The organism is Paracoccus methylarcula (assembly GCF_003007735.2).
GTDB classification, from domain to species: Bacteria; Pseudomonadota; Alphaproteobacteria; order Rhodobacterales; family Rhodobacteraceae; genus Paracoccus; species Paracoccus methylarcula.
The window spans coordinates 1-54,710 of sequence record NZ_PXNQ02000016.1 but is presented as its reverse complement, the minus strand read 5'-3'; the positions used below and the strand labels follow the sequence as shown (position 1 = coordinate 54,710).

Below are 54,710 nucleotides of genomic sequence, written 5' to 3'. Positions count from 1 at the left end.
CCATCGCGGGACGCAATGAGGCATGTCCCCCTGAATCGGCCCTACGCCAACTACTGATAATTGCGTACCAATGCCCCGGCGATCATCGCCCAGCCATCGACCGCGACGAAGAAGGCCAGCTTGAAGGGCAGGGCGACGACCACCGGCGGCACCATCATCATGCCCATCGACATCAGCACCGCCGCCACCACCAGGTCGATGATCAGGAAGGGCAGGGCGATCAGGAAGCCGATCTCGAATGCCCGCTGCAATTCCGACAGCATGAATGAGGGGATCAGCACCGACAGCCTGTCGGCCGGCCCATCCGCGCCCGGTGCGATCTCGGCCAGTCGGAGCAGCGTATCGGGATCGGTCCGGTTGGCCATGAACTGCCGGAACGGCGCAACGCCCCGCCCGAACGCCTCGGCCAGCCCGATCTCGCCATCATGCAGGGGCGCGCCCGCGACCTGCCATGCCTCGCGCAGGACCGGATCCATGATGAACCAGGTCAGGAACATCGACAGCGCGATGATCAGCATGTTGGGCGGCGATTGCTGCAACCCCAGTGACTGCCGCAGGATCGACAGCACCGTGACGATGAAGGGAAAGCAGGTCACCGTGATCAGGATGCCGGGCGCCAGCGACAGCACCGTCAGCGCCAGCATGATCAGGACCGAATTCTGCCCCAGGCTTTCCGCCGCCTGCTGCAGTCCGTCCTGCGCCAGGACCGGCGATGGCAGGATCAGCGCCGGCAGCAGGAGCCATGACGATCTCACGTATCTTCCACCGCGCCAGTGATCCGGACGCAGAGCCGGTCCTCGGGAGAGCCGTCGCCGGTCAGTTCTCCACGGGCGACGACCTTGTCGCCGACGCAGATCTCGACCCCGTCGTCGATGCTCTGGTCCAGCACCAGCACATCCTCGGGCCTCAGCGCCGAAAGCTGGGCGACGGTCTGCCGGGTCCGGCCCAGCCTGATGCTGACCTCCAGCGGGATATTGTCGGTGTCGATCAGGTGTTTCAATTCGTCCATGCCGCCATGTCCTCAGTGATTTCGTCGATCAGTTCACGGATTTGCCGGGCGATCTTCTCCTGCGAGAACTCGATGCCGCCGCCCTCAATGGACAGGGACACGCGATCGGATTCCGTGGTCGTCAGTTCGATCCCGGTCATCCCGCTCTGGCTGATGCAGCCATCGACCAGATCCCGCAGCTTTTCACCGCAAGAGATATGCGCCCGAACCGGGGGAGATGCGCGGGCGAGCCGATCCAGTTCCGCTGTCAGGGCCTGTTCCAGCCGTTGCGAGGCAGCGGTCGAGCGGGCAAATGCATCGACGATCCCGGAGATGAGCGGGAATAATGCCGCCACCGCCTCGGCGCGCAGCTTCTCGCGCCGCTCCTCCTCGTCGGACAGGGTCCGTGCCAGGAATTCCAGGCTTGTGCGCAATTGCCCGATCTCCTCGGCTTCGCGTTGCGCTCGCCCCTCGGACACTCCCTCGGCGCGGGCGCGCTCCAGGTCGTCGCGGGAATAGGTGATGGTGGGCGGGGCCGGGGATTGCCTGGCCCGGTCGAAGGATTCAAGTTTTATGGCGGGGCTGGCCATCAGGTACCCTTCCTGTTTTCGATCCAGCCCGACAGGATCTTGATGCTCTCATCCTGCCGGTCGCGCATCATGCTGCGCAGGCGCGCGACCGGGTCGGCCGGTGGCAGGGCAAGCTGCTCACCCTCGCCCGGGCTCAGCGGATCCAGTTGCAGCGGGATCGGGTTCGAGAAACTTTGCGGATCGAAAGGCTCGTCGTCATCATCCTGTTCGAACATGGCGGGAAGCGGTTCATTTGAAGGGCCGCTATCATCCAGCAGTGGCCTGTCCGCGGGCACCGATGCCGCCGGGGCCGAGCGGCGGGCGGCGCGCAGCAGCACCAGCAGGATCGCCAGCGCGAAGAAACCGAACAGGGCGATCCGCACCAGGTCGTTCAGGTGCAGCCGATCGAGAAGACCGGGCTTTGCCAGCGTGCCATTCTGCGCCAGATCGGCGAAAGGCAGGGACTTCACGGTGATGACATCGCCCCGCTGCTCGTCGAAACCGACGGTCGAGGCGACCAGTTCCTGCAGGACAAGCAATTCACTGTCGGGACGCGGAACGACTTGCGGGTCGCCCTGCGCATTGTTCTGCACCACCCCGTTCACAAGCACCGCGACCGAAAGGCGGCGGATCGCCCCGGGGCGCTTGGACACCTCGCGCGTGACGGTGCTGACCTCGTAATTCGCCTGCTGGCGATTCTCGGACCGTTGGGATTGCGAGCTGTCGCCCTGCGCCTCCTCCGTATCCGGCAGGTTCGAGGCGGCGGTGACGGCGCCCTTGCCGGTCGAATTGCTCTGGTCCGAGGTCTCTTCGGTGACCTGGCTGATCAGGGCGCGCTGATCGGGATCGATGCGCTGTTCCAGCAATTGCTCGGTCTCGGTTACGACATCGAGATTCAGCTCGACGATGGCGTTGCCCTTGCCGACATGGGATTCCAGGATGCGCTCGACATTGCGCTTCATCTGCGCGGCGCGCTCCTGCCCCTCCTGGTCCTCGCCCGTGTTCACGATGCCATGGCGCGAATCGATCACGGTGACATTCTCGGGCTGCATCTCAGGCACGGCGGATGAGACAAGGTATTTCAGCGCGGCGGCCTGCTCGCGGGTGACCGCAGGGCCATTCGTCGTCAGCGTGACCGAGGCGCTGCCATCGGTATCGCGCCGGTAACCGCGTCCCTGCTCGATTCCCAGATGCACCCGGGCCGATTTCACATTCGGCAAGGCCAGGACGGTCCGGGCCAGTTCCCCTTCCTTCGCGCGCCAATAGGCGGCGTCGAACATCTGGGCGGTGGTGCCGAATCCCGACATGCCGTCAAGGATCTCGTATCCGGCCCCTCCGACCGTGGGCAGGCCCTGCGCGGCCAGTTCCACCCGCAGCCGGTCCCGCTGTGCCGCATCCACCCATATCGAATTGCCGTGGACCTGGTATTTTATGCCCGTTCCCTCGATCCCGGCAATCACCTCTCCGGCCTGCGCCGGATCCAGGCCGCCGTAAAGCAGCGCCATGTCGGTGCGGTTGGCCAGCCAGCCGATCGCCGTGATCGCCGCGAACGCGGTCAGGAACGCGGCAACGAGAATGGCTTTCTGTTTCGAGCTTCGCTCTGTCCAGTAGTCCTGCAATTTTTGCAAAACCAATTCCTTCGAATCATCGGTTGCGGTCGATGCCCTTCATGGCACCGGCCCGATTAAGAATTGGTTAGTCGCAGGCTGTTAGGTCCGTTTCAGCACGACGGAGAATCACTATGAGCGATGATGAGGCATCCCAACCGGAGAAGCCCCGGAAGAAGCTGAAGAAGCTTGTCATTCCGCTGGTTGCGGCAATCCTGGGGGCGGTGGGCTTTTGTATTACCTATCTTGGTCTGGTGCCGCTTTCCGCGGCCAAGCCGGATGCCGTGGTCCACGAACCGGCGGTCGAATTCGTCGATATCCCGACGATCCAGCTTCCGGTCCCGGGAAACCGGCGGCGCATGGTGATCCTGTCCGCTGCCATCGAAACCGATCACGCCTATCGCGCCGAGATCGAGCACCTGATGCCGCGTGTCCAGGATGCGTTCACCAGCTTTTTGTCGGGGATCGACGAGACCGCTTATGACAAGCGCGGCGTGCTCGAGATCATCCGGGCCGAGCTCGTGACCCGGACCCGCTATGTCCTCGGGGACGAGCCGGTGAAGGATCTGCTGATCACGGAGTTTCGAATCAAATGAGCATGGATATCGTCTTGCAACCCTTGCTGATCGCGGCCTCGGGCGGTCTGGCGGCGTTCTGTGTCGTCCTGGCGCGGCGGCTGCAACGGCTGAACGATCTCGAGAACGGGCTGGGTGGCGCCATAGCGGTCATGGTGGCCGAGGTGGATCGGCTTGAACATGCGATCCGCAAGGCCCGGGAAGAGGCGGCATCGGCCAGCGATTCACTGGCCGGGCAGATCGAGCTGGCGCGAAAGGAGCGCGCGCTGTGGGACCTGCACCAGACCATGGACAAGGCAGTGGGCCTCGGTTCCCGGAGCAATGCGCACGGACCGCGCCGGCTGCGCAAGCGCCTGCCGGAGGCTGCCGATGCGTAACAGGGTGCTTTCGCTTCTCGCGCTCGGTTTCGGCCTGCCCGCAGCGGCGCTCCTCTGGGATGCCCAGGCTTACCGCCTGAGCGATCTCTTCGCGGCATTCGCCGAGCCGACCGGGCTGATGCGCGGCTGCACGGATATTCCCGAGGCCGTCGCACTGGCCGAGACGCTGCAAACCCGGTCGCTGCGGATCGAACGTTACATGGGGAGCCTTGAGGAAAAGAAGGCCGAGATCGTTCGGGCAGAGGCGGCTCTACGCGACAGGCTGGCCGAATTGAAGGCGCAGAAGGCGACGCTCCGATCCCGCCGGGACGGGACCTCGCAGGCCGTGCGGAGCGATATCGACCGGCTGGTGGCGCTGTACGACCAGATGAAACCGGCTGAGGCCGCGGCGATCCTGACCAATCTACCCTCCGATTTCGCCGCAGAGATCCTGATGCGCGTCAATCCCGAAACCGGGGCGCGGATCATCGCCGCGGTCGAGCCCCGGCAGGCCGCGCTGTTAACCGCAGAAATGGGCGCGCGCAGCGTCCGGAAACGATAAGGAGCGACCCGCATGTTCGGGATAATCGGTATGGTTGTCACCACGGTCATGGTCTTTGGCGGCTATCTTCTTGCCGGAGGCCATATGCACGTGATCCTGCATTCGTTGCCTTTCGAGATGATGATGATCATGGGCGCGGCGGTGGGGGCTTACCTGCTTTCGAATGACGCCCATACGCTCAAGGGGACCGTCGGCGGGATCATCCGCGCCTTCAAGGGGCCGAAATGGACCGGCCAGGATCATCAGGATGTCCTGTGCCTGCTGTTTCAACTGCTGCGCATCGCGCGAGACAACCCTGTCGGGCTGGAGGCGCATATCGAGAATCCGGACGAATCGGCGATATTCTCGGCCTATCCGCGCCTGCTTGCGGATCACCAGATCGTCTCGCTGATCGCCGATACCCTGCGTTCGGCCAGCCTGAATTACGACGATCCCTACCAGGTCGAGGACATCCTGTCGCGCCGCATCGCCAGCATGCGCGAGGAGGAGATTCATGTCCCACATGCCTTGCAGAGCATGGCCGACGCCTTGCCCGCGCTTGGCATCGTCGCTGCCGTTCTGGGGGTGATCAAGACCATGAGTTCGATCGATCAGCCGCCGGCGGTCCTGGGGCAACTGATCGGGGGGGCGCTGGTCGGGACCTTCCTGGGCGTCTTCCTGGCCTATGGTTTCGTCGCGCCCCTGGCGCAGCGTCTCGATACGGTCGTCAAGCAGGACATGGGATTTTACGATGTCATCAAGTCGGTTCTTGTCGCCGGTCTGCATCAGCACGCCACGAATCTCTGCGTCGAGGTCGGCAGGCAGGCGGTGCCCGAACATGTCCGGCCCAGCTTTGACGGGCTGGAAACCGCGCTGCGCGAATTGAAGAAGGCGGCATGATGCTGATCCCGGCGTTCTTGACCGTCGCGGCCACCGCGCTGCCGGATGTTTCCGAAACCTCGCCCGAGGTCTCGGCATTCATGGAAGAGGCATCCGCCTGGTTGCTGGACGGCAAGGGGCTTGCGCCGAACTACCGGCAATTGCTGCAACAGATGGAACCGGCGGATCGCCTGCAGGCCATCATCTTCCTGCGCCGGTCCGGCTTGCTGACCGGTGACATCTGGTCGCTCGAGGATGTCCTGCGCCCCGTTCCGGCCCCCGCCCAACCTCCGGTCCCCACCCAATCCCCGGCTCCGGACGAGGCGTCCGAATGAAACCTGTCGGCGCCGTATCCCCGCGCGTTACCTTTCTTCCGGATGCCCAGTTACTGGTAACCGGCGGGCTGGTCCTGATCGTCATCTCGCTGGTGATCCCGCTGCCGCCCGGCCTGCTCGATTTCGGCATCGCCCTGTCGATCGCCACCGCGACGCTGGTCCTGGTGATGGCCTCGCTGGTGGACAAGCCCGCAGATTTCCAGGCCTTTCCGGTGCTCTTGCTGGTGTCGCTGGTGATCCGGCTGTCGCTGAACGTGTCCTCCACGCGGCTTATCCTGACCGAAGGCCATAGCGGCAAGACCGCCGCGGGGCAGGTGATCAGCGGATTTGCGGATTTCGTGGCCGGCGGCTCGCTGCTGGTGGGGGTGACGATCTTCGCGGTGATATCGGTGGTCAATTTCATGGTCATCACCAAGGGCTCCGGACGCATGGCCGAGGTGGCGGCGCGTTTCGCGCTGGATTCGCTGCCCGGCAAGCAGCTTGCCATCGATGGCGATCTCAATGCCGGTGCCATTACCCATGAAGAAGCGAAACAGCGCCGCATCCGCGAGCAGCGCGAGATCAGCTTTTTCGGTTCGCTCGATGGCGCGTCGAAATTCGTCAAGGGCGACGCGATCGCGGGGATCGTCATCACCCTGATCAACCTGCTGATCGGCCTCAGCGTGGGTGTCGCGCTGCATGGCATGCCCATCGGCGCGGCCTTGGCGAGTTATTCGCATCTGACCATCGGCGACGGGCTGGTCAGCCAGATCCCGGCGCTGATCACCTCGATGGCGGCCGCGTTGCTGTTGTCGCGGGGGGGCGCGACGGACACCACGGCGCAGCTTGTCTCGCGGCAGATCCTGTCGGGCTGGCAGGCGGTCGCGTCGTCGCCGCCGCGATGGCTCTGATGTCCTTTGTTCCGGGCATGCCGCGCGGGCTGTTCCTGGCGCTGGCGCTGTTCATGGCGGCGGGGGCCTGGCTGCTGGCACGCCGCCTCGCGCAGCCCGAGGAATTGCCGCCCCTGCCCGCAGACATCCCCGTCGAACGTCCGGCGGAGCGGATCGGCGATGTCCTGGATGCCGACGAGATCATGGTCGAGATCGGCTCGGACCTGGTCCTGGCCGCGTTGGACGAGGCGCGCGGGCTGGGCAGCAGGATTTCGAACCTGCGGATCCATGTCGCGCGCAGTTTCGGCGTGATCCTGCCGGAAGTCCGCATCACCGACACGGATGAGTTGCTGCCCGGCGATTACCGCATCCGCGTCCAGGGCGTGATCCGGGGCCGCGGCAGCCTGCGCCCGCAGGAGGTGCTGGCGCTCGGCCCCGATGAGCTGTTGCGGGAACTGGGCGGCATCGCGGTTGAGGAGCCGGTCTATTCCAGCCCCGCCCGCTGGATATCGCCCGATGACCAGGACGATGCCGCGACCATGGGGGCGACGGTGGTCAGCCCGATGGAGGTCCTCTCGACCCATCTGATGGAGGCGGTCAGGGCGAACCTTCCCGCCCTGCTGACCCTGACCGCCCTGCAGCGCCAGATCGAGGAGCTGAAATCCCTGTCCGATCCGGCGCGGGCCGAACGCTACGGCCGCTATTTCGAAAGCATCATCCCCGATAAGGTGACACCCGAGACATTGTTGGCGATCCTGCGGGCATTGCTGGAAGAGCAGATCTCGATCCGCAATCTGCCGATGATCGTCGATGCGATCTGCGAGTTCCGCGCCATCGAGTCGGTCGAGACGATCTACGAACTGGTGCGCAAGCGGCTTCGTGGCCAGATCACCCAGCAATATGCCGATGGTTCCGGCCGGATCGAGGCCCTGCAACTGCATCCTTCCTGGGAGGCCGAGTTCGTCAAATCCGATGGCGAGACCGGCCGCGCGGGCGGCGGCGCCATCACGCCCGCCCTGTCCGGCCGGTTGATGGCGGCGGTGCGCAAGGCCCTGGCGGCAGAGTTCTCGTCGCGCGCGGTGATCCTCGCGCCCGATCACCGGCGGAGGATGATCCGCGCCGTTCTTGCATCGAACGGTATCCCGACACCGGTCATCGGGCTGGAAGAGGTCGATCCCTCCGCCGAGCTGCAGCTGGTGGGCACGATCGAGGCCGGGTGATGTGGGATCAGCTCACGGCGCTGTTTCCGGGGCTGAGCTGGGCCATGGTGCTGGTCTATGCGCGGATCCAGGCCATGATCCTGATCCTGCCCGGCCCGGGCGCGCAGAATGTCCCGGGGCGCGTGCGGATCGCCATCGCCATGGCGGTGACCCCGCTGCTGGCGGCGACGGTTCCCGCCACCGCGATCCCGCAGGCCCCGCCGGAAATCGCCCAGCAGATCGCCGCGGAAATGGCGATCGGTTTTGCCACCGGCGCGTTGCTGCGCATTCTCGCGGGCGCGATCGACATCGCGGCGACGGCGATCGCCGCGACCGCCTCGCTGTCGCAGATCGTCGGCGTTCCCAACGAGGCGGCGCCGCATCCGCTTGGAAACCTGCTGCATCTGGGCGGGCTCGCGATCCTGATGGCCATGGGGCTGCCGGTCATGCTCATGCGCTTCGTGGCCGACGGGCTGGCGCTCTGGCCGCCGGCGGGCTGGCCCGATGTCACCACCCTGGCCCATGAGGCGATCCGGATATTCGCCCATGGCTTCGGGCTGGCCATGGTCCTTGCCGCGCCCTTCACGCTTGGCGGCTTCATGTTCCAGGCGCTTTCCGGCGTGATCAACCGGGTCATGCCCGCCCTGCCGGTGATCTTCATCGGCTCGCCCGCCTCGATCCTCCTGGCGCTGGCCGGGGCGGCCCTGCTGGCCCCCGTGCTGGTGGAGCTATGGGCGAATGCGGTGCTTGACTATGTCCTGCCGGGGCCCGGATGAGCGAGGAGCAAAAGGACGACAAGCCGTTCGAGCCGAGCGAGCGAAAGCTGCAGAAGGCCCGCGAAAAGGGCGACATTCCCCGCTCGACCGAGGTGAACGTGCTGGCCATGTATATCGGCGCTTGGCTGGCCCTTGCGGTCGGTGCGGGTTTCGCGGTGACGCAATGGCTGGCCATGGCCATGCGGGCGATGGGGGGCGAGGATTGGCCGGAGGGTTCCGTCTTTGCCCTGGCCTCCTCGCTCGGGGGCTATGCGGGGCTTGCTGTCTTCGGTCTTTTCCTGGTGCCGGTCGTGACAATCCTGGCGGCGCTGATCGCGCAGCGGGGGCTGGTCTTTTCCGCCGGCAAGCTCGCCTTCGATCCCAAGCGCATCAACCCGGTCAGGAATGCCGGGCAGAAATTCGGCGGATCCGGATTGGTGACGTTCGGCATCTCGGTGCTCAAGGCCATGCTGATCTGCATGGGCGGCTGGTATCTCTTTGCCTCGCTTCTCGACCGGCTCGCCTCCAGCGCGCTCGGGGCGGATGCGCAATGGATCACCTGGCTGGGAGAGCTGCTGGGCAAGGTGCTGGCGATGGCGATCGCCATCTCGGCGGTATTCGCCGTGATCGACCTGTTATGGAAGCGGCATGAATTCCTGCGCAAGCAGCGCATGACCCGCAAGGAGGTCGATGACGAACACAAGGAATCCGAGGGCGATCCGCATCTGAAGGCCGCGCGGCGCCAGAAGGCGGTCGATATCGCCATGAAGCAGATGCTGGCCGATGTGGCCCGCGCCGATGTCGTCATCGTCAACCCGACGCATTACGCCGTCGCGCTGGAATGGCGGCGCGGCAGCGGGCGGGCGCCGGTCTGCCTGGCCAAGGGAACCGACGATGTGGCCGCGCGGATCCGTGACCGGGCGCGCGAACACAAGGTGCCGGTCCATTCCGATCCGCCCTGCGCCCGCGCCCTGCATGCCACCGTCAAGATCGGCGAGGAAATCCGGCGCGAGCATTTCGCCTCGGTCGCCATTGCCCTGCGCTTTGCCGAGAACATGCGCAAGAGGGCGCGCGAGGGATGGTGAAACATGCCGGGAAACTCGCCGCGCTGGAGCGGATCGCCCGGCTCAAGGCCGAACGCGAGCTGCGCAAATTCGCGGCCTTCAACGAGCATATGCAGGCGGCGCGGCTGCGTGCCGGGCATCTGCGGGAGGTGCTTGAGCAAAGCTATCGCAGCGACGCCCCGCTCAGCCTGCCCGAGGCGCGCCTGGCGAACGCGCAGGCCAGCCGAGCGGCGCGCGAATTGCGAGTCGCGGATCGCGAACTGGAACGCCTGACGCCCCGTTTCGAACAGGCCCGGCGCGCGGCCGTCCGCGAATTCGGCCGGGCCGAGGCCTTGCGGGAACTGGCGCAGGCAATGCGGCGCGACAGGCAGGATTGACCGGCCCCGCTTTCGGCAGGACCGGGCGCGGGCTCAGACCCAGGGGCGGGCCTGTTCCATCTGGGTCTCGTAGCTGTCGATGCTTTCGGCCTTTTCCATGGTCAGCCCGATATCGTCCAGCCCGTTCAACAGGCAATGCTTGCGGAACGGATCGATCTCGAAGCCAAAGCTCTGCCCGTCCGAGGTGCTGACGGTCTGGTTCTCCAGATCGACGGTCATCCGGGCGTTGGCACCCTTGCGCGCGTCATCCATCAGCACGTCCACCGCCTCTTGCGGCAGGGTGATCGGCAAGATGCCGTTCTTGAAGCAATTGTTGAAGAAGATATCGGCGAAACTGGTCGAGATGACGCAGCGGATGCCGAAATCCAGCAATGCCCAGGGCGCATGTTCGCGCGACGAACCGCAGCCGAAATTGTCCCCGGCGACAAGGATCTGCGCGTCCCGGTAGGCGGGCTGGTTCAGCACGAAATCGGGCAGTTCCTTGCCGTCGCGGTCATAGCGCATCTCGTCGAACAGGTTCACGCCCAGCCCGGTGCGCTTGATGGTTTTCAGGAACTGCTTGGGGATGATCATATCGGTATCGATATTGACCAGCGGCATCGGCGCCGCGATCCCGGTCAGGGTAGTGAATTTATCCATGATCGGGAGCTCCTCAGACGGTTTCGGACGCGAATTCGCGGATATCGACCAGGTGACCGGCCACCCCCGCCGCCGCCGCCATGGCGGGCGACATCAGGTGGGTGCGGCCCTTGTAGCCCTGTCGCCCCTCGAAATTGCGGTTCGAAGTGGCGGCGCAGCGTTCCTGCGGCGCAAGCTGGTCCGGGTTCATGCCCAGGCACATCGAGCACCCGGCCAGCCGCCACTCGAAGCCGGCATCCCTGAAGACCTGGTCCAGCCCTTCCTCTTCTGCCTGCGCCCGCACGAGGCCCGAGCCGGGCACGACCATGCCGCGCACGCCCTGGGCCAGCTTGCGGCCGCGCAGCACATCGGCGGCGGCGCGCAGATCCTCGATCCGGCCATTGGTGCAGGAGCCGATGAAGACCGCGTCGATGGTGATATCGGTCAGCTTCGTCCCGGCGGTCAGGCCCATGTAATCCAGTGCCCGCCGCGCCGCCTCGACCTTGCCGCCCGAGAAATCCTCGGGGGCGGGGACAATCGCGGTGATCGGCAGCGCATCCTCGGGGCTGGTGCCCCAGGTCACGGTCGGCGCGATATCCTCGCCCCGCAGCGTCACCACCTTGTCCCAATGCGCCTCGTCGTCGGAATGCAGCGTCTTCCACCAGTTCACGGCGGCTTCCCATTGCGCGCCTTTCGGCGCATGCGGGCGCCCCCGGACATATTCGAACGTGGTCTCGTCCGGCGCGATCAGCCCGGCCCGCGCGCCGCCCTCGATGGCCATGTTGCAGATCGTCATCCGGCCTTCCATCGACAGGTTGCGGATCGCCTCGCCGCAATATTCGATGACATGGCCGGTGCCGCCCGCCGTGCCGGTCTTGCCGATGATCGCCAGCACCACGTCCTTGGCGGTGACTCCGGGGGCGAGACGGCCGGTGATCTCGACCTTCATGTTCTTGGATTTCGACTGGATCAGCGTCTGCGTGGCCAGCACATGCTCGACCTCGGAGGTGCCGATGCCATGGGCGAGCGCGCCGAATGCGCCATGGGTGGCGGTATGGCTGTCGCCGCAGACCACGGTCATGCCGGGCAGGGTCCAGCCCTGCTCGGGCCCGACGATATGCACGATGCCCTGACGGACATCGTTGACCGGATAGTAATGCACGCCGAATTCACGGGCATTCCTGTCCAGCGCATCGACCTGGATACGCGATTCCTCGTTGTCGATGCCGTTCTGGCGGTCCAGCGTCGTGGGCACGTTGTGATCGGGCACGGCGATGGTGCGTTCGGGTGCGCGGACCTTGCGGCCGGTCATGCGCAGCCCCTCGAAGGCCTGCGGGCTGGTCACCTCGTGGACCAGGTGGCGGTCGATATAGAGCAGGCAGGTGCCGTCCTCGGAACGATCGACGACATGGGCGTCCCAGATCTTGTCATAGAGGGTCCGCGGGGCGGTTTCGGGATTCGTCATGGCTCTTGGCTTTCGGCTGTGATGCGAATGATATGCGGGTCGGGCACGGGCGGCGCAAGGCCGCCAGCCGTCAGCCGCGCGCCGTTATGCAGAGCGTTTCACCGTAGAACCGCGAAGGCAGTCGCGCGCGGTCATGGATATCGAAATAGATGAATCCGGACATGGGAGCGTTTTACGCCCGATTTCCGCGCGAAGCAATATCGGCGGGGCTTGCCGGATCGGGCGCGGCGGGCTCTAATCGTGGCAAGGAGGGCCGGATGGAGCAGGTAAGCCCCGAAATGATCGACGCCGCGCAGGGGCTATGGTCCCGCATGGCCTTGTTTTTCCAGACCATGCTGGTCCCGACCCGCCTGTATCAGCTTGTCGCCGTGGCCGGGCTGATCGGGATTGCCTGGGCGGTGGCGCGCCTCGTCTCACCGCTGCTGACCGGGTGGCTGCGCAGCCGCGAGAACTGGCCGAAATGGCGGCTGCGCGTCGGGCTGCTGATCGACCGCAAGCTGCTGCTGCTTGCCTTCACGGTCCTGGCATGGGCGGTCGTGCTGGTCATGCGCGAGGTAACATGGCCGTCGCGCAGCCAGCTGATCGCACTGGCCGCCACCATCGCCACCGCCTGGACCGGGATCTTCTTTCTCGCCCGGATCATCTCGAACCGGTTCCTGCGCCGCCTCATCAGCTGGGCCGCATGGATCTGGGTGACGCTCTACCTGCTGGAGCTGACCGGACCGGTGGGCGAATTCCTCGACAGCGTCGCGATCACCATCGGAGAGCTGCGCCTGTCGCTGCTGACCGTTCTCAAGGCGATGATGGTCACCGGGCTGATGATCGCCGGAGCACGGATGCTGTCGCGCCTGATCGCCGGGCGGCTTTCGAAGAATGACGACATCTCGCCGACCATGCGGGTGCTGACCGCCAAGCTTTTGCAGGTGCTGCTGTTCAGCCTCGCCATCATCGTCGGGCTGAAGGCGGCAGGCTTCGACCTCACCGGGCTGGCGGTGTTTTCCGGCGCGGTCGGCGTGGGGCTGGGCTTCGGGCTTCAAAAGGTCGTGTCGAATCTTGTTTCGGGCGTGATCATCCTGCTCGACAAGTCGATCAAGCCCGGGGACGTGATCAGCCTTGGAGACACGTTCGGCTGGATCGAGGAATTGGGCGCCCGCTATGTCAGCGTCGTCACCCGCGACGGCAAGGAATACCTGATCCCCAATGAGGACCTTGTCACCGGTCAGGTGGTGAACTGGTCGCATAGCCATAATTTCGTCCGCCTCGACGTCCAGTTCGGCGCGTCCTATGCAGATAATCCCCACAAGGTCAGCGAGATAGCCATCAATGCCGCGCTTGGCGTCAATCGCGTCGCCTCCCATCGCAGGCCGGTCTGCTGGGTGACGGGGTTCGGCGACAGCTCGGTGGATTACGTGCTGCGCTTCTGGATCGGGGACGCCACGGGCGGGCTGACCAATGTGCGCGGGCAGGTGTTTCTCGCCCTGTGGGATGCCTTTCACGAACATGGCATCTCGATCCCCTTCCCGCAGCGCGAGGTCCGGCTGCTGAACGAGACGCCCGCCGCCCGACGGGGCGGCAAGCAACCAGGTAGCAACGATTTTAACGGTACCGATTGAGATGAGCCGAAAAGATGCTATCTTTAAGGTACCCCTGCGCCGGGGGCGATCGGCGCGCTGACCGGAGGATACAACCCTGTCACAAGACGTCTCGCCGGCCTCCACGCCGGCTGCGACCGCCGCGGGAAGCGAGCTGAGCAGCGAACAGCTTCTGTCCCGCATCCTGTCCTCGCTTGAAGACGACAAGGCAGAGGACGTCGTTACCATCGACCTGCGCGGACGCTCGGCCATGGCCGATCACATGGTGATCGCCTCGGGCCGCAGCGCGCGCCAGGTGGGTGCCATCGCCGAGAAACTGGCCGAACGCTTCAAGCAGGCGACCGGGCGCACCGCCCGGATCGAGGGCAAGGATACCGGCGATTGGGTGCTGATCGACACAGATGATGTCATCGTCCACGTCTTCCGCCCCGAAGTCCGCGACTTCTACCAGCTCGAGAAGATGTGGATGCCCGCCGACGCGCTCAGCCGCGTGCGCGAGGCCAGCGCCCGCCCGCAATAGGCGATGCGCATCGACATCGCCGCCGTGGGGCGGCTCCGCAAGGGCCCCGAGGCGGCGATGGTCGCCGATTATCTCGACCGTTTCGCCAGGACCGGGCGCGGGCTTGGCCTGCCGCCCATCGGGGTGATCGAGGTCGAGGACAAGCGCGGCACCGGCATGGCCGCCGAGGCCGAGCTTCTGTCGCGCGCGATCCCCGCGGGCGCGGCGCTGGTCATGCTGGACGAGCGGGGAGAGCAGCCGACATCGCCGGATTTCGCGCGCCGGATCGCCGCCTTCCGCGACCAGGCCCGCGATCTCTGCTTCGTGATCGGCGGCGCCGACGGCCTCGATCCCGCCCTGCGTGCCCGCGCCGACTGGCAGATCAGCTTCGGCAGGATGGTCTGGCCGCATATGCTGGTGCGGGTCATGCTCGCCGAACAGCTCTACCGCGCGGCGACCATTCTCGCGGGCAGCCCCTATCACCGTGACTGATCGCGGAAATGCCCCGCGCGCCCGAGCCGGCCTCGCGGCCCTTGATACTCCATTGCCTTCTTCTTCATGCAAATATCCCGGGGGAGCGCCCGGAACGGGCGCGGGGGCAGCGCCCCCTCTCGGCCTTCCCGGTTGCCGCAACGCCCGCACGGGCGTAACAAGGCGCAAATCATGACGAGGCCCAAATGACGAAACCCGTGATCCTGTGCATTCTCGACGGTTGGGGAATATCGGACCGCCCCGAACAAAGCGCACCCGATCAGGCCGACACCCCGAATTTCGACCGCCTGATCCGCGATTGCCCGCATGCGCGGCTGACGACATTCGGGCCGGATGTGGGCCTGCCGTCCGGGCAGATGGGCAATTCCGAGGTCGGGCACACCAATATCGGCGCGGGCCGGGTCGTGGCGATGGATCTGGGGCAGATCGATCTCGCCATCGAGGATGAAAGCTTCTTGCGCAACCGGGCGCTGGCCGATTTCATCGCCCGGCTGAAACAGACCGTCGGCAGCGCCCATCTCATGGGGGTGATCTCGGATGGCGGGGTGCATGGCCATATCGCCCATGTCCTGGCCGCGGCGCGGGCAATCGCGGATGCGGGGGTGCCGGTGGTGATCCACGCGATCACCGACGGGCGCGACGTGCCGCCACGCTCGGCCGGAGGGTTCATCGCCGAATTGCAGGAAAAACTGCCCGAGGGCGCACGGATCGGCACCGTGATCGGGCGCTATTTCGCCATGGACCGCGACAAGCGTTGGGACCGGGTCGAACGGGCCTTCCGCGCCATGGTTGCCGGGCAGGGCGAGGATGCGGCAAGCGCGGCCGAAGCAGTGGCCTCGGCCCATGCACGGGGCGAGAGCGACGAATTCATCCAACCCTTCGTGATCGACGGCTTTAATGGCGCCCTGGATGGCGACGGGTTCTTCTGCCTCAATTTCCGCGCCGACCGCGCGCGAGAGATCCTCTCGGCGCTGGCCGATCCGGAATTCGCCGAATTCGATACCGGCGACAGGCCGGAATGGGCAGCCATGCTGGGCCTGGTCGATTACAGCGACCGGCATAACGGCTTCATGACCGCCGCCTATCCCAAGCAGCAGGTCGTCAATACCCTGGGGGCCTGGGTGGCCTCGAAAGGCTTGCGGCAGTTCCGGCTGGCCGAGACCGAGAAATACCCGCATGTGACCTTCTTCCTGAATGGCGGCAAGGAAGAGCCCGAGCCGGGCGAGGACCGTTTCATGCCGCAAAGCCCCAAGGTGGCGACCTATGACCTTGCGCCCGAGATGGCCGCCGAAGAGGTCAGCGACAAGCTGGTCGAGGCGATCGGGGCGGGCTACGACCTGATCGTGGTGAATTACGCCAATCCCGACATGGTCGGCCATACCGGCAGTCTCGATGCCGCCAGGCGCGCCTGCGCCGCCGTGGACAAGGGGCTGGGCCGGATGCTCAAGGCGCTGGATGCGGCGGGCGGCGCGGCGGTGATCTGCGCCGATCACGGCAATTGCGAAACCATGATCGATCCCGAAACCGGCGGGCCGCATACCGCCCATACGCTCAACCCCGTGCCGGTGATCGTCTATAACGGTCCCGCTTCCGCGCGCCTGCGCGACGGGCGGCTGGCCGACCTGGCGCCGACCGTGCTGGACCTGATGGGGTTGGAACAGCCTGCCGAGATGACCGGCGAAAGCCTGATCGTGACCGAATGAGCCGTTTTTCCTGCGTGATAGCCGTTTGCGGGTTGCTTGCCCTGCCTGCCCTGGGAACCGCTGCCGCGACCCCCGCCGATCAGGCCGTGGCGGAGGCACAGGACGCGGCGGCGCAGCTTCGCGAGGCGATCGGCAAGCTGGGCGAGGCGGTGACCGCCGATGACCAGGTCGTCGCGCTGACCGAGGTGATCCGCGGATATGAGCAGGGTCTGGCTTCGCTGCGCGCCGGGCTGCGCCAGGCCAGTGCGCGCGAGGCGGAACTGCGCTCGCAATTCGAGGCGCAGCGCGGCAGGCTGGCGCGGGTGTTGGGGGCGATGACCTCGCTGCAGCAATCGCCCGAGACAGCGATGCTCCTGCATCCGGCCGGGGCCCTGGCCAGCGCCCAATCGGGGATGATCCTCTCGGATGTGACCCCGGGCCTGCGCGCCGAGGCCGAACGCCTGCAGGCCGATCTCGACGAGATCGCCACGGTGCGGGAATTGCAGGCCAATGCGGCGGATATGCTGGGCAAGGGGCTTGCCTCGGTGCAGGAGGCGCGGCGGCTCCTGGCCAGCGCGGTGACCGACCGGTCGACCATGCCGGCGCGTTTCGGCGAGGCGCCCGAGGAGTTGCAGAAACTCATGGATGCGGCGCAGAGCCTGGACGAATTCGCCGATGGCATCGACCGGCTCGAAAGCGATATCGGCGCCCCGATGGAGGATTTCGAGGGCGCGCAGGGCAGTCTGAAACTGCCGGTGATAGGCTCGGTCCGGCGAACATATAACGAGGCAGACGCAGCCGGGGTCACCCGTCCCGGCTGGATCATCGCCACGCCGCCCGCTGCGCTGGTGACCACCCCCTGGCCGGCAACGATCCGGTATCGCGGTCCCTTGCTCGATTACGGCAATGTGATGATCGTCGAACCCGCTGCGGATTATCTTCTGATATTCGCTGGCATGTCGCAGGTCTTCGGCGAGGTCGGCGATGTGCTGGCCGGGGGCGACCCGGTCGGGCTGATGGGCGGCTCCGAGGCGCCGGAACAGGAATTCGGAACGCAATTCGTCGCTGATGCGGCGCGCGGGGGGGATGCAGGGCAGACCGAAACCCTGTATCTGGAATTGCGCAAGGGGACGGAAACACTGGACCCGGCGGACTGGTTCGTGCTGAATCCGGTTGTCGATCCAGGACAGGACTGAGGCAGGAAAGGCCATTATGAAACATTATCTGATCGCAGGTCTGGGGGGCGTTCTTGCCGGGGCGTTGTTCACCACCCAGATTGCCGGACCCCTGGTCGCGCAAGAGGCGGACAAGAATTCGTCCATCTACGAACAGCTTGAGCTGTTCGGCAATGTATTCGAGCGGGTGCGCTCCGACTATGTCGAGGCCCCGGACGACAAGGAACTGATCGAGGCGGCGATCAACGGCATGCTGACCTCGCTCGATCCGCATAGCTCTTTCCTCTCGGCCAATGATTACGAGGATATGCAGACCCAGACCCGCGGCAGCTTCGGCGGGCTCGGGATCGAGGTCAGCCAGGAGGATGGGCTGGTCAAGGTCGTCTCGCCCATCGATGACACTCCGGCGGCCGAAGCGGGGGTGAAATCCGGCGATTTCATCACCCATGTGAATGGCGAATCACTGATGGGGCTGACGCTGGATCAGGCCGTGGACATGATGCGCGGCCCGGTCGGCAGCGAGATCACCGTAACAATTCTGCGTGAGGGCGAGAACGAGCCCTTCGACATCACCATGACCCGCGACACGATCAAGCTGACCGTGGTCAAGACCCGGATCGAGGGTCACGCGATCGTCCTGCGCGTCTCGACCTTCAACGACGAGACCTATGACACGCTGAAGACGGAGCTTGAAAAGGCCGTGGAAGAGGCGGGCGGCATCGACCGGGTCACGGGATTCGTGCTGGATCTGCGGAACAACCCGGGCGGCTGCTCAACCAGGCGATCAGCGTTTCCGACGCCTTCCTCGATGCCGGGGAAATCGTCTCGACCCGTGGCCGCAAAGCCGAGGAAAGCGAGCGCTGGAACGCCGAGGACGGTGATCTTGCAGAAGGCAAGCCGATGGTGGTGCTGATCAATGGCGGCTCGGCCAGCGCCTCCGAGATCGTGACCGGAGCGCTCAAGGATCACCGCCGCGCCATCGTGGTGGGCGAGAAATCCTTCGGCAAGGGCTCGGTCCAGACGGTGATGCCGGTGACTTCGGACAGCGCGATCCGGCTGACCACGGCGCTTTACTACACGCCGTCGGGGCGCTCGATCCAGTCACTGGGGATCCAGCCCGACATCATCGTGGCGCAGCCACGGCGTCCGGCCGACGAGGGCGAGGACGAGGATGAACCCCGGACGCAGTCCAATTTCGGCCGTTCCGAGGCCGATCTGCGCGGCGCGCTGAACAACGATTCGATCAGCGACGAGGAACGCAAGCAGATCGAGGAAGAGGCCGCCGAGGTCGAGGCTACTGCCAAGCTGCGCGAAGAGGATTACCAACTGGCCTATGCCGTCGATGTCCTCAAGGGCCTGGCCGCCGTCAACTTCACTGCCGGGCAGGTATCTTCCGACAACACCCCCGCCGTGACCGGCGAAGGCGCGGCAGGTCCGGAAGAGGGGGCGGCCAGCGAATGAGCGGGCGTCAGGCGCCGGGCGGCTTGCCCTATCGGCCCTGTGCGGGCGTGGTGCTGATGAATGCCGATGGGCTGGTCTTCGCGGGCCAGCGCATCGATTCTCAGGGCGCATGGCAGATGCCGCAGGGCGGAATCGACAAGGGCGAAACCCCCGCAGAGGCAGCCCTGCGCGAACTGACCGAGGAAACCGGGGTCAGTGCCGACCGTGTCGAGCTGCTGGAAGAGGCCCCGGACTGGGTCTTTTACGACCTGCCGCCCGAGTTGCTGGGCAAGATTTGGAAGGGCAAATATGGCGGGCAAAAGCAGAAATGGTTCCTGCTGCGCTTCCTGGGCCGCGACAGCGACATCCGCATCGATACCGATCACCCGGAATTCGACCGCTGGCGCTGGATGCCCGCCGATGAACTGATCTCCCATATCGTGCCCTTCAAGCGCGACGTTTATCGTCAGGTCTTCGCTGCATTCGGCGACCGCCTTGCCGCTGAAGCCCAGGGGAAATAGCCTGCCGCCAATCTTCCAGCCGATCCCGACCGAAGGAGCGATCTCTTGACCGACAGCCACGACATTTCCGCCGAGGATCAGGCCCGCCACGCGCAGAAGATGTCCCAGATCAAGGCGGCCCGCGACCGGATGATGGCAGGCAAGACCGGCGAAAAGGGGCTGCTGATCGTCCATACCGGGCCGGGCAAGGGAAAATCCAGCTCGGGTTTCGGCATGATCATGCGTTGTATCGGGCACGGCATGCCCTGCGCCGTGGTGCAGTTCATCAAGGGCAGCCGCGACACCGGCGAGCGTCGCCTGCTTGAGACGCATTTCCCCGATCTCTGCCAGTTTCACGCGATGGGCGAGGGCTTCACCTGGGAAACCCAGGACAAGCGCGGTGACATCGCCGCCGCCGAGGCTGCATGGGCCAGGGCGCAGGAGCTGATCCGCGATCCCGGCATCCGCATGGTGCTGCTCGATGAGATCAATATCGCCTTCCGCTATGGCTACCTCGACCCGAAGGCGGTGATCGGCTTTCTTGCCGCCGAGAAGCCGCCGATGACCCATGTCGTTCTGACCGGCCGCAACGCTCCGTCTGAGTTGATCGAAGCGGCCGATCTGGTCAGCGAGATCGCGGTGGTCAAGCATCCCTTCCGCGATGGCATCAAGGCACAGCCGGGGGTGGAGTTCTGAACCCGGCCCCGATGGAAGGCATGCCCATGACGACACCGCCCCGATTGCCCGCTGACGCCGCGCTGTTCCTGGATTTCGACGGCTGCCTGGTCGAGATCGCGCCCACCCCCGATGCGGTCGTCATCCCCGATGACCTGCCCGGCCTGCTTGACCGGATCCATCGGCGGCAGGGCGGTGCCGTCGCGCTGATCTCGGGGCGCGAGGTCGCGGATCTGCGCCGCTTCCTGCCGGGCTTCCCCGGAGGGGTCGCGGGCAGTCACGGCGCCGAACTGGCCTTGCCCGGCCGCGAGGCCGAGGCGGGTGATGCGCAGGGGCTGGATGTCGCGGCGCTGCATGCCCGCGCCCGCGATCTGGCCGCGCTCCATGACGGGCTGATGGTCGAGCCCAAGGCGCATGGTGTCGTCCTGCATTACCGCGCCGTCCCCGAACGCGCGGAATGGGTCGCCGGAGCGATGGCTGAACTGGCCGGGGATTACCCGATGCTCGCCCTCCAGCCCGCCAAGATGGCCTTCGAGCTGCGCCCCGCAGATGCCGGCAAGGACCGCGCCCTGGCCCGGCTCATGGAGTTGCCGGAATTCGCCGGACGCCTCCCGGTCTATGCCGGCGACGACCTGACCGACGAGGCGGGCATGGCCGAGGCGCAAAAGCGCGGCGGTTTCGGCATCAAGATCGGCGAAGGGCAAAGCTGCGCCCGGCATCGTCTTGCCGATCCCGGTGCATTGCGAAGCTGGCTGGACAGCGCCTGCCGCTCCTGACAGGCTGGGACCCATGTCCAGATTGGTTATTGTCTCGAATCGGCTGCCCCTGGGTGACAACCCCTCGGGCGGTCTCGTCGTCGCGCTAAAGGATGCGCTGCGATCCTCGGGCGGGCTATGGGTCGGCTTTTCCGGCGAACCTGTGGAAGAGCCCGCAGGCCAGTTGGTCTTTCATCCCGGAGCCTCTTTCGAACGCGCCTCCTTCGACCTGACGGCGCGGGATCACGAGGAATATTACCTCGGCTATTCCAACTCGATCCTCTGGCCGGTCTGTCATGGCCGCTCGGACCTGATGCGGATTGAGCGGGATTTCCTTGACGGCTATCGCCGCGTCAATGCGCAGATCGCCCGGCTGCTGGCGCCGCATCTGCGCGAAGATGACCGGATCTGGGTGCAGGATTACCACCTTTTCCCGCTGGCCGCCGAGTTGCGCAGGCTCGGGGTCGAAAACCCGATCGGGCATTTCCTGCATATTCCCTTTCCCGATTTCGCCAGTTGCTCGGCCATGCCGAACCCGGAGGAGATGTTCGAATGGCTGTCCCATTACGATCTTCTGGGCTTCCAGGCTCATCGCGACCTGTCGAATTTCGCGGATGCCGCCGGTCACCTGTCGCAGATCGAACCCCTGGGCGATAATCACTACCGCCTGCTGGGGCGGATGCTGCGGGCGGGCGTGTTCCCGATCGGCATCGACACCGCCAGCTTCATCGAAGAGGCCCGCCATTCCCCGGCAGAAGATCGCCTGCGCAGCCTGACCGGGTCCGAATTGATCATCGGTGTGGACCGGCTCGATTATTCCAAGGGCATCCCGAACCGCTTTCGCGCCTTTCAGGCGCTTCTGGAAAACAACCCGGACCTGCATGAAGGGATCTCCTTCCTGCAGATCGCGCCGCCGACCCGCGAGGCGGTCGAGGCCTATCGCGACATCCGCGAAGAGACCGAGCATCTGGCGGGCCGGATCAACGGCCAATTCGCGACGGTGAACTGGACGCCGATCCGTTACATCCACCGGGCCCTGCCGCGCGCGGTGCTGGCCGGGCTCTATCGGCAGGCGCGGATCGGGCTGGTGACGCCGCTGGCCGATGGCATGAACCTTGTCGCCAAGGAATATGTGGCGGCGCAGGACGTTTCCGATCCCGGCGTGCTGATCCTGTCGCGCTTCGCAGGTGCCGCCGAGACGATGGAAGAGGCGCTGATCATCAACCCCCATGACACATGGGAACTGGCCGAGGCGATGGCGAAGGCGATCCGCATGACCGCCAATGAACGCCGCCGCCGCCATTCCGCGCTCTTGCAGGGCGTGATCGAGAATGATGTCGGCTGGTGGTCCTCCAGCTACCTGGATGTGCTGGGATGATGCCGGTCCGGGTGAATTTCTCCTCGCCGGTGATCGGGCAATTGCACCGCGCGGCGTGATTGCGATACTGTCCCGGCATGTTATCGAAATCTCCCCGATTCATCCATCTGCGCACCCATTCCGAGCATTCCCTGCTGGAAGGCGCGATTCCCGTGGGCAAGCTGCCGGCGCTTGCCGCCGAGGCCGGGATGCCCGCCGTGGCGCTGACCGATACGGACGCCATGTTCGCGGCGCTGGAATTCAGCGTGAAGGCGATGGAGAAGGGGGTGCAGCCGATCATCGGCTGCCAGATCACCCTGCAGGCGGATGAAACCGGCCCGGTCGTGCTGCTGGCGCAGAACCAGGCGGGCTGGCTCAACCTGATGTCGCTTTCGACCTGCCTCTACCTGCGTGAAGGCAACGCGCCGGTGCATGTCACCCTGGACGAGCTTTGCGAAAGGGCCGAGGGGCTGATCTGCCTGACCGGCGGCGCGGCCGGGCCCCTGGGCCGGATGATCGCGCAGGGCCATGCCGCCCAGGCCGCAGCCCTTGCGGACCGGCTGGCGGCGGCCTTTCCGACCCGGCTCTATGTCGAATTGCAGCGCCACCGGGACGGCAACGGCAAGCCGATGGAGGCCGAGGCCGCATCCGAGGCGGGGCTGATCGCGCTGGCCTATGACAAGGACCTGCCGCTTGTCGCGACCAATGACGTCTATTTCCCCCGGCCCGAGATCTTCGAGGCGCATGACGCGCTGATCTGCATCGCCGAGAAAGCCTATCTCGATCAGCCGCAGCCGCGCCGCCGCCTGACCCCGCAGCATTATTTCAAATCGCCCGAGGAAATGGCGGTGCTGTTCGCCGACCTGCCCGAGGCGCTGGAAAATACCGTCGAGATCGCCCGCCGCTGCGCCTTCGCCGTCAGCCGCCACAAGCCGATCCTGCCGCGTTTCGCCGATGACGAGGTCGAGGAATTGCGCCGCCAGTCCCGCGAGGGGCTGGAGGCGCGGCTGAAGGTGATCCCCCATGCCGTCCCGGTGAATGAATATCACGAGCGGCTGGAATTCGAACTGGGCATCATCGAGCAGATGGGCTTTCCCGGCTATTTCCTGATCGTGGCCGATTTCATCAAATGGGCCAAGGATCACGGCATTCCGGTGGGGCCGGGACGGGGTTCGGGCGCGGGTTCTCTCGTGGCCTATGCATTGACGATTACTGATTTGGATCCATTGCGTTACAACCTGCTGTTCGAGCGGTTTCTAAACCCCGAACGGGTCTCGATGCCGGATTTCGACATCGATTTCTGCATGGATCGCCGCGAAGAGGTGATCCAGTATGTGCAGGGCAAATATGGCCGCGAGAAGGTCGGCCAGATCATCACCTTCGGCGCGCTTCTGTCCAAGGCGGCGGTGCGCGACGTGGGCCGGGTGCTGCAATTGCCTTATGGTCAGGTGGATCGGCTATCCAAGCTGATCCCGGTCGAAGGGGTCAAGCCCGTCTCCATCACCAAGGCCCGCGCCGAGGAACCGCGCCTGCGTGAAGCCGCGCGCGAAGAGGTGATCGGGCGCCTGCTGGATTATGCCGAGAAGCTGGAGGGGCTTTACCGCAACGCCTCGACCCATGCGGCCGGGGTGGTGATCGGCGACCGGCCCCTGGATCAACTGGTGCCGCTTTACCGCGACCCGGCCTCGGACATGCCCGCGACCCAGTTCAACATGAAATGGGTGGAACAGGCCGGGCTGGTGAAATTCGACTTCCTCGGGCTCAAGACGCTGACCGTGATCCAGAACGCCGTGGACCTGATCCGGGGCGGCGGGCGGCATCTGCATATCGCCGCCGACGGGCGGGAACTCTATGAACCGCCCGAGGGCGCGGTGGACCAGATCAACCTGATCCCGCTGGACGACAAGCCGACCTATGACCTCTTTGCCAGCGCCCGCACGGTAGCGGTGTTCCAGGTCGAAAGCTCGGGCATGATGGACGCGCTGCGGCGGATGGGGCCGACCTGCATCGAGGATATCGTGGCGCTCGTCGCGCTGTATCGTCCCGGCCCGATGGAGAACATTCCGACCTATTGCGAGGTCAAGAACGGCGTCCGCGACCTGACCTCGATCCATCCCCTGATCGACCATATCCTTGAAGAAACGCAGGGCATCATCGTCTACCAGGAACAGGTGATGCAGATCGCGCAGGTCATGGCGGGCTATTCGCTTGGCGGCGCGGATTTGCTGCGCCGGGCGATGGGCAAGAAGATCGCCGCCGAGATGGCCAAGGAACGGCCAAAATTCATCAAGGGCTCGGTGGCCAATGGCGTGGACGAGAAAAAGGCGGGCGAAGTCTTTGACCTGCTTGAGAAATTCGCCAATTACGGTTTCAACAAGTCGCATGCCGCCGCCTATGCCGTGGTCAGTTACCAGACGGCATGGCTGAAGGCCAATCACCCGGTCGAATTCATGGCGGCGGTGATGAATTGCGATCTTCACCTGACCGACAAGCTGGCGGTCTATAAACGCGAATGCGACCGGATGGGGATAGAGATCGTGCCGCCCTGCGTGAACCGCTCGGCGCCGCTCTTTACCGTGAAGGAGGGGCGCATCCATTATGCCCTGGGCGCGCTGAAAGGCGTCGGCGTCGAGGCCATGCGCCTGATCGAGACGGCGCGGGGCGAGACGGGTTTTGCCGATCTGAATGATTTTGCCCGCCGCGTCGATATGCGCCGGGTGGGCAAGCGCTCGCTGGAAATGCTGGCGCGGGCAGGGGCGTTCGACCTGCTCGACGACAACCGGTCGCGGGTGCTGAAATCGCTGGACGCACTGGTGGCATGGTCCATGGCGGTGCAGGAGCAGGCGGTATCCTCGCAATCCTCGCTTTTCGGCGGGGGAGAGGACCTGCCGCCGCCGCGCCCCGCCGTCGCGCAGGTCTGGCTGCCCGCCGAGAAGCTGGGGGAGGAACATCGCGCCGTCGGCTTCTACCTGTCCGGCCACCCGCTGGACGATTACCTGCCCGCGCTGCGCCGCAAGAAAGTGCAGACCCTGGCCGAGATCACCGCCGAGGCCGAGGGCGGGCCGCTGGTCACGCAGATCGCCGGAACCGTCGCGGCGCGGCAGGAGCGCAAATCGGCGAAGGGCACGCAATATGCCTTTGTCAGCCTGTCCGATCCGACCGGGCTGTACGAGGTCACCGTCTTCTCGGACCTGTTGAATGCCGCCCGCGACCGGCTGGAGCCGGGCGAGAATGTCGTGCTGCAGGTCAAGGTCGAACCCTCGGGCGACCAGGTGAAGATGCTGGCCAATTCCGTCACCGGGCTGGAGGATGCGGTCGCCGATGCCGGGGCTGGATCGCTGGCGGTCGAGATGCAGGGGGCCGACACGGTGCCGCGCCTGGCCGAGGTGCTGGGCCGGATCAAGGACGAGATCACCGTGCCCTCCCGCAGCCGCGGCCCGGTCCTGCTGCGCATCCGCGAGGGCGATGAACTGATCGAGATCGAGGTCGCCAATGACGCGCCGCTGACCACGCCCGCACGGCAGGCCCTGCGGGCTGTGCCGGGAGTGCTGGACGTGGTCGAGCAATAGCGGACGGGACCAGAGAGGGCGGGGAGGGCGGTTCCGTCCCGCCAGGTCCAGAGGGGGCACATCCCGTCGCCGGCAGGTATCTCGAACCAGTGGCGCGACCAACCGGCACCCCCCAGAGGATATTTACATGAAGAAGAAGGGGCCGGGCCGTGTCCTGGCGCGGCCCCCGTGGTCAGGCATGCTGGCCGCCATTCACGTCGATCGAGGCGGCGTTGACATAGGATGCCTGTTCCGAGCAGAGGAACAGCACCACCCGAGCCACCTCGTCGGGCGTACCAAGCCGCCGGAGCGGGATGATCCGCGCCATGTCCTCGGTGCCGGGGGACAGGATCTCGGTATCGATCTCGCCCGGTGTGACCAGGTTCACGCGGATTCCCCTTGGGCCGAGCTCGGCGGCGGCCTCGCGGGTCAGGGCGGCGAGCGCGGCCTTGGAGCAGGCATAGGCCGCCCCCGCGAAAGGATGCACCCGCGAGCCGACGATGGAGCCGACATTGACCACCGCGCCGCGCCCCCGTTCCAATTCGGGCAGCAGGTCGCGCATCAGCACCGCCGGTCCCACGAGATTGACCGCCAGCACCTGCTGCCACAGCTCGTCGCTGCTTTCGGCCACGCCCATTCGGGTGCCGCCCTCGCCCTTGGGCGAGATGCCCGCGTTATTGACGATGGCATGCAGCCCGGTGCCGTCCAGCGTCGCGCGCAGCCGTGCCGTCAGTTCCCTGCGTGCCGCCGGGTCGGAAAGGTCGCTCTGGAAATGATCGGTGGCGCCGCCATGCCATGGGCAGCGCGAGTCAAAGGCGCTGCGCGATACCGTCAGCACGCGCCAGCCGGCCGCTTGAAATACCTTGACCGTCGCATGCCCGATGCCGCGGCTCGCGCCGGTCAGCAATAATGTCTTCTGTGTCATCCGGGGTCCATCCTGCATCCAAATGTCGGGCCGCTTCATCCGGCGCAACCCAAGGCCGGCACTGTCCGTCGGGTCAGGTATGGAACGAAATTCTCTCCTCGGCCAGCCCGCGCGTCTACATGCAGGCGTCGAACAGGGCGCGGGTGTTTTCCCGGGTCATCTCGACCGGGTTTCCGCCGCAGGACGGATCCTCCAATGCCATTTCGGTCAGTTCGTCCAGCCGGTCCCGCTCCACGCCCAGCTCGGTGAGGTTCGCGGGAATGGCCAGTTCGGCGCGCAGTTCCATCACCCGGGCGCGGAAGCCGTCGAAACCGCCCCGGATACCCAGGTAGTCCGCCGCCCGGCCCAAACGGTCCTCGATGGCGGGGCGGTTGAAATCCAGCACCACCGGCATGACCACGGCATTGGTCGTGCGTGATGGGTGCCATAGATTGCGCCGACCGGATGGCTCAGCGAATGAATCGCGCCCAACCCCTTCTGGAAGGCAACCGCGCCCATGGCCGCGGCGCTCATCATCTGGGCGCGGGCCTCGATATCGTCGGGGGTGGCATAGGCGCGGGGCAGGTATTCATTGACCAGCCGCAGCCCTTCCAGCGCGATCCCCTGGCTCATCGGGTGGTAATGGGGCGAGCAGAATGCCTCGAGGCAATGCGCGAAAGCGTCCATGCCGGTGCCAGCGGTGATGGGTTTCGGCATGCCGATGGTCAGTTCCGGATCGCAGATGGTGACGGCGGGCAGCAGTTTCGGATGGAAGATGATCTTCTTCTTGTGGGTTTCCGAATTGGTCAGCACCCCCGCGCGCCCGACCTCGGATCCGGTTCCCGCCGTGGTCGGCACGGCAATGATCGGCGCGATCCTCGATGCATCGGCGCGGGTCCACCAGTCGCCGACATCCTCCAGGTCCCAAACCGGGATGGATTGTCCGACCATCAGCGCGACCATCTTGCCCAGATCCAGCGCCGAGCCGCCGCCGAAACAGATCACCCCGTCATGATCGCCCGCCTTGTAGGCGGCGATGCCCTCGGCCATGTTGCGCTCGTTCGGATTCGGATCGACCTGCGCGAAAACCGCCCGACCCAATCCCGCCGCCTCAAGGATGTCCAGCGCCTGCGCGGTGATCGGCAGCCCGGCCAGCGCCCTGTCGGTGACCAGTAGCGGGCGGGCCATGCCCACGGATTTGCAATGATCGGCCAGTTCGCGGATGCGTCCGGCCCCGAATTTGATCGTGGTGGGATAGGACCAGTTCGCCTGTAACGTCATGTCGTCACCTTTTTCAAATGATAGGATTTCGGCCGGGTCACGGCCAGGTAACCAAGCGAGGACAGTGCCGCGCCCCGGCCGGTATCCTTGCAACCCGTCCAGCACAGCGCCGGGTCCAGGTAGTCGCAGCGATTCATGAAGACGGTGCCGGTTTCCAGCCTCGCGCCGATCTTTTCCGCCGCCTGCGCGTCACCCGTCCAGATCGAGGCCGTCAGCCCGTAATCGCAATCATTCATCAGCGCCACGGCCTGATCGTCATCCGCGACCGGCATGATGCCGACGACCGGGCCAAAGCTTTCCTCGCGCATGATCCGCATGTCATGGGTCACGCCGGTCAGGATCTGCGGGGCCAGATAGGCGCCGCCGTCATCCTCGGGGTAGGCGGCGGGATCGATCAGCGGCGTGGCGCCCCTGTCCACGGCCTCGGCGATCTGCTCGCGGATCAGCTCGGCAAAGCGGCGCTGCGCCATCGGACCCATGGTGGTGTCCGGGTCATGGGGATTGCCAAGCTTCTGCCGCAGCACCCATGCCGTGGCCCTCTCGACGAAACCGTCATAGAGGCTCTCATGGACATAGATCCGCTCGATCCCGCAGCAGCACTGACCGGAATTGAACATCGCCCCGTCCATCAACCCCTCGACCGCGGCATCCAGATCGGCATCCTCGCGGACATAGCCCGGATCCTTGCCGCCCAGCTCCAGCCCGGTGGCGGTGAATGTCCCTGCCGCCGCCCGCTCGATCGCCTGACCGCCCCGGACCGAGCCGGTGAAATTCACAAAGCCGAAACTGCGCGCCGCGATCAGTTCCTCGGTGGTCTGATGGTCGAGCACGAGGTTCTGGAACACCCCGTCGGGCACGCCGCCCCGTTCCATCGCCTGCGCGATGCGCTCGCCGACCAGCAGCGTCTGCGAGGCATGTTTCAGGATCACCGCGTTTCCGGCGATCAGGGCGGGCACGACGGTATTGATCGCGGTCATGAACGGATAGTTCCACGGCGCGATGACAAACACGGTGCCGACGGGTTCGCGGCGGATCTCTCGGGTGAAGCTGTCGCTCTCCTCGATCACCGTGGGGGCCAGGGCTTCGGGCGCGATCCGGGCCATGTATTCGGCACGCTCGTTCATGCCGCCGAATTCGCCGCCATAGCGGGTGGGGCGGCCCATCTGGTCGGCGAGTTCGCCGACGACTTCCCCTTTCATCGCGTTCAGGGCGGCGATTCCGGCATCAACCCTGGCGATCCGCTCGGCCAGCGGCAAGGCGGCCCATTCAGGCTGCGCGGCATGGGCCGAGGAGACAGCCTGCCGCGCCTCTGCCGCGCTCAGCACCGGGCGTTCGACAAAAATCGAGCCGTCTACCGGCGAAATCAGTTTGATTGTCTTTGACATCCTGTCCTCTTCTGGCCGGTTTTGCGGCGTTTCAGGCCCGTTCGAAACCGCGCGCGACTTCCCAATCGGTGACGACGCGGTTCTGTTCTTCCAATTCCCAATGCGCGGCGCGGACGTAATGGTCGACGACATCATCGCCGAACGCGGTGCGCAGCATATCGGACGCGTCCAGCGCCTTGGCCGCATCGGCAAGCGTGCCGGGGATCTGGCGGGCATTCTCGGCGGCATAGGCGTCGCCGGTGAATTCCGGCTCCAGTTCCATGCCCTTTTCCACACCGTCCAGCCCTGCCGCCAGCAATGCCGCGCAGGCGAGATAAGGGTTCAGATCCGCCCCGCCGATCCGGCATTCGACGCGCAGGCCCCCGGTCCCGCCACCGCAGACCCGGAATCCGGCCGTGCGATTGTCCATCGACCAGATCGCCTTGGTGGGGGCGAACATGCCGGTGACAAAGCGCTTGTAGCTGTTGACATAGGGGGCAAGGAAAAAGGTCAGTCCCTCGGCATGGGCAAGCTGCCCGGCCATGTAGCTGCGCATCAGCCCGGACATGCCCTGCTGTGCCTGCGGATCGAAAAAGGCATTGGCGCCATCCCTGAACAGCGATTGATGCACATGGCTGGATGAGCCCGCCCGCTCATGCGAGTATTTCGCCATGAAACAGGCCGACTGGCCATGCGCCTGCGCGATCTCCTTGGTGGCGGACTTGACCAGCACATGCATGTCGGCCGTGTCCATGGCATCGGAATATTTCACGTTGATCTCGTGCTGCCCCGCCTCGGCCTCGCCCTTGGAGTTCTCGACCGGAATACCTGCGCCATAAAGCCCGTTGCGCAGGTCGCGCATCACCGGCTCGTCGGCGAAAGTGCCGGTCAGCGCGTAATCGACATTGTAGCGCGCGGTCGGCAGCAGATCGCGATAGCCGCTGTCGAAAAGCGATTTGTAATCATTGGCGAACAGGAAGAATTCCAGTTCTGTCGCCATCATCGGCGCAAAGCCCATCGCCTCGGCCCGCTGAACCTGGCGGCGAAGGATGTTGCGCGGGGCGTGCTGCACCGGCTCATGCGTGTGGTGATCATGCAGATCCACCATGCAAAAGGCGGTACCCGGCGCCCATGGCAGGCGGCGCAGCGTCGACAGATCGGGCTTCATCACGTAATCGCCGTAACCCGCCGCCCAGCTCGATGCCTTGTAGCCCGGCACCGTGACCATCTCGGCATCGGTGGCGAGCAGGTAATTGCAGCAATGCGTCTCGTCGGGGTTCTCCAGGAAATGCGCGGCATGGAAACGCTTGCCCATCAAACGCCCCTGCATATCCACCAAAGCCACCGCCACGGTATCGATCTCGCCGGCATCCACGGCGGCTTTCAGCGCGTCAAAGCTCAGATTGGCAGGCATCGCGGCACTCCTGTTCGGGCCTTCTCACTTCCGGGAGCGCAACCACAATGCCCGCGCCCCTTCTTCTTCACGCAAATATCCTCGGGGGGTCCGGGGGGGGCAGACAGCCCCCCGGCCATCGCGGGACGCAATAACCGCTTGCCCCGGTTGCGGCACATCCGGCCAACACAAATCACGAATAACGATAGGGCGGGCCCGCCTCGCGCATGGCGTCGTTATATTCCCTGATCTTGGCGACGACCTTGGCCTTGACCTCGGATTCAGAGGCCACCTCTTCCCAGAACTCCTTGGCGGCCTCTTCGACCTGGTCCCATTCCTCGGCGGGGATGGTGGTCAGTTTCATCTTGTCGCCGGTCACGCGCAGATTAGCCTCGCCCGACCAGTACCAGTGCTGGCGATAATAATGCGACTGGTCGAACACCGCCTTCATCAGCTCCTTCAGATGTTCGGGCACCTCGTCCCACCGTTCCTGGTTGGCGAAGAAATGGCCGATCCATGCGCCCGAGATGCTGTTGGTCAGGAAATGCCCGGTCGCCTCGGCCCATCCGACGGTGTAATCCTCGGTGATCCCGCTCCATGCGACGCCGTCCAGCTCGCCCGTCTGCAGCGCCACCTCGATATCTTCCCATGGCAGGGTGACGGGAACGACACCGAACTTGGACAGGAACCGCCCGGCAGTGGGGAAGGTGAAGACGCGCTTGCCCTGCAGATCGGCAAGGCTGTTGATCGGCTGCTTGGTGGCGAAATTGCACGGATCCCATGATCCGGCCGAGATATGCTGGATACCCTGCTTGGCGTATTCCTCCTTCCAGATCTCGTCCAGCCCGTGATGGTTGAACAGCGCCGGCACATCCAGAGAATAGCGTAGCGCAAAGGGGAAATAGCCGCCGAACACCGTCACCTCGGTCGGCGAGGCCATGCTGTCATCGTCGGATTGCACCGCGTCGATGGTGCCGTTCTGCATGGCGCGGAACAGTTCGGGCGTGGGAACAAGCTGATCGGCATAGAACAGCTCGATCTCCATCTGGCCATTGGCGATCTTGTTGAAGGCGTCGATGGCGGGCTTGCAGACATGCTCGCCCAAAGCCGCGCCCGCATAGGTCTGCATCCGCCATTTCAGCGGCGCGCCCTGCGCGACTGCGGGGGTTGCCAGCGCTCCGGCGCCCGCAACCGCCGCGCCACTTGCGAGGAATTTCCGTCTTGTCGTCGTCATTGTCATTCTCCCTGTTGGTTATTGTCCGTAGATCGAGTTCGGCAGCCACATGGCGATGCCCGGAAAAGCGATCACCAGCGCCAGGGTCACCGCCATCAGGACCACGAAGGGCAGCACCGAGCGATAGATCACCCCAAGGGTGAAGTCCTTCGGCGCCATGGCCCGCATCAGGAACAGGTTATAGCCGAAGGGCGGGGTCAGATAGGCGATCTGGCAGGTGATCGTATAGAGGATCCCATACCAGATCAGGTCGAACCCGAGCGTGCGCGCCATGGTCACATAGATCGGTGCGACGATGACCAGCATGGCGGTATCGTCGAGGAACATTCCCATGACCAGGAAGGACGCCTGCATCAGCAGCAGCACCTGCAACGGGCTCAGGCCCATTTCCTGCAGGAACAGGTTCTCGATCGCGCGGCCCGCGCCAAGGCCGTCGAACACCGCGCCAAAGCTCAGCGCCGCGGTGATGATCAGCATGAACATGCAGGTGATGGCCAGTGTTTGCCTTGTGGCGGTCTCGAAGACCTCGCGGGTGAAGCGCCGCTTGATGATGGCGGCGATCACGGCAGACAGCGCCCCGATCACGCTGCTTTCGGTCAGCGAGGTCCAGCCCTTGACGAAGGGGATCATCATCGCCGCGAAGATCACCAGCGGCAGGAACCCGGCGCGCAGCAGGCGGATGCGTTCGCCCCATGTGATCTGGTCACGTTCCTCGGGCGGCATCGGCGGGGCGAGCGAAGGATTCAGCCAGGTCCGGATAAGGATATAGACGACGAACAGCGCCGCCATCAGCAATCCGGGTCCGATCCCCGCCAGCCAAAGCTGGCTGACCGGCTGGCGCGCGATCAGCGAATACAGGACCAGCACCACCGAGGGCGGGATCAGGATACCAAGGCTGGAGCCCGCCTGGATCACGCCCGAGATCATCGGCTTGTCGTAATTGTGCCGGATCAGCTCGGGCAGGGCGATGGTCGCCCCGATGGCCATGCCCGCCACCGACAGCCCGTTCATGGCCGAGATCATCACCATCAGCAGGATGGTCCCGATGGCAAGCCCGCCCGGCATCGGGCCGAACCAGACATGGAACATGCGGTAAAGATCCTCGGCCAGCCGCGATTCCGACATCACGTAGCCCATGAAGACGAACATCGGCAGCGTCAGCAGCGCGTTCCAGCGCATCACCTTCATCACCGCCGAGAAGCCCATATCGGTCCCGCCCGGTCCCCACAGGACCAGCGCGGCGACCACGGCGACGAAGCCGATCGCGCCGAAGACCCGCTGCCCGGTGATCATCATCAGCAGCATGGTCGAGAACATCAGGATGGCGATCCATTCATGGCTCATCGGTCGACGGCCCCCTTGAACGGATGCGGGATCTCGACGCCGCGCAGCGTGGCGATGTCACGGATCAGGTGGGCAATGGCCTGCAGGATCATCAGGGCGAAGGCCAGCGTGATGATCATCTTGATCGGCCACAGATAGGGCCGCCACGCGCTTGGCGCGCGTTCTCCGATCTGCAGGCTGTAGGCGGTCGAGTCGATCGCGCCCCACAGCATCACGCCGAGGTAGAACAGCAGGCAGAAGATGGTGAACAGGTCCCAGATCGCCTGCCTTCGCGCGGACATCCGGGCGTAGAGCAGGTCCATCCGGACATTGGCGCCAAGCTGCATCGAATAGGGCGCGCCCAGCAGGTAATAGGCGACCAGCGTGAATTGCGCCACTTCCAGCGTCCACAGCGACGGCACCTTGAGGATCTTGGTGATCGAGGACCACAGCAGGACCGCCATGATCGCGAACAGCATATACATCGCAAAGCGGCCAAGGCGGTAATTCAGCGCTTCGATCCTGCGGACATATGCAATGGCCCAGTTCGGCATCATGCGACCTCCTCGATGGCGGCTTGCAGCACCGGGGCGAGGCGTTCGGCCATGCCGGCCTGCGATCCGGCAAGCAGGTCGTTGCGGATTTCCAGCATGACACTGGCCAGGCCCATCGGCGTGGCATGACGGGCAAGGGTATGCGTCACGCCATCCGCGGCGCTGTAGGGTTCGTTGAGGCGGGTTGTCAGCCCGGTGTCGCGGGTCAGGATGGCGCGGGCAAGCCGGTCATCGGCATCATGCAGGATGCCGAACTCGACCTCTCGCGCCTGGCCGAAATAGATCCGGGTGAAACTGTGGACGGTGACCAGGACCGGGCGCTGACCGGCCGCCAGCCGCCGCGCCAGCAGCGCAGAGAGCGCCGCGTGAAAGGGAATATAGATCGCATCGGTCCGGCGCAGCCGCTCTTCGGCGGAAATGTCCTGATTGCCGGGGATGTCATGGGCTTCGCTGCGCTCGGGCATGGCCGCCGGGGAATGCGGCGGACGGTTCAGGTCAAGGATCAGCCGCGACGCGGTGCCGTGGATCAGCGGTGCGCCAAGCCGCCTTGCCAGTTCCCGCGCCAGCCCCAGGGCACCGGGATCCCACGCGATATGCGCCTGCCTTTGCCCCTCGCTCAATCCCAGCCCGTCCCATGGGGGCGGGAAATCGTTCGAGGCATGTTCGCAGACCAGCACGGCGGGGCCGGGCGCATTCCCGCCTTCGATCGCGTAATGGGCTGCGTGTTCAGGCATCCATGGTCTCCTCTGCAGTCAGGCTGTGACAGGCGACCCGATTCTGTCAATATCTTTTCAGGTTGCTGAATCGCTGTTACGATCATTACGATGGCGGATGGGACAATCTGCCCAAGGGACGATCAGATGACCGAGAACAACCCACCGCCCGCAGAGTTGATCGAGGATCGCCTGGCCCGTCATTTCGAGACGCTCACCCCGTCCGAGCGGATGCTGGCCAGCCATCTGACGCGGCATTACCCGGTCGCCGGGCTGGGCTCGATGCCACAGCTCGCGAAAGAGGCGGGGGTATCGACCCCGACGGTGCTGCGGCTGGTGCAGAAGCTGGGCTTCCGTGGCTATCCCGAGTTCCAGGCCCAGTTGCGCGCCGAGGTCGAGGCGCGGCTGGAATCGCCGCTGGCAAAGCGCGCGCGCTGGAGCGACGGGGTGCCGCAGACCCATATGCTGAACCGTTTCGCCGATGCGGTGCTGACCAATCTTTCGGTGACACTGGGGCGGATCGATCATGCCGAATTCGATGCTTGTGCCGCCATGCTGGCCGATCAGCAGCGCAATATCTTCGTGACCGGCGGGCGGATCACCCATGCGCTTGCCGATTATCTGGTGACCCAGCTTGGCATCGTGCGGCCCGGCGTATCGCTTTTGCCGCCGCTGTCGAATGCCTGGCCGCCGGCGCTGCTGGATCTGCGCCCCGGCGACGTGATGGTCGTCTTCGATATTCGCCGCTACGAGAATTCCATCCTTGAGCTGGCCGAGCTTGCCGCCGAAAGCGGGGCCGAGATCGTGCTGATGACCGATCCCTGGGTCAGCCCGGTCGCCGCCCATGCGAAGTTCCGCTTTTCCGCCCAGATCGAGGTTCCCTCGGCATGGGATTCCTCGGTCGCGATGCTGGTGCTGCTCGAAACCCTGCTGGCGGCGGTGCAGGAACGGACATGGCCGGAAACCGAGGCGCGCATGAAGCGGTTGGAAAAACTGTACGAGAATACCCGGCTGTTCCGGCGGGGACGGTCAGGCGAGGGACGGGCGGGCCGCTCTGCCATGCAGCGAAACGCGCCGCGTCCCAAGCAATGCTGACGCATTCCTGCCGGTGGGGCAGGTGGCCGCTTTCGCTGAAACGCGCTGTTTCGTCCTTATAGGGGCGAGGACATGAAAGCGGGAACGGGCCTGCCATCGGCGAGACAGTTCATGAATGCATCCGCCGTATCCAGCGCCTCGCGGATCGTGACATCCATGTCGAGATAGCGATAGGTTCCCAAGCGGCCCACGAAGGTCACCCGCTCCGTCGCGGTGGCCTTGGCGACATAATCTGCCAGCAGGGCTTTTTCCTCGACCAGCCGGATCGGGTAATAGGGAATGTCCTCGGGCGTCGCCGCCCGGCTGTATTCGCGATAGCAGACGCTTTGCTCATGGGTTTCCCAAGGCGAGAAATGCTTGTGTTCGGTGATGCGCGTGTAGGGCACGTCCCGATCCCCGTAATTCATCACCGCACAGCCCTGGTAATCGCCCTGATAGGTGAAGCGCTCGAAGTCCAGGGTGCGATATCCCAACCGGCCGAGCGCGTAGTCGAAATATCCGTCCAGGGGGCCGGACCAGAAGACATGATCCGCCTTGGCGGCCATTTCCGCCGCGTAAGGGGTCGACAGTTCGACCGTGATACCGGGATGATCGAGGATCGCCTCGATCATCGGCGTATAGCCGTCGCGCGGCATCCCCTGGAACCGGTGGAAGAAGTAGTTGTCGTCATAGTTGAAACGCACCGGCAGGCGCTTGAGGATCGAGGCCGGCAACTCGGTCGGCGAACAGCCCCATTGCTTTTCGGTATAGCCCTTGAAGAAGGCCTCGTAGAGGTCGCGGCCAACGAAACGCAGCGCCTGTTCCTCGAAGGTCTGGGGATCGGTGATCGAGGTATCGGCCTGCGCCGCGATGAAGGCTTTCGCCTCTTCGGGGCGCATGGTCTTGCCGAAGAACTGATTGATGGTCAGAAGATTGATCGGCAGCGAATAGACGCCACCCCGAGCCTGGGCCTTCACCCGGTTCTGGAAGGGAAGGAACTCGGTGAACCCGTTGACATAATTCCACACCTCCTCGTCATCCGTGTGGAAGATATGCGGGCCGTAGACATGCATCATCACCCCGGTCTCGGCATCGCGTTCGGTATGACAATTGCCACCGATATGGTTGCGGCTGTCAACTATCCTGCAGGAATGTCCCGCCTCGGCAAGCCTGCGTCCAATCACTGCGCCGGATAGCCCGGCCCCTATCAGAAGTATCTGCATTCCCTCGATTCAACTCTCTTTTTCGAAACCGGTCCCCGCGGATCACCCCTCTCTATCGAGCGTTGGCGAAACATGACAAGCTCTTTGTCCGCTGCCGGCGGATTCCCGTGGGGCCGGTTCGTGTCTTCAACCGGCGGGTTGTTCCATATTGCTCAGGTGCCGCTCGATCGCCTCTTCGAGATCTTCGTAATAGTGCAGCCTTCCATTCTCCAGCACCGCGCCCGCCTGACAGATCTGGCGCAGCATCCTCATCGAATGAGAGACGACGATGGCGCCGGCATCCTTCATCCGCGCGTTGAAAACCTGGTTCGACTTGACCTTGAAGGCCGCATCGCCCACCGCCGAGACCTCGTCAACCAGGTAGGTGTCGAAAGGCACCGCCATCGATACGCCAAAGGCCAGCCGCGCCTTCATCCCCGAGGAATATGTGCGGGTCGGCAGGTTGAAGTGATCCCCCAATTCGGCGAAGTCCCGGACGAACGCGACCATCTCGTCGGTATCGACACCGTAAATGCGCGCGACGAAGCGGCAGTTCTGCTCGCCGGTCAGCTCGCGGTTGAAGGAGCCCGCGAACCCCACTGGCCAACTGATCGTGCCATCCGACAGGATGTCTCCGGAGGTCGGAAGCATCTCGCCCGATATCATTCGCAGGAGCGAAGATTTTCCGGCGCCGTTGCGGCCCAGCAATGCGACCGAGACGCCGGTCGGAAAGACCGCGTTGATATTGTCGGCGACAGTCTTGCGGCGACCATTCAGGACATAGGCCTTGGTAAGGTTCCGCAGCTGGATCATCGCCGATCCCGCAGGCTGTAGAAGATCAACACGCCGATGACCCAGATCACCAGCAGGAAGCCGCTGAGGATCATCATCAGCTTGGCCCGTTCCGGGTATTCCGCCTCTTGCGCCAGGGTCGGCTTGACATAGGCGGCAAGATAGCGGGACTGACGGGAGGCTTCGGCGCGCGCGGTATCATAGGCGGCCAGCGCCGCAGTATATGTGTTCTCGGCGAACTGGCGATCGACGGCGAGGGATTCATACTGGCCGACAACTTCGGACAAGGCTTCGCCGGTCGCGGTTTCCGAGCTGAATTTTTGCCGCTCCGACTCGATCTGTTCGCGGATGACCTTGATGCGCAGCTCGACCTGCTCGATGCGCGGATCGCCGGGCTGGGCATTCGCCTGCAACGTGCCAAGCTGAACCAGTGCTTCGGCCAATTGCTGCTGCAACGAGGTCAGAAGGCCGACCTGGCTTTGCACATCGGCGGCCGGATCGACCAACTGGTAGCGGTTGCGGAATTCGGATACCGCCTGGCGCGCCGCTTTCAGCCGTTCCAGCGCCTTTTCCAATTCGATCCGCGAGTATTTCAGCGCGTCCTCCCGGGCAACGTCGTTCAACTGGTTGATCAGAAGCGTGCTTTCCTCGTAGATCGCCTGTGCGATGTCATGGGCGTCCTGGGCATCGAAAGCCAGCACCCTGAGATCGATCATCCCGTTGTCGTAATAGACCTGGACCTTGCGATCCCATTCGTTCAGCAAATCCTCGAGCGTCGCATTGCCGGTATAGGAGAAAAAGGGATCGTTCGGGGCCTTTGACCATATCGCGCGCAGATCCAGGCGGGCATCCACCCGGGCGACCAGATCATGGCTCTGGATGAATTTGTAGAGAATATCGGTGTCGCTGCTGGAACTGCTCGTGATTCCGACCAGCGAGGTGATCCCGCCCAGCAATTCGCTCGAACTCGGGCTGGATTCGCTGCGAACCGAGAATCCCAGATATGACGCATATTGATCGGCGGCCCGTGTCCACAGATACAGGGCCGAAACCGCGACGGGCGTCAATACGCACAAGACGAAGCTGCAGGCGAGCACGATATGCCGAAGTTGCAGCCGGGCCTTCTCGGCGGTTGGCTTAACTTCCGGCAAGGGCGCGGGTTGCCGCCGTTTAGGGCGCTTGACCTGAACCGGATCGGCCGTTCCGCGCGGTCTCCTTTTGCCAAGTGCCTGGCTCTTGTTGTTTCCGGCAGCTTCTTGATCCGGGTTCTGGCCGTCTTCCACCTTAGCCCCTTTACTACTTTGCGTTTCCGTCGGTTGCCGCCGGAACGGCGATGACCGCTTCACGTATTTGTGCCATTCTGTCGGCCCCCTGCTTGCCGCATGTTTCCGCTGCGGTTTTCCTGCCGAGCATGTGCGAGGGCCTCCGGAACGCCTGTTGATCTCTGCGCGAGTGTCATACATAAGCCAGCATGACAGTTCCAGCGTTGATCCGTAATAGGATCGTGACCCTGCAAGGCGATAAACCTCGAACAGATGCCCCATTCCACCGACCCGATCCCCGAGGCTGACCTGCGGCCGGTTCACGAACAACGGAGTTTTGCCAGCCTGCGTTCCATCGGCGCGCTGATTTTGCGCGAGATGTCAACCACCAACGGGCGATCGGCGAATGGTTATCTCTGGGCCGTGGCCGAGCCTGCCGGCGGCATCATTCTCCTTACGATCATTTTTTCCCTGGGATTCCGCTCGCCACCGATAGGCACGAATTTCGCGATCTTCTATGCGACGGGCCTGGTCCCGTTCATGTTCTACATGGCCCTGGCGGCGAAGGTCGCGGCATCCATACAGTACTCCAAGTCGCTTCTGGCTTATCCGGCGGTCACCTTCATGGATGCGCTGCTGGCCCGGCTCGTGTTCAACACGGTGACGCAGATACTGGTCTCCTATATCGTTTTCGCGGGTGTCTACTTCACGATGGAGACGCGAACCGATCCGCAGATCGTGGAAATCGCCCTGTCGCTTTCCATGGCTTTCGTGATCGCGGCCGGGATCGGGGTCATGAACTGCTTTCTTTTCGAGGCATTCCCGTGGTGGAGGTTCGCCTGGTCCATCCTGACGCGGCCATTGTTCCTGGCGTCCTGCATCTTCTTCATCTTCGACGACATTCCAGAGCCGTTCCAGGACTACCTGTGGTTCAACCCGCTGGTCCATGTCATCGGGCAGATGCGCAAGGCATTCTACCCGTCCTATATGGGCGACTACGTGAGTCCGGTTTACGTGTTCGGCGTTGGATTGGCGCTGACGGCCTTCGGGCTGGCGCTGCTGGTCCGTTATCACCGGGATTTGTTGAACAGCTGAGCGCTGTGTGGCACCCTTTGCCGGTTCGTTTGATGATCCGGAAGATGGCCGGACGGCTTGCCGGGCACGGGGCGGGCAGTTGGTGGGCATGTTCCCTTTTCCATGCTCCTTGCCTTGCGGGGCCGGAGGTTCGCAGGAGCCGGAGATCACGGAAAAGTCAACTCATGGCCGAAGAGGGTTTCCCGCTGAAATACAGCGAAACTTTGCGCATTGCTCACAAAAGGGTGTCCATCCAGCTTTTCCTTTCAAGGACGCTCCATTACACCCCCGATTGAAAAGGCGGGGCCAGAACGAGGGAAGTCACATATGCACGTCACATCTGCCTTGTCCGCCGATGCGTCACCGGAAGCGCCTGACCGCCTGCATGCCGAGATATCGGATGTCATTGATATCTACCGGCTCCTGTATCCGTCCCAGCATCTGCATTTCCTTTTCTACGAGGGCGATGATCCGGTCTGGGGAAAGCCCAGGATCATCGAGGGCGAATTGACCCTGACGCCCGAACATCTGCGTCCCGAATACCTGGGACGTCTCGAATGCCCCGGCACAGATGAAACTGCTGCCGTCGTCACCATCCTCATCTCGGTTCCCCGCGCCCCGTTACCCAATGAAATCAAGCAGCAAGACCCAGATTGGGTCCCGTTCAAGGGATTGAGGGCCCTCTTCGGGCTTTGTCCGATTTGCTATGAGGAGATCCGCTACAAGGTCGAGATGGCCAGGAAGCGGCGCATGAAACAGCGGCACAGCCATGTCAGCCTGCCTCTCGGCAAGGGATCCCGGCTGTTGCCGCAACCGCAGGAACCGGCTTCCGACAAGCGCCCGGCCATATTGATCGGCGCGCATTGGCTAGAGATCGGGGGGGCGGAGAAACTGGCTCTCGATTCCGTGAAATGGGCTGTCGAGGCCGGATTGAGGGTCTTCGTGGTGGCCGGGGTCGCCTCGTTGCAGCGCCTTGCGACGAAACTTCCCGACAGTTCCGATGTCACCTTCATCCGGCTTGACCGCTATCTGCCCAGGGATCGGTGGCCCCGCTATGTCGAGAACCTGGTGCTGGCCGAGAACATCCGGCTGATCCATATTCACCATTGCCATGCCCTGTATGACACCTTGCCGCAGATTCGGGCAAAAGCTCCCTGGGTAAAGGTGATCGACAGCACCCATATCATCGAGCATAACGACGGTGGATATCCGCGAATTTCGCTCGTGTGGTCGAACTATGTCGATATCCATCACGTCATCAGTCGCCGGTTGATCGATTATCATCGCGACAATGCCGGGAGGCTGAGCAAGGTGGTTCTGGGCCGGATGCTGGAGCATCGGAACCGGGACGTCTCCCTGCCTCCGATCGCCATGCAGACCGGGCAGAAGACCCTGGATGTCTGCTTTATCGGGCGGCTCTATTACCAGAAACGTCCGATCGTCCTGGTCGAGATCCTGCGCGCGCTGGTGGCCTGGGCTCAAAAGGCCGATGTGGAGCTGCGCGGCACCATCGTCGGGGAGGGGCCGTTCCAGAGCGCCATGACGCGGCTGATGCAGCACTATGGGTTGGGCGACATGTTCACCATGCAGCCCGCCGATTGCGATATTCCGGCGATCCTCGACGGCTCGGACATCCTGCTGCTGCCGTCGAACAATGAAGGGCTGGCGCTGGTCTGCTATGAGGCGATCGAGCATGGCTGCATCCCGATCTCGACCGATATCGGCGCGCAGGGCGAGATCGTCCCGGCTGATCTTCTCCTGCCTCTGGCCCCTAGGGCAGCGGTTCGCGCGAGCGTGGACATCGTCGACAGGTTATGGCGCGACAAGGATTTTCTCGCACGCCAGAAGGACGCGCTGCACAGGGCGTGGTCAGAACTTGCCGCAGAGCCGACGGCTCGGGATGTCTTGACGGCTCATTACCGCGCTGCAACAGAAACTTCGCCGAAACAATAGGCAGGCCATGACCGAATTGACCAACACGACCGCCGTTATCGTCACCTATAATCGGTCGGCCAAGCTGATGAAGGTGCTGGACGCGCTGGAGCGGCAATCGGTGCCGCTGGAGATGATCCTGGTCGTGGACAATGCCTCGACGGACGATACCCGGACACTGGTCGAAGCCCGCGCCATGGAGATGCCGAATATCCGCTATCTGCGCCTTCCTAAGAATATCGGCGGAGCAGGGGGGTTTCATGAAGGCATCAAGGAAGCCTATGCACAGGGTGCGCGCTATATCTGGGTCTCGGATGACGACGCATATCCCGAACCGGACGCGATAGGAAAACTGCTGGCGGCAAGCGCCGAATTCGAGCAGCGCCATCGGTGGCGTCCCAGCTTCGCCTGTTCGCGTGTCGAATGGACCGACGGCAGCCTGTGCGAGATGAATACGCCCCGCCCGGTCTGGGACTGGCCCCGGTTTCTTCGGCCTGAAAAGGCCTGGGCCTTGGTGGATTCCTGCTCTTTCGTTTCGGTGCTGATCCCGCGTTGGGCGGTGAAAGAGCATGGCTTGCCGATTTCCGATTATTTCATCTGGTTCGACGATGCCGAATATACGCGCCGGTTGTCACGCTCCTATCCCGGCATTTTCTGCCCGGAGAGCCGGGTGATCCATGACACTCCTGACAATCGCGGCGTCAATTTTGGCCTCATCACCCACAAGAGCCTGTGGAAGTTCAAATATGGTGCCCGGAACGAAACCTCGTTCCGTCGCCGCGAACAGGGGCTGGCGGGGGTCCTGATCTTTGCCCATGGCGTATATCGGCAGATGAAGCAGGGTGGTGTATCCTGGAAATTGCGCTGGCAAATCTTTGGCGCGATCCTGCGCGGCCTGGTTTTTCGCCCCAAGATCGAGCATGTTTGAGCCCGTTCCCCGGGCGTAGGGTCCGGACCGTCCAGACAATCAGAGCCCGGGCGTGCCCATGTAAGGGCCGGGAAACAGGCGGTGCGAATCCGACGGATGAACGATGGGCGGCAAAGGCTTAATGTCCCGCAGGCCTTCTGCCGGGGTGGCGACCGGTGTGGTTTTCATATATGGCTCCGAAGGCACCATTCTGGACAATGTTTCTGCTGATCGACGATGAAGACAAACCCTACATCCCTCCCCGATGTGCTTGTCATCGAACCCGCGAGATTCGGTGATGCCCGGGGCTGGTTTTCCGAGACCTGGAACGCGGCGAACATGGCTGCGGCCGGGCTCGAACTTTCCTTCGTCCAGGACAATCATTCCTTCTCTGCCACGCAATACACGCTGCGCGGTCTGCATTACCAGAGCCCGCCTCATGCGCAGGACAAGCTGGTGCGTTGCAGCCGGGGCAGGATTTTCGACGTGGCGGTCGATATCCGCCGCGGCTCGCCGCATTACGGGCGCTGGACCGGGGTTGAGCTGAGTGCCGAAAACGGCCGTCAGCTATTGGTGCCGAAAGGTTTCCTGCATGCGTTCCTGACCCTGACCCCGGATTGCGAGGTGCAGTATAAATGCACCGATTTCTATGCGCCGGATTGCGATGGCGCCATTCGGTGGGACGATCCCGATATCGGCATCGACTGGCCCCTGCCGCCGGGCGTGGAGCCTGTGCTTTCCGCCAAGGACAGCGCCGCGCCGCGGCTGACCGCATTCGAGACCCCTTTCACATGGACGACGCCAGAATGAAGCTGTTGATTACGGGCGGAGCGGGTTTCATCGGATCCGCCGTGGTGCGGCTGGCGATTGCGCGCGGGCACCAGGTCGTCAACCTGGACGCGCTGACCTATGCCGCCTGCCTCGACAATGTCGCAAACGTGGCCGACAGCCCGCTTTATGCCTTCGAGCAGGCCGATATCCGCGACCGGTCGTCGCTCGACCGCATTTTCGCGGCCCATCGCCCCGACGCGGTGATGCACCTGGCCGCCGAAAGCCATGTCGACCGCTCGATTGACGGGCCGGGCGCCTTCATCGAGACGAATGTCACCGGCACATACAACATGCTGGAAGCCGCCCGCGAGTTCTGGCTGGGCGAGGGCCGTCCCGATGGGTTCCGCTTCCATCATATCTCGACGGATGAGGTTTTCGGCTCGTTGCCGGACGATCCTTCGGTGAAATTCACCGAGGATTCGGCCTATGATCCGCGCAGCCCCTATTCGGCGTCGAAGGCGGCTTCGGATCACATGGTCAGGGCCTGGCACGAAACTTACGGCTTGCCGGTCGTGCTGACCAATTGCTCGAATAATTACGGCCCGTATCACTTCCCCGAAAAGCTGATCCCGGTGATCATCCTGAACGCATTGGCAGGCAAGCCCCTGCCCATCTATGGCGATGGCTCGAATATCCGCGACTGGCTTTTCGTCGAGGACCACGCCGATGCGCTCTTGCTGGTACTGGAAAAGGGGCGCGTGGGACGCAGTTACAATATCGGCGGCGAGAACGAGCGCAGCAACCTGGAACTCGTGCGGGCGCTTTGCGCGATTCTTGACGAAAAGCGGCCGAAGGCCACGGGTTCCTATGCCGATCAGATCACGTTCGTGACCGACCGTCCCGGACATGATGCCCGTTACGCCATCGATCCCCGGCGGATCCGCGACGAGCTGGGCTGGCGCCCCTCGGTCACGGTCGAAGAGGGGCTGGCGCGCACCGTGCAATGGTATCTCGACAACGAGGACTGGTGGAAACCATTGCAGAGCCGCAAGGGAATCGGCGAAAGGCTGGGGACAAGGGCGTGAGCCGTCCGCCTTACAGCGCTGCGGATATGATCGGAGAGTCCGGATGAAACTTCTTGTTTTCGGCCACCGGGGGCAGGTCGCCACCGAATTGCGGCGCCTGCGCCCGGACGCGCTGTTCCTGAGCCGCGAGGATGCCGATTTGTCGGTGCCCTCCGCCTGTGCGGCGGCGATCCGCGCCCATGCCCCGCAGGGCGTGATCAACGCGGCAGCCTGGACCGCCGTTGACAAGGCCGAAGCCGAGGAAGCCGCCGCGACCGTCGTGAACGCAGAGGCCCCGCACGCCATGGCGCGGGAATGCGCGGATCTGGGGATACCGCTGGTCCAGATTTCGACCGATTACGTCTTTGACGGCCGCGGAGAGACGCCATTTGTCCCCGAAGATCCGACCGGCCCCTTGGGTGCTTACGGCCGTTCGAAACTGCTGGGCGAGGAAGCTGTGCGCATGGCGGGCGGCAGTTTTGCCATCTTGCGGACGTCCTGGGTGTTTTCGGCCCATGGCAATAATTTCCTGACCACCATGCTGCGGCTCGGACGCGAACGCGACAGCCTGAACGTGGTGGCGGACCAGATCGGCGGCCCCACTCCGGCGCGCGCCATCGCGGAAGCCTGTCTTGCCATCGTGGAGCAACTTGCCGCGGATCCCGGGAAATCCGGCATCTACCATTTCGCGGGGGAGCCGGACACGTCCTGGGCGGCTTCGCCCGCGAGATCATGGCGCAGGCCGGGCTGAATTGCGTGGTGAACGATATCCCGAGTTCGGAATACCCGACCCCGGCGGCGCGGCCGGCCAATTCCCGGCTGGATTGCACGGCCCTGTCCCGTTTCGGACTTGACCGCCCCGACTGGAAACAGGCAATCCATGAGATACTGACCGAATGCGAGGAGATCAGATGACCACGGCTTCTGCACCGACGCGCAAGGGGATCGTGCTGGCCGGTGGATCGGGCACGAGGCTCTATCCGATCACCATCGGCGTCTCGAAGCAGCTTCTGCCGGTCTATGACAAGCCGATGATCTACTATCCGCTTTCGGTGCTGATGCTGGCCGGTATCCGCGAGATCGCGATCATCACCACGCCCCATGACCGGGAACAGTTCCGCCGCACGCTGGGCGATGGCAGCCAATGGGGGATCAAGCTGACATGGCTGGTTCAGGAGAGCCCCGACGGGCTCGCGCAGGCCTATCTGCTGGCCGAGGATTTCCTGGCCGGCGATCCTTCGGCGATGATCCTTGGCGACAACATGTTCTTCGGACATGGCCTGACCGAACAGATGGAGGCCGCCTCGGCCCGGCAGACCGGGGCGACCGTCTTCGGCTACCGGGTCTCGGATCCGGAACGCTACGGCGTGGTGGGCTTCGATGCCGCGGGCAAGGTCGACAGCATTGTCGAGAAACCGGTGAAACCGGCCTCGAACCATGCCGTGACCGGGCTTTACTTCATGGATGGCACCGCCCCGCAAAAGGCCCGGTCGATCACGCCCTCGGCCCGGGGCGAACTTGAGATCACCTCGCTGCTCGAACTCTACCTGGCCGAGGGGACATTGATGGTCGAGCCGATGGGGCGCGGTTATGCCTGGTTCGACACGGGAACCCATGGAAGCCTGCTCGATGCGGGGAATTTCGTTCGGACCCTGGAATTGCGCCAGGGGCTGCAGGTCGGCAGCCTTGACGAGATCGCCTATGAAAAAGGCTGGATCAGTGCCGATATGCTGCGCGAGCGCGCCGCGTTTTACGGTAAGAACGAGTATGGCGCCTATCTTTCGGGCCTTGTCCGGACATGATGTCCGGGAATTGCGGGAGCGTGCATGTCGGAAATTACCTGGAATTTCGATGATCTGACCGAAGGTCCGGCCTGGCGCGGAGCGATCGACGGGTTCAATGACGAATGGATCTACGGTTGGGCGGTATCGACCTCCGACCCGGAGCGGCCGGTCGAGCTGGAGATTTCCCTGTTCGGCGAGCCGGTGCTGAGCACGGTGACCACGATCTTCCGGGAGGATATCGCAAGGCTGATGAACCGGCCGGTCCGGGCGGGGTTTTCGGTTCCCCTGCGCGATATGTCGCAAGCGGCGGCGCAGAAGGTTCTGGAGCATCTTCGAAACGCCGGTTCCGGCGAGGCCCGGATCGCCGATATCCTGCGGATCGAGATCCGTGGCACAGGTCTTTCCCTGCCATGCTCGGCCAATCTGGCCGGGATCGACCGGGGGCTGTTGCGGCCTGCCGTCGCGCGGCGGGCCGACGGCGTCTCCAGCCGCGAGGAAGAGCGGCTTCGCCAACGTGATCGCCTGCTCGAATCGACCCTCGATCATGCGGCGGCGCGCGCGCCGGTTGATGTCCTGGCGTTCTACCGGTCGCAATTCTATCCTGACGCGCTGCACGACGGCTGGTATGGGCGGGACGTGACCGATTGGGCGGATGTCGCCGCCGCGCGTCCGCTATTCGACGGCCATGCCCAGCCCCGGCTGCCCGGGAACGGGGGATTTTACGACCTGCGCCTTGACGCGGTGCAGCAAAGCCAGATCGCGCTCGCGAAGGATCACGGGCTGAGCGGATTCTGCTACGACTATCACTGGAGCGCGGGCCAAGCCCGGATGGTCCTGCCCATCGACCGCCATGTGGCGCAGGATTACGATTTCGGCTTCTGCCTGTGCTGGGTCAATGACGGCCCGTCGCGCCCGCCCTCCGGCGACGGAGGGGCGCCTGTTACGCCGGAGCAGCACAGCTATGCCGGCGATAATGATTTCATCCTGTCCTGCCTGAAATATTTCCGTTCGCCGCGCTATATCCGCATCGAGAATGCCCCGCTCTTGCTGATCCGTGGGATTTCCTCGCTGAAAAGCCCGGCCGAGACCATTCGCCGCTGGCGCGAGAGCATCCGCGCCGAAGGAATCGAAGAGCTGCATGTCTGCATCGTCGAGACGGAGCCCGGCATGAACCCGCTTGAATATGGTGCCGACAGCAGCTGTCAATATCCACCGGTCGGTCTTGCCGGGGAACCCGTGGACGAGGATATTTGCGGCCTGGTTCCGGGATGGCAGGGTGAAATTCGAAGCTATGCCGATGCCGTGCAGGGCGAGATCTCGCGGCCCGTGGCAGGGCATCTGCGCTTTCGGACCGCCATGCCCGGTTGGGACGACACTCCGCGCCTTGGCCTTCGCGGGCAGGTATTCACCGATGCTCGCAGCGAGTTGTTCGGCCTCTGGATGCGCCATTTGGTGGCCGAGGCGCAGGAGCACCTGCCCGAGGGCCGGCGTTTCGTATTCGTCAGGTCGTGGAATGACTGGGCCAGCGGCTCCTGCCTGGAGCCCGATCGTCAGGGCGGGACACAGGCCCTGACCGCGATGCGCGATGCCCTGACACCCGAGGCGCTTGCCCTTGCGCCGTTGCGGCCGCCACCCGCAGGGCAACCCGATCCGCTGGCCGAGACCCGGCGCGCCGTCGAGAGCCTTGTTGCCGCCAATCGCGCGCTTGGCGCTCTGGTCGCGCGCCGGGGCCGGGGGCTCTGGGGCGGCGATGCCTCGGTCTTCCTGCCTGTTGCCGGGCCGCTGATGCATGTGGAGCGGCAGTCCGACAGACAGGCCGGGGTCGACATGGTGAACGGACATCCGGTCAAGGCGGGGGTGGACCTGCCGGTCGCGTCTTGGCGGGGGCTGGCGATGCGCGGCTGGTTCCTGATCGGGGGCAGGGCCGCCGATACGGCGATGATCGCCCTGCGCGACACGGAAACCCCCGATCGCCGCTATATCGCCGCCATCCGCGATCATGAAGATCGGCCGGACGTGGTCGCTGCCCTGGCGCTCGATTCCGGATTGAGGAATTTCGGTTTCACGCTGAATGCAAGCCTCGAAGCCGTGACGGCAGGACGCTACGAACTCGAATTCCTGGTTCCCGATCCCTATCGCCCGAAACATGCCCTGGCGGTCTGCCCGAATATCGTTCTGCTGGTGGGTTAGGATGATGGCGAGCGGTTCTCTTGTCAGCGTTGTCCTGCCGACCTATTGCCATGCCGGCTATATTGCCGATTGCCTGCAATCGATCCATGATCAGACCCATGCCGAGCTTGAACTGGTCCTGATCGACGATTGCTCGACCGACGGGACATGGGAGTGCGCGCAGGAATTGCTGTCCGGTCCGCTCGCGCAGAGGTTTCGGAACACGGTCCTGTTGCGGAATGAGCGCAATCTGGGTGCGCATGCCACGATCAACCGTGCCATCGCCGCCGCGCGGGGCGGCCATATCTCGCTGATCAATTCCGATGATCGCTATCACCCAGAACGGATCGCGACGCTGATGGCCGCACTTGCGGATACCGGCTCGGAGATCGGGTTTTCACTGGTCGACGTCTTTGCCGAAGCCGGTCAAGCGGCAAGGATCGACGAATTCTTCCGGCTGTTCGCCCTGCGCCAGATCCATGCGGTCGAACGCGATCCGACAGTCGGCTTCGCGCTGATGCGCGAGAATGTTGCGATTTCCACCGGAAATCTCCTGTTCTCCCGCGGCATCTACGAGCAGGCCGGTCCCTTCCAGCCGCTGAAATACTGCCATGACTGGGATTTCCTGTTGCAGGCGCTGTTCTTCAGCGAGCCGGTCGTGGTGCATGAGCCGCATTATTTCTATCGGCTGCACGAGGCGAATTCCTTCTCGGGCCTGGGGCATGTCACCCCGGTCGAACTGGAGACGGCAACCCGCCGCTTTCTGCGCCGCGGATTGCGGGGCCGGCCTTCGCCCAATCCCCTTTTCCCATGCGAGGCCAATTGGCCGGGCTATTTCGAACATGTCCTGCGCGAATGTGGCTATGACGGGCATATGCGGCGCGAGCGGGACGGAGCCGTTGCCGGTTATCCCTTTGCCCCGGAACAGCTCAATCCTTGCGGCTGAGGATCCATTCCCAGGTTTCGGTCAGCCCTTCCTCCAGGCCGATCCGGGGCGTCCAGCCAAGGTCACGCCGCGCGCGGCCGATATCGAGCACCACCCTCGGAACATCAAAGCCACGGCCCGGTTTGTGGATGACGGGCGGCGCTTCGTAGCCCGAGCGTTTCACGACCTGACGGATCCTGTCGACGATTTCGGTCACGGAAACCCCCGTGCCGCTTCCGGCATTGTAACAGCCGCTGACATCGCTGCGCAGCGCGGAGACACAGAGCTCTGCCAGATCCCTGACATGGAGATAGTCGCGCACGACACTGCCATCGCCCCAGATCTCAACCGGTTCGCTGCGGGCCATGCGCCACATATGCGTGCCGATTATCCCCTGAACCCCGGTATGGCCATGGCGTGGCCCATAGGGATTCGAGGCCCGCAGGACGACATGCTGCAACCCGTGCAGCACATGTTCCATATGCAGGTAATTCTCGATGGCCACCTTGACGATCCCGTAGGAGTTGATCGGCCGCAGCGGGTGGTCCTCATTGACCAGCGGGGTCTCGGGCGGGCCGTAGACCGTGCCGCCCGAGGACAGGTAGACCATGCGCCGCAACCCGGTTTCGCGCATGGCCTTGAGCAGCCGGACCATCGTGATCAGGTTGCCGGAAATATCTCCGACCGGATCGTGATTGGCCGTGGCCGGCACCGTTGCACTGGCCAGATGGACGAGCGCGTCGACCCCGCTCATGGCTTCATAGGTCTGGGCGATATCGGTCAGATCGCCAAGGACATATTCGACTCCGGGCACGGGCGGGCGGAAACGCTCCTGCACGCGGTCGAAGACCCTGACGGACATTCCCGCCGCAAGAAGGCTGTCGACCACATGTGAGCCGATGAAACCGCAGCCCCCGATGAGCAGTACCTTCATGTCGCCGTCCCTGCTGGTCATGTTTCCGCCGCATATGCCGGTCCAACGCCCCGGGGCCTTGCCGAGACGCATTGGATGCGACCGGTTATCTGAACCATCATCCTCCGGGTGATTCAAGTGCAGTGCCGGGCGGTGCAATCCCTGAACGCGGAATGCTGCGGGAAAGACTGCCGGTCCGGTGCAACCCACCGCGCGATCAAGGGGTCAAGACGGGATCGCGGTTCTGCATTTGTGACCGGTCATCGCTGGCTCAACTGTCATGCGACAAAGTCTCTTGACGGTCACATGAAGATTGTATGTTTTAGCCTTGAAGGGCACATATACTTCTGGATGGACTGCTGATCGTATGGCGAACGAATACACTTTCCTTCTATTTTTCCGGATCTTGGGCGAATAATGACATTGGCGAAAGCGCTTCCGAAAACTATCTGGACGGTTTGGCATGACTGGTCAGTAGCTCCCTCCGTTACAGCCATGTCATTAGCATCCTGGCGAAGCATGAACCCAGACTGGGAGTTGCAGGCTCTTTCTGCCGAAGATATTCCGGGGTTATTAGGCGTAGATGCGGCTCAACGAATATTGGATATACGGAAGTGCAGAGCACATCAGTCTGATATGCTGCGGGTCGAGCTTCTATACCAATTTGGTGGTGTGTGGGCGGATTCGACAACGCTGTGTGCGAGGCCGTTGGACGAATGGCTGGGCGAGGTGATGCAGCAGGATTATTTCGCCTTTTGCCGTCCGGAAGAAGAACGCCCTATGGCGACATGGTTTCAAGCCTCTTTGTCCAGAGGTTATATCATTGCAAAGCTACGAGACAGTTATGAGCGATACTGGCATGGCCGAGATCGGGAAGATGATTATTACTGGCCGCACAAATTGTTCTCGGATCTTATAAGAACGGACAAGGTCTTCAATGAAATCTGGAGGAATGTTCCACAAGTATCGGCCATGCATCGCTTCCATTTTTCTCCAGGGGATTCAGGACGACTTGGAGCCGCCCCCACACCTGAGGATCTTTCATCGGATATCGAGAAAAAAGCCCCGGTGTGGAAGCTGACGCACAAGGGAACCGGTTCGCTTGGTTCGACATCCTTGATGCGGTATCTTTCTGACAAGGCGCGTCGCCGCTCATCGAAACGACGGCTTGTGCTACATGTAGGATTGCCGAAGACTGCCACCACCACCATACAGATGTGGGCGGACAGGATGCGCCCGGAATTGGCCCGCCATGATATCTGGTATCCTTTTACACCACCTCGCCTGGATCATCCCAAGCACCAGCAGTTGATCTGGGCACTCGTGGATGGAAAGTTCGATCAAGTTCCAGACGTTCTTGACCCGGCTGGCTGCCAGACGCTTTTTCTATCGGCGGAGGGGCTTACCGCTCACCTGATCGATTTCGACGAGAGTAATCTATCTTGCCTTCGGGAGATGATTAAAGATTATGATGTGCGGATCTTCATCAATAGAAGGAAGGAATCGGACTGGCTCACTTCGTACTATCAGCAGTTTGTTGTGAACCCGCCAAATGATCGATTTGGCTACGCTACCTCTCTCTCTCTGAGTGACTTCAAGGAATTGCCGCGAGTTCGCGCATTGACGGATTCGAATCTCCTGAACCGGTTGGCAGATACATTCAATGCTTCGGAAGTGGTCGAAAGTAATTTAGCGAGTGACTGGCCCTTGGCTCTTTGCCGACTCCTCGGTGCGCCGGAGTTATCCAATCGCCTATTGTCAGAACGGCCACAGAATGTCGGACTTTCCCCGAGCTCCGTGGAAGTGATGCGGCAAATCAATGAAATGAGGGTTTCTGGTCGAAGCCGAGGCTTCATCCTTTCCGTGCTGAGGGAATTCGATTCGATGACGATCGCGAAAGCGTCAAGCAATAAGTTTTCGTGCCGTGATCCTTTGGCACCCGCCAGAGCCGGAATTCCTGAAGAGCAGATATCCACCACGATATCTCACCTCAAAGGAAAGGCTCGATGGAGCGGGGCGCCATTTGGGGAATTTGTTCAATTTCTTGAAAGCACCCAGGAAAGCTGCAAACAATGAACTCCTGGGAGAATTTCATTGGCTCATGGCGCAATCTTTCTGCCTATCACGGAGTCGAGCGGCTTGGATTGCGTGGCCGATTGCATCGCATGTGACGAATTCCATCCCACAGCACCACACATGTTCCAGGAAGATCGCAGAATTTCCGCCGGCCCCACAGTGCCGTGACCGTTGTTTTGCCCCGGCTTCCAGTCCGCGACCTGATCTGAGATAGGCTCCTCCAGGGCGGGATTGGAAGGGATTTTCAGTGGATTCTACAATCGTGCTCCGCACAAGAGGTGGGAGGTGCCGGACCACAGGAAAAGGCCGGATGAGGTGAGGGCGTATAACCGAAACTGCCAAGTCGGCGCGCTGATATCCGCCGCTTCGCCACCTTCGGCCGGAAACTCCGCCGACATCGCACCACATCAGATGTCCGTGGTGCCATCTTCCGCGCCCGAGCCGCAGCAGGCCGCTATCCACGATTGCGTCATGGATATTCTATCCGATGAACGCGCCATCTTGCATGTCGCCTCTCCCACATTTTGAGGTCAGGCACTAATTAATCTGGCGAACCCTCGAACAGAGAATGATGCAGGAGAGGCTGCTGGCCGTGTCAGTTCACGCCGTGATTATCTGCATTAAGCGTCATTATGCTGGACAACAGTGCGCATATGCTCAATAATCCGTTGCCTAAGGATGGCATTATCCTTTGCAGATAGCTTGCTGAACAAAACACTATTCTCCGGAATGCGCTCCTCCGCGCTGGTTAATGCTCCACGCAAGGCACTTGCGGGATCGTTCGGTGCAGCGGCCTGCGCGGCCAACTCCAGAGTCGCCCCAAGCAATAATTTATTTGCGAGCATGGCGCACATACTATCCAATTCTGCTTTAGTCATATGTTTCTCCTGTCATTTTTATTGCATCACGATAGTGCGAGTTGGTGGGAAGAATGTCCAGACTTCGAGTCTGATTTTCTCCAGAAATTGGCAGAATGCATGATTAACGGAAGGGGTGGTCAGGCACGGCCTTGATTTCGCATGGCTGATCCGTGGGTGTTCGTTGGAAACGCCCATATTCTGCCCTTCGTCCGTCATCAGGTGATTGGCGGCAGGAGGGCCTGATCGGCAGCGGAGGATACGGTCCCCCGATGGTTCTGGCTCAGTTCGTGCCCCGTTCTGACGGTGCAGCAAGCGGCGTTTCCGGATGTTTTGATCCTGGCCCCCCTTTCGTGGCCTGAAGTCGATTTCTGTCCGGATGGGATGTTGTCAGCTGGCGCTGGATTGCCCGAGCTCTCGTGTCGCTCCACCGCTTTCGGCGATGGCAGGGCGGCTTCGACGGGCCTTATTCCTTAGGGATATCCGCCGCATAAGTTCGATCGGCCGGAAAAGGTTGCTCATGCCTCCGTCTTCCTGCGGGACCCGGACCATGCCGGCGAGGCAAGGGCAAGGGGTATGATTTTATCCCCAGCCCTTTGCGCGGCGAGCGAAGCGGTTCAGGGGAAATTCGGAAAGGCAGGAGTGTAAGCGCCCGCATGCCCGATCGGAGATCGCGGGCAATACAGGTCAGATACGGCAGGCGGCGATACAGGTGGAGCGGCCGCATCGGGGTCATCTCTGGCTGGCTAAAGGATTACCGGCGCATCGCCACCGGAGATGACCATGGTCCCAGGGCCTTCCTGTCCGCCATCACCCTCGCGGCAATCACTATATATTGGCTATGGAGCGAGATCGGGTGATTCGCTGGCGCTCGGATTGGTCTGCCTTTGCCGATTCAGGGTGATCCAATTTGTTTATCTTTTTTCGTTTTGCGCGATATAATTTCCCGTAGCGACAGGCACCAGATCGGCCCTATTGGCATGTCACGGGCCACCAAACCGGCTATTTCCACGAGTGATAAATGAATAGTACTCCCCCTTGGAAGGGTGGCGTTTCTACATTGATCTTTCAAATTTTTCATGGGTAACCTTGATGTAATTGGATTTGGTCCATGTGCTCGAAAGCTGTGCTTTTGGGCTGTGATTTGGATGGCCGACAATAAGCACAGGAGAGCATGCTATGGCTACTTTGATCGACAGCGGCGAAGGTGTTCTCGATGGTCTCATCGGC

At 63.4% G+C, this 54,710-nt stretch carries 48 protein-coding genes and 3 pseudogenes; 32 read left to right on the top strand and 19 right to left on the bottom strand.

Going from position 1 to position 54,710, the window contains the following annotated elements; translation table 11 throughout:
• Positions 1 to 50 precede the first annotated feature (50 nt).
• Genes fliP through fliF form a run of 4 tightly spaced genes read right to left on the bottom strand, consistent with a single transcriptional unit; the run spans position 51 to position 3,185 of the window.
• Entirely contained in the window at positions 51 to 755 is a 705-nt protein-coding gene (gene fliP, locus A7A09_RS19845) for a flagellar type III secretion system pore protein FliP (RefSeq protein WP_106693014.1), read from the bottom strand.
• Positions 752 to 1,009: a FliM/FliN family flagellar motor switch protein gene (locus tag A7A09_RS19840; RefSeq protein WP_106693013.1), complete on the bottom strand. Its 258-nt coding sequence runs from the start codon at positions 1,007 to 1,009 to the stop codon at positions 752 to 754. The genes fliP and A7A09_RS19840 overlap by 4 nt, the downstream gene beginning before the upstream one ends.
• Positions 997 to 1,578 carry a hypothetical protein gene (locus A7A09_RS19835; protein WP_106693012.1) on the bottom strand — a complete coding sequence of 194 codons (582 nt, stop codon included), beginning with the start codon at positions 1,576 to 1,578 and terminating at the stop codon, positions 997 to 999. The genes A7A09_RS19840 and A7A09_RS19835 overlap by 13 nt, the downstream gene beginning before the upstream one ends.
• Positions 1,578 to 3,185, bottom strand: a complete 1,608-nt coding sequence (gene fliF, locus A7A09_RS19830) for a flagellar basal-body MS-ring/collar protein FliF (protein ID WP_106693011.1) — start codon at positions 3,183 to 3,185, stop codon at positions 1,578 to 1,580. The genes A7A09_RS19835 and fliF overlap by 1 nt, the downstream gene beginning before the upstream one ends.
• Before the next feature lie 113 nt (positions 3,186 to 3,298).
• Between fliF and A7A09_RS19825 the strand changes: the two genes are divergently transcribed.
• From A7A09_RS19825 to A7A09_RS19785, 10 genes are read left to right on the top strand one after another with little or no spacing between them, the layout of a single operon-like run.
• A complete protein-coding gene (locus tag A7A09_RS19825) occupies positions 3,299 to 3,760 on the top strand; it encodes a flagellar basal body-associated FliL family protein (RefSeq protein WP_106693010.1) in 462 nt (153 codons plus the stop codon).
• Positions 3,757 to 4,116 carry a hypothetical protein gene (locus A7A09_RS19820; RefSeq protein WP_148043731.1) on the top strand — a complete coding sequence of 120 codons (360 nt, stop codon included), beginning with the start codon at positions 3,757 to 3,759 and terminating at the stop codon, positions 4,114 to 4,116. The genes A7A09_RS19825 and A7A09_RS19820 overlap by 4 nt, the downstream gene beginning before the upstream one ends.
• Entirely contained in the window at positions 4,109 to 4,657 is a 549-nt protein-coding gene (locus A7A09_RS19815; protein WP_106693008.1) for a MotE family protein, read from the top strand. Before A7A09_RS19820 ends, A7A09_RS19815 begins: the two co-directional genes overlap by 8 nt.
• 12 nt (positions 4,658 to 4,669) lie before the next feature.
• The gene (motA, locus tag A7A09_RS19810) at positions 4,670 to 5,536 is read left to right on the top strand and encodes a flagellar motor stator protein MotA (protein WP_106693007.1); all 867 of its coding nucleotides are present in this window, start codon (positions 4,670 to 4,672) and stop codon (positions 5,534 to 5,536) included.
• Positions 5,533 to 5,850: a hypothetical protein gene (locus A7A09_RS19805; protein WP_106693006.1), complete on the top strand. Its 318-nt coding sequence runs from the start codon at positions 5,533 to 5,535 to the stop codon at positions 5,848 to 5,850. The genes motA and A7A09_RS19805 overlap by 4 nt, the downstream gene beginning before the upstream one ends.
• The gene (locus tag A7A09_RS21935) at positions 5,847 to 6,740 is read left to right on the top strand and encodes an FHIPEP family type III secretion protein (protein ID WP_281277616.1); all 894 of its coding nucleotides are present in this window, start codon (positions 5,847 to 5,849) and stop codon (positions 6,738 to 6,740) included. The genes A7A09_RS19805 and A7A09_RS21935 overlap by 4 nt, the downstream gene beginning before the upstream one ends.
• Positions 6,740 to 7,939, top strand: a complete 1,200-nt coding sequence (locus A7A09_RS21930; protein ID WP_281277615.1) for an FHIPEP family type III secretion protein — start codon at positions 6,740 to 6,742, stop codon at positions 7,937 to 7,939. The genes A7A09_RS21935 and A7A09_RS21930 overlap by 1 nt, the downstream gene beginning before the upstream one ends.
• Entirely contained in the window at positions 7,939 to 8,694 is a 756-nt protein-coding gene (locus A7A09_RS19795; RefSeq protein ID WP_106693005.1) for a flagellar biosynthetic protein FliR, read from the top strand. Before A7A09_RS21930 ends, A7A09_RS19795 begins: the two co-directional genes overlap by 1 nt.
• Positions 8,691 to 9,758, top strand: a complete 1,068-nt coding sequence (gene flhB / locus A7A09_RS19790) for a flagellar type III secretion system protein FlhB (RefSeq protein ID WP_106693004.1) — start codon at positions 8,691 to 8,693, stop codon at positions 9,756 to 9,758. The genes A7A09_RS19795 and flhB overlap by 4 nt, the downstream gene beginning before the upstream one ends.
• Positions 9,752 to 10,114 (top strand): hypothetical protein, encoded by a 363-nt coding sequence (locus A7A09_RS19785; RefSeq protein WP_106693003.1) that lies wholly within the window; start codon positions 9,752 to 9,754, stop codon positions 10,112 to 10,114. The genes flhB and A7A09_RS19785 overlap by 7 nt, the downstream gene beginning before the upstream one ends.
• A gap of 33 nt (positions 10,115 to 10,147) precedes the next feature.
• On the opposite strand, the gene leuD is transcribed toward A7A09_RS19785, so the two are convergent.
• Positions 10,148 to 10,753, bottom strand: a complete 606-nt coding sequence (gene leuD, locus A7A09_RS19780; protein WP_106693002.1) for a 3-isopropylmalate dehydratase small subunit — start codon at positions 10,751 to 10,753, stop codon at positions 10,148 to 10,150.
• Positions 10,754 to 10,766: 13 nt separating this feature from the next.
• The gene (gene leuC / locus A7A09_RS19775) at positions 10,767 to 12,197 is read right to left on the bottom strand and encodes a 3-isopropylmalate dehydratase large subunit (RefSeq protein WP_106693001.1); all 1,431 of its coding nucleotides are present in this window, start codon (positions 12,195 to 12,197) and stop codon (positions 10,767 to 10,769) included.
• A gap of 161 nt (positions 12,198 to 12,358) precedes the next feature.
• On the opposite strand from leuC, the gene A7A09_RS19770 reads away from it, so the two are divergent.
• The 11 genes and pseudogenes from A7A09_RS19770 to dnaE all read left to right on the top strand — a co-directional run bounded on the left by A7A09_RS19770 (position 12,359) and on the right by dnaE (position 25,933).
• Positions 12,359 to 13,810: a mechanosensitive ion channel family protein gene (locus A7A09_RS19770; RefSeq protein WP_245999485.1), complete on the top strand. Its 1,452-nt coding sequence runs from the start codon at positions 12,359 to 12,361 to the stop codon at positions 13,808 to 13,810.
• 76 nt (positions 13,811 to 13,886) lie between these two features.
• Positions 13,887 to 14,309, top strand: a complete 423-nt coding sequence (rsfS, locus tag A7A09_RS19765; protein WP_106693000.1) for a ribosome silencing factor — start codon at positions 13,887 to 13,889, stop codon at positions 14,307 to 14,309.
• Positions 14,310 to 14,312: 3 nt separating this feature from the next.
• Complete coding sequence (rlmH, locus tag A7A09_RS19760; RefSeq protein ID WP_106692999.1) at positions 14,313 to 14,780, top strand: 23S rRNA (pseudouridine(1915)-N(3))-methyltransferase RlmH; 468 nt, start codon at positions 14,313 to 14,315, stop codon at positions 14,778 to 14,780.
• 185 nt (positions 14,781 to 14,965) lie between these two features.
• On the top strand, positions 14,966 to 16,483 hold the full coding sequence (gene gpmI / locus A7A09_RS19755) for a 2,3-bisphosphoglycerate-independent phosphoglycerate mutase (RefSeq protein WP_106692998.1): 1,518 nt from the start codon (positions 14,966 to 14,968) through the stop codon (positions 16,481 to 16,483).
• Positions 16,480 to 17,658, top strand: a complete 1,179-nt coding sequence (locus A7A09_RS19750; protein WP_106692997.1) for a murein hydrolase activator EnvC family protein — start codon at positions 16,480 to 16,482, stop codon at positions 17,656 to 17,658. Before gpmI ends, A7A09_RS19750 begins: the two co-directional genes overlap by 4 nt.
• Positions 17,659 to 17,674: 16 nt before the next feature.
• Positions 17,675 to 19,098 (top strand): annotated as a pseudogene (locus A7A09_RS19745) (S41 family peptidase).
• Positions 19,095 to 19,598 carry an RNA pyrophosphohydrolase gene (locus A7A09_RS19740; protein WP_106692996.1) on the top strand — a complete coding sequence of 168 codons (504 nt, stop codon included), beginning with the start codon at positions 19,095 to 19,097 and terminating at the stop codon, positions 19,596 to 19,598. Before A7A09_RS19745 ends, A7A09_RS19740 begins: the two are co-directional and overlap by 4 nt.
• 45 nt (positions 19,599 to 19,643) lie before the next feature.
• On the top strand, positions 19,644 to 20,273 hold the full coding sequence (gene cobO, locus A7A09_RS19735) for a cob(I)yrinic acid a,c-diamide adenosyltransferase (RefSeq protein WP_211341193.1): 630 nt from the start codon (positions 19,644 to 19,646) through the stop codon (positions 20,271 to 20,273).
• A gap of 26 nt (positions 20,274 to 20,299) precedes the next feature.
• Positions 20,300 to 21,028, top strand: coding sequence for a trehalose-phosphatase (gene otsB, locus A7A09_RS19730; RefSeq protein WP_170167172.1), 729 nt, complete (start codon positions 20,300 to 20,302; stop codon positions 21,026 to 21,028).
• A 13-nt stretch (positions 21,029 to 21,041) separates the two neighbouring features.
• Positions 21,042 to 22,385: an alpha,alpha-trehalose-phosphate synthase (UDP-forming) gene (locus A7A09_RS19725; protein ID WP_106692994.1), complete on the top strand. Its 1,344-nt coding sequence runs from the start codon at positions 21,042 to 21,044 to the stop codon at positions 22,383 to 22,385.
• Positions 22,386 to 22,462: 77 nt separating this feature from the next.
• A complete protein-coding gene (dnaE, locus tag A7A09_RS19720; RefSeq protein ID WP_106692993.1) occupies positions 22,463 to 25,933 on the top strand; it encodes a DNA polymerase III subunit alpha in 3,471 nt (1,156 codons plus the stop codon).
• A gap of 172 nt (positions 25,934 to 26,105) precedes the next feature.
• Here the strand turns inward: dnaE and A7A09_RS19715 are convergent, their stop codons facing one another.
• The 8 genes and pseudogenes from A7A09_RS19715 to A7A09_RS19680 all read right to left on the bottom strand — a co-directional run bounded on the left by A7A09_RS19715 (position 26,106) and on the right by A7A09_RS19680 (position 34,699).
• The gene (locus A7A09_RS19715) at positions 26,106 to 26,837 is read right to left on the bottom strand and encodes an SDR family NAD(P)-dependent oxidoreductase (protein WP_106693017.1); all 732 of its coding nucleotides are present in this window, start codon (positions 26,835 to 26,837) and stop codon (positions 26,106 to 26,108) included.
• Positions 26,838 to 26,952: 115 nt separating this feature from the next.
• A pseudogene (locus A7A09_RS19710) lies at positions 26,953 to 28,097 on the bottom strand (iron-containing alcohol dehydrogenase).
• Entirely contained in the window at positions 28,094 to 29,482 is a 1,389-nt protein-coding gene (locus A7A09_RS19705) for an aldehyde dehydrogenase family protein (RefSeq protein ID WP_106692992.1), read from the bottom strand. The pseudogene A7A09_RS19710 and the gene A7A09_RS19705 overlap by 4 nt, the downstream one beginning before the upstream one ends.
• 31 nt (positions 29,483 to 29,513) lie before the next feature.
• Complete coding sequence (locus A7A09_RS19700) at positions 29,514 to 30,875, bottom strand: glutamine synthetase family protein (RefSeq protein WP_106692991.1); 1,362 nt, start codon at positions 30,873 to 30,875, stop codon at positions 29,514 to 29,516.
• A 172-nt stretch (positions 30,876 to 31,047) separates the two neighbouring features.
• Positions 31,048 to 32,088 carry a TRAP transporter substrate-binding protein gene (locus A7A09_RS19695; protein WP_106692990.1) on the bottom strand — a complete coding sequence of 347 codons (1,041 nt, stop codon included), beginning with the start codon at positions 32,086 to 32,088 and terminating at the stop codon, positions 31,048 to 31,050.
• Positions 32,089 to 32,106: 18 nt separating this feature from the next.
• Positions 32,107 to 33,432 carry a TRAP transporter large permease gene (locus A7A09_RS19690; protein WP_106692989.1) on the bottom strand — a complete coding sequence of 442 codons (1,326 nt, stop codon included), beginning with the start codon at positions 33,430 to 33,432 and terminating at the stop codon, positions 32,107 to 32,109.
• A complete protein-coding gene (locus A7A09_RS19685; protein ID WP_106693016.1) occupies positions 33,429 to 33,965 on the bottom strand; it encodes a TRAP transporter small permease subunit in 537 nt (178 codons plus the stop codon). The genes A7A09_RS19690 and A7A09_RS19685 overlap by 4 nt, the downstream gene beginning before the upstream one ends.
• Positions 33,965 to 34,699 (bottom strand): N-formylglutamate amidohydrolase, encoded by a 735-nt coding sequence (locus A7A09_RS19680; RefSeq protein WP_106692988.1) that lies wholly within the window; start codon positions 34,697 to 34,699, stop codon positions 33,965 to 33,967. Before A7A09_RS19680 ends, A7A09_RS19685 begins: the two co-directional genes overlap by 1 nt.
• 126 nt (positions 34,700 to 34,825) lie before the next feature.
• Between A7A09_RS19680 and A7A09_RS19675 the strand changes: the two genes are divergently transcribed.
• Complete coding sequence (locus A7A09_RS19675; RefSeq protein ID WP_106692987.1) at positions 34,826 to 35,773, top strand: MurR/RpiR family transcriptional regulator; 948 nt, start codon at positions 34,826 to 34,828, stop codon at positions 35,771 to 35,773.
• Between the two features lie 56 nt (positions 35,774 to 35,829).
• Here the strand turns inward: A7A09_RS19675 and glf are convergent, their stop codons facing one another.
• The 3 genes from glf to A7A09_RS19660 all read right to left on the bottom strand — a co-directional run bounded on the left by glf (position 35,830) and on the right by A7A09_RS19660 (position 38,897).
• Positions 35,830 to 36,975, bottom strand: a complete 1,146-nt coding sequence (glf, locus tag A7A09_RS19670) for a UDP-galactopyranose mutase (protein WP_106692986.1) — start codon at positions 36,973 to 36,975, stop codon at positions 35,830 to 35,832.
• 126 nt (positions 36,976 to 37,101) lie between these two features.
• Positions 37,102 to 37,767 carry an ABC transporter ATP-binding protein gene (locus tag A7A09_RS19665; protein WP_106692985.1) on the bottom strand — a complete coding sequence of 222 codons (666 nt, stop codon included), beginning with the start codon at positions 37,765 to 37,767 and terminating at the stop codon, positions 37,102 to 37,104.
• On the bottom strand, positions 37,764 to 38,897 hold the full coding sequence (locus A7A09_RS19660; protein ID WP_148043730.1) for a KpsE/RkpR family capsule polysaccharide export protein: 1,134 nt from the start codon (positions 38,895 to 38,897) through the stop codon (positions 37,764 to 37,766). Before A7A09_RS19660 ends, A7A09_RS19665 begins: the two co-directional genes overlap by 4 nt.
• A gap of 384 nt (positions 38,898 to 39,281) precedes the next feature.
• Here A7A09_RS19660 and A7A09_RS19655 point away from each other — a divergent pair, with 384 nt between their 5' ends.
• From A7A09_RS19655 to A7A09_RS19615, 9 genes and pseudogenes are all read left to right on the top strand, one after another.
• The gene (locus tag A7A09_RS19655) at positions 39,282 to 40,103 is read left to right on the top strand and encodes an ABC transporter permease (protein WP_106692983.1); all 822 of its coding nucleotides are present in this window, start codon (positions 39,282 to 39,284) and stop codon (positions 40,101 to 40,103) included.
• A 306-nt stretch (positions 40,104 to 40,409) separates the two neighbouring features.
• Positions 40,410 to 42,035, top strand: coding sequence for a glycosyltransferase (locus A7A09_RS19650; RefSeq protein ID WP_106692982.1), 1,626 nt, complete (start codon positions 40,410 to 40,412; stop codon positions 42,033 to 42,035).
• Positions 42,036 to 42,042: 7 nt separating this feature from the next.
• Complete coding sequence (locus tag A7A09_RS19645; RefSeq protein WP_106692981.1) at positions 42,043 to 42,942, top strand: glycosyltransferase family 2 protein; 900 nt, start codon at positions 42,043 to 42,045, stop codon at positions 42,940 to 42,942.
• A gap of 216 nt (positions 42,943 to 43,158) precedes the next feature.
• Complete coding sequence (gene rfbC / locus A7A09_RS19640; protein ID WP_106692980.1) at positions 43,159 to 43,731, top strand: dTDP-4-dehydrorhamnose 3,5-epimerase; 573 nt, start codon at positions 43,159 to 43,161, stop codon at positions 43,729 to 43,731.
• The gene (gene rfbB, locus A7A09_RS19635) at positions 43,728 to 44,777 is read left to right on the top strand and encodes a dTDP-glucose 4,6-dehydratase (protein WP_106692979.1); all 1,050 of its coding nucleotides are present in this window, start codon (positions 43,728 to 43,730) and stop codon (positions 44,775 to 44,777) included. Before rfbC ends, rfbB begins: the two co-directional genes overlap by 4 nt.
• Positions 44,778 to 44,820: 43 nt before the next feature.
• Positions 44,821 to 45,671, top strand: a pseudogene (gene rfbD / locus A7A09_RS19630) (dTDP-4-dehydrorhamnose reductase).
• Complete coding sequence (gene rfbA, locus A7A09_RS19625) at positions 45,668 to 46,558, top strand: glucose-1-phosphate thymidylyltransferase RfbA (protein ID WP_106692978.1); 891 nt, start codon at positions 45,668 to 45,670, stop codon at positions 46,556 to 46,558. Before rfbD ends, rfbA begins: the two are co-directional and overlap by 4 nt.
• 24 nt (positions 46,559 to 46,582) lie before the next feature.
• A complete protein-coding gene (locus A7A09_RS19620; protein WP_106692977.1) occupies positions 46,583 to 48,730 on the top strand; it encodes a glycosyltransferase WbsX family protein in 2,148 nt (715 codons plus the stop codon).
• Between the two features lie 4 nt (positions 48,731 to 48,734).
• Positions 48,735 to 49,655, top strand: coding sequence for a glycosyltransferase family 2 protein (locus A7A09_RS19615; RefSeq protein WP_170167170.1), 921 nt, complete (start codon positions 48,735 to 48,737; stop codon positions 49,653 to 49,655).
• On the opposite strand, the gene A7A09_RS19610 is transcribed toward A7A09_RS19615, so the two are convergent.
• Entirely contained in the window at positions 49,639 to 50,568 is a 930-nt protein-coding gene (locus tag A7A09_RS19610; protein WP_106693015.1) for an NAD-dependent epimerase/dehydratase family protein, read from the bottom strand. The genes A7A09_RS19615 and A7A09_RS19610 overlap by 17 nt on opposite strands.
• 396 nt (positions 50,569 to 50,964) lie before the next feature.
• On the opposite strand from A7A09_RS19610, the gene A7A09_RS19605 reads away from it, so the two are divergent.
• Positions 50,965 to 52,623 (top strand): capsular polysaccharide synthesis protein, encoded by a 1,659-nt coding sequence (locus A7A09_RS19605; RefSeq protein WP_106692975.1) that lies wholly within the window; start codon positions 50,965 to 50,967, stop codon positions 52,621 to 52,623.
• Positions 52,624 to 53,243: 620 nt separating this feature from the next.
• Here the strand turns inward: A7A09_RS19605 and A7A09_RS19600 are convergent.
• Positions 53,244 to 53,501 (bottom strand): hypothetical protein, encoded by a 258-nt coding sequence (locus tag A7A09_RS19600; RefSeq protein WP_106692974.1) that lies wholly within the window; start codon positions 53,499 to 53,501, stop codon positions 53,244 to 53,246.
• Between the last annotated feature and the right edge of the window lie 1,209 nt (positions 53,502 to 54,710).

Coding starts and splice junctions, on each gene's coding strand:
- gpmI (WP_106692998.1), top strand. CDS start 14,966: ATGACGAAACCCGTGATCCTGTGCATTCTCGACGGTTGGGGAATATCG.
- A7A09_RS19700 (WP_106692991.1), bottom strand. CDS start 30,875: ATGCCTGCCAATCTGAGCTTTGACGCGCTGAAAGCCGCCGTGGATGCC.
- A7A09_RS19675 (WP_106692987.1), top strand. CDS start 34,826: ATGACCGAGAACAACCCACCGCCCGCAGAGTTGATCGAGGATCGCCTG.
- flhB (WP_106693004.1), top strand. CDS start 8,691: ATGAGCGAGGAGCAAAAGGACGACAAGCCGTTCGAGCCGAGCGAGCGA.
- A7A09_RS19620 (WP_106692977.1), top strand. CDS start 46,583: ATGTCGGAAATTACCTGGAATTTCGATGATCTGACCGAAGGTCCGGCC.
- rfbB (WP_106692979.1), top strand. CDS start 43,728: ATGAAGCTGTTGATTACGGGCGGAGCGGGTTTCATCGGATCCGCCGTG.
- A7A09_RS19600 (WP_106692974.1), bottom strand. CDS start 53,501: ATGACTAAAGCAGAATTGGATAGTATGTGCGCCATGCTCGCAAATAAA.
- A7A09_RS19770 (WP_245999485.1), top strand. CDS start 12,359: ATGGGAGCGTTTTACGCCCGATTTCCGCGCGAAGCAATATCGGCGGGG.
- motA (WP_106693007.1), top strand. CDS start 4,670: ATGTTCGGGATAATCGGTATGGTTGTCACCACGGTCATGGTCTTTGGC.
- leuC (WP_106693001.1), bottom strand. CDS start 12,197: ATGACGAATCCCGAAACCGCCCCGCGGACCCTCTATGACAAGATCTGG.
- A7A09_RS19840 (WP_106693013.1), bottom strand. CDS start 1,009: ATGGACGAATTGAAACACCTGATCGACACCGACAATATCCCGCTGGAG.
- A7A09_RS19740 (WP_106692996.1), top strand. CDS start 19,095: ATGAGCGGGCGTCAGGCGCCGGGCGGCTTGCCCTATCGGCCCTGTGCG.
- glf (WP_106692986.1), bottom strand. CDS start 36,975: ATGCAGATACTTCTGATAGGGGCCGGGCTATCCGGCGCAGTGATTGGA.
- A7A09_RS19680 (WP_106692988.1), bottom strand. CDS start 34,699: ATGCCTGAACACGCAGCCCATTACGCGATCGAAGGCGGGAATGCGCCC.
- otsB (WP_170167172.1), top strand. CDS start 20,300: ATGACGACACCGCCCCGATTGCCCGCTGACGCCGCGCTGTTCCTGGAT.
- A7A09_RS19665 (WP_106692985.1), bottom strand. CDS start 37,767: ATGATCCAGCTGCGGAACCTTACCAAGGCCTATGTCCTGAATGGTCGC.
- A7A09_RS19805 (WP_106693006.1), top strand. CDS start 5,533: ATGATGCTGATCCCGGCGTTCTTGACCGTCGCGGCCACCGCGCTGCCG.
- A7A09_RS19795 (WP_106693005.1), top strand. CDS start 7,939: ATGTGGGATCAGCTCACGGCGCTGTTTCCGGGGCTGAGCTGGGCCATG.
- A7A09_RS19650 (WP_106692982.1), top strand. CDS start 40,410: ATGCACGTCACATCTGCCTTGTCCGCCGATGCGTCACCGGAAGCGCCT.
- A7A09_RS19835 (WP_106693012.1), bottom strand. CDS start 1,578: ATGGCCAGCCCCGCCATAAAACTTGAATCCTTCGACCGGGCCAGGCAA.
- A7A09_RS19815 (WP_106693008.1), top strand. CDS start 4,109: ATGCGTAACAGGGTGCTTTCGCTTCTCGCGCTCGGTTTCGGCCTGCCC.
- A7A09_RS19725 (WP_106692994.1), top strand. CDS start 21,042: ATGTCCAGATTGGTTATTGTCTCGAATCGGCTGCCCCTGGGTGACAAC.
- rlmH (WP_106692999.1), top strand. CDS start 14,313: ATGCGCATCGACATCGCCGCCGTGGGGCGGCTCCGCAAGGGCCCCGAG.
- A7A09_RS19695 (WP_106692990.1), bottom strand. CDS start 32,088: ATGACGACGACAAGACGGAAATTCCTCGCAAGTGGCGCGGCGGTTGCG.
- A7A09_RS19825 (WP_106693010.1), top strand. CDS start 3,299: ATGAGCGATGATGAGGCATCCCAACCGGAGAAGCCCCGGAAGAAGCTG.
- dnaE (WP_106692993.1), top strand. CDS start 22,463: ATGTTATCGAAATCTCCCCGATTCATCCATCTGCGCACCCATTCCGAG.
- A7A09_RS19820 (WP_148043731.1), top strand. CDS start 3,757: ATGAGCATGGATATCGTCTTGCAACCCTTGCTGATCGCGGCCTCGGGC.
- A7A09_RS19690 (WP_106692989.1), bottom strand. CDS start 33,432: ATGAGCCATGAATGGATCGCCATCCTGATGTTCTCGACCATGCTGCTG.
- A7A09_RS19750 (WP_106692997.1), top strand. CDS start 16,480: ATGAGCCGTTTTTCCTGCGTGATAGCCGTTTGCGGGTTGCTTGCCCTG.
- A7A09_RS19610 (WP_106693015.1), bottom strand. CDS start 50,568: ATGAAGGTACTGCTCATCGGGGGCTGCGGTTTCATCGGCTCACATGTG.
- A7A09_RS19685 (WP_106693016.1), bottom strand. CDS start 33,965: ATGCCGAACTGGGCCATTGCATATGTCCGCAGGATCGAAGCGCTGAAT.
- A7A09_RS21935 (WP_281277616.1), top strand. CDS start 5,847: ATGAAACCTGTCGGCGCCGTATCCCCGCGCGTTACCTTTCTTCCGGAT.
- rfbC (WP_106692980.1), top strand. CDS start 43,159: ATGAAGACAAACCCTACATCCCTCCCCGATGTGCTTGTCATCGAACCC.
- leuD (WP_106693002.1), bottom strand. CDS start 10,753: ATGGATAAATTCACTACCCTGACCGGGATCGCGGCGCCGATGCCGCTG.
- A7A09_RS19705 (WP_106692992.1), bottom strand. CDS start 29,482: ATGTCAAAGACAATCAAACTGATTTCGCCGGTAGACGGCTCGATTTTT.
- rfbA (WP_106692978.1), top strand. CDS start 45,668: ATGACCACGGCTTCTGCACCGACGCGCAAGGGGATCGTGCTGGCCGGT.
- A7A09_RS19615 (WP_170167170.1), top strand. CDS start 48,735: ATGGCGAGCGGTTCTCTTGTCAGCGTTGTCCTGCCGACCTATTGCCAT.
- A7A09_RS19655 (WP_106692983.1), top strand. CDS start 39,282: ATGCCCCATTCCACCGACCCGATCCCCGAGGCTGACCTGCGGCCGGTT.
- A7A09_RS19605 (WP_106692975.1), top strand. CDS start 50,965: ATGACATTGGCGAAAGCGCTTCCGAAAACTATCTGGACGGTTTGGCAT.
- A7A09_RS19785 (WP_106693003.1), top strand. CDS start 9,752: ATGGTGAAACATGCCGGGAAACTCGCCGCGCTGGAGCGGATCGCCCGG.
- A7A09_RS21930 (WP_281277615.1), top strand. CDS start 6,740: ATGTCCTTTGTTCCGGGCATGCCGCGCGGGCTGTTCCTGGCGCTGGCG.
- A7A09_RS19645 (WP_106692981.1), top strand. CDS start 42,043: ATGACCGAATTGACCAACACGACCGCCGTTATCGTCACCTATAATCGG.
- A7A09_RS19715 (WP_106693017.1), bottom strand. CDS start 26,837: ATGACACAGAAGACATTATTGCTGACCGGCGCGAGCCGCGGCATCGGG.